This window comes from Bacillus sp. LL01 (assembly GCF_001037965.1).
Genome location: NZ_LFEL01000011.1, coordinates 1 through 56,559 on the forward strand (window position 1 = coordinate 1; position 56,559 = coordinate 56,559).

The following is a 56,559-nucleotide window of genomic DNA, read 5'->3' on the forward strand; positions in this document are numbered from 1 at the left end:
CTGCAAGTGATAGCCGAAACCATCTTTCAATAAAGAACCAGGAGGTTCCTTATATTATCCGGTATTAGCTCCGGTTTCCCGAAGTTATCCCAGTCTCACAGGCAGGTTGCCCACGTGTTACTCACCCGTCCGCCGCTGACTTCTTAAAAGCAAGCTTTTAAGAAGTCCGCTCGACTTGCATGTATTAGGCACGCCGCCAGCGTTCGTCCTGAGCCAGGATCAAACTCTCCAATAAAGAGTTTGAGCTTTTGCTCAAAATTTGCTAGCTTGTCTTGCTTTTCGTTCATTTGTTAATCCCGTAGGATTAACGTTTGACGCTGTTGTTTTGTTTAGTTTTCAAAGATCATTTTCTGTCGCTCTGTGGCGACTTAATTACTATATCATGCTGCGTGTTTTTCGTCAACATGTTTTTTAAAGTTTTTGTTGCAATCATTACTCCGAAACAACATTTCGTGTTATGCGGCAACGAATAATAATATACCACGTCACCAACATTAAGGTCAACTACTTTTTTAATATAATTATAATCTGATATTGTAAGAGTGGTTTCTTTTATAATTTAGAATCTCTTTCTTCTATATAAAATATCCTTCACCTCAACCTCTTATTATATGGGTACCACCTCCACAATCTCCCAAACATTTTTCCAAAGAAAAATCCCCGCTCAATCCTGCGGGGATTTCCTTCTATTCTATTAATCTATTCAATCAAGAAAACAAAGTACAGGATGAAGATTACAAACAAAGCGTACATGATAGGGTGGATCTCTTTCGCCCTACCCTTCATAATCATTGTAATCGGGTAGAAGATGAACCCTACTGCAATACCTGTTGCGATGCTGTAAGTCAATGGCATTGCAATAACCGTTAAGAAAGCAGGAACTGCAATCTCGAATTTGTTCCAATCAATTTTACCTAGTGCGGATACCATTAGTACACCTACAATAATTAAGGCTGGTGCTGTAACAGGTTCTGTTATGACAGAAAGTAATGGGAAGAACACTAGTGACAATATAAACAATCCTGCCGTTACTACAGATGTAAATCCTGTTCTCCCTCCAGCAGCTACACCGGAAGATGATTCAATGTAGGAAGTGGTAGTGGATGTTCCAAGTACTGCTCCCGCTACTGTTGCTGCAGAATCTGCGAATAGTGCTTTGTTTGCTCTTGGGAGTTTGTTGTCTTTCATGAATCCTGCTTGGTTTGCAACTGCAACCAGTGTTCCTGCTGTATCGAAGAAGTCAACGAACAAGAATGTAAGGATAACGACTAGCATTTGGATCGTGAAGATATCTCCAAGACTAGCAAATGCCGCTCCGAAAGTGGAGTCCATACTTGGAACTGCACCTACTACTTGCTCAGGGCGGTCAATTAGCCCGAACAGCATACCAACAACTGCTGTAATGACAATCCCGAAGAAGATGCCGCCTTTTAATCCTCTTACCATCAGGATGACCGTGATTACTAGACCGAAGATTGCAAGTAATGTATTTCCGTTAGTCAAATCTCCTAGTGCTACAAGAACCACTTCGTCACCAACGATGACGCCGGCATTTTGCAAGCCTATGAAAGTGATGAAGAGTCCGATACCAGCTCCTACTGCATATTTCAGTTCCGCAGGGATAGCGTTGATGATTTTTTCACGAATACCGAATAGAGTTAAGAATATAAAGATGATACCTGAAACCAACACGCCTGCTAATGCCGTTTGCCAAGGAATGCCCATGCCAAGTACAACGGAATAGGCGAAGAATGCGTTAAGGCCCATTCCTGGTGCTAGAGCGATTGGGTATTTTGCATAGAGGCCCATGATCAAACAGCCGATTGCTGCCGATAGTGCTGTCGCAGTGAAGATCGCACCTTGGTCCATGCGAAGTGCATCAGGATAATCCCCTACACTCGCCAAGGAAAGCATGAGTGGATTAACGATTAGTATATAGGCCATTGCCAGGAATGTTGTAAGCCCTGCAATGGATTCTGTTTTGTAGCTTGTACCGTGTTTGTCAAACTCAAAATAATTTTTCATGCTGAATCCTCCTCAAGATAATTCGTAAAAACTAGAAAACGCCCCTGGCATAAACCAGGAGCGTTAACGATTAACAGACGAGGATAGGAATAGTCAGCAGCACCAGCCAAAATAAATGGAGGGCGAACATATCTAAATCCTATTACCTCGTAGTCAAGCCGTTTACGGTAGCCTGGTAGAAACTTTTGGGCCATATTCCCAAATTTATACGAGATTTGAACTATATAATGTATGATAATTTCTTTTTTCATATTACCAAGCTCACAGAGATTCGTCAACACAAAAAGCGAACATTCGACAAATAATTTTTACTAACGTTCGTTTTTAACCAAAAAGAGCCGACTGGAAGCTCTCCAGCCGGCTCTTACTCTATTCTATTCCCACTCAATTGTTGCAGGCGGCTTACTTGTAATGTCATACACCACGCGGTTAATATGGTCCACTTCGTTTACGATACGTGTCGAGATAATCTCAAGCACATCCCACGGGATACGCGCCCAATCAGACGTCATTCCATCGATGGATGTTACCGCACGAATACCGATTGTGTAATCGTACGTACGTTGGTCTCCCATTACGCCGACACTGCGGATGTCTGGAAGCACCGTGAAGTATTGCCAGATGTCACGGTCAAGTCCCGCTTTCTTGATCTCTTCACGAAGGATGTGATCAGATTCACGGACAATCTCTAGTTTCTCATCAGAGATTTCACCAAGTACTCGGATTCCTAGTCCAGGTCCTGGGAACGGCTGGCGCCAAACAATTTCATCCGGAATTCCTAGTTCCGAACCTAATGCACGAACTTCATCTTTGAACAATGTGTTCAACGGCTCGATCAGTTGGAACTGCATGTCTTCTGGAAGTCCGCCCACATTGTGATGGGATTTGATTGTTTGTGCTGTTGCTGTTCCACTCTCAATGATATCTGTGTAGAGGGTACCTTGAGCTAGGTAGTCGATACCTTCAAGCTTGGAAGCCTCGTCATCAAACACATAGATGAATTCGTTCCCGATGATCTTCCGTTTTTGCTCAGGGTCGGAAACACCTTTCAGTTTGTTAAGGAAGCGGTCTTTAGCGTCCACTTTGATGACATTCATATTAAAGCCTTCAGAGAATGTTTTCATAACGGCATCCGCTTCATTTTTGCGGAGCAAGCCGTGATCTACGAATATACAAGTCAATTGGTCTCCGATTGCTTTATGAATCAGTACAGCAACAACGGAAGAGTCCACACCACCGCTTAGTGCACAAAGCACTTTCTTGTCGCCAACAATGTCATGGATCTTTTGCGTTTCAATTTCAAGGAAGTTCTCGATCGTCCAGCTGTCTGTGCAGCCGCAAATATTATAGACGAAATTTCTAAGCAGGTCGTTTCCATATACAGAGTGACGTACCTCTGGATGGAATTGAACACCATACATTTTTTTGTCTTCATTACTGATACCAGCGATTGGACATGCCGGGCTTGTCAGGTCAATAGCAAACTCTTCTGGTGCTCCGACAACAAGATCTCCATGGCTCATCCATACGACCTGTTGCTCTGGAATTTCCTGATATAATGTGGATTGGTTGGATACAGTAGCAAGAGCTTTTCCGTATTCGCGGTGGCTTGCTTTTTCCACGATTCCACCAAAGTGCATCGTCATCAGTTGCATACCGTAGCAAATACCTAAAACAGGAATGCCAAGCTCGAAGATTTCCTCGTCGCAACGGAAGGAATTTTCTCCATATACACTGTTAGGTCCGCCGGAGAGGATGATTCCTTTTGGGTTCATTTTTTTGATTTCTTCTGCTGTAATTGTATGTGGATGAAGCTCACTGTACACACCGAATTCACGGATACGTCGCGTAATTAATTGATTATATTGACTGCCGAAGTCGAGGACGACGACCATTTCTTGAATACCTTCCACCCGAATTCACCTCATAGATAATTAATTTTCGGAGCATATTGTTCCGTTTATTTTGACCCATAAAAGGAAATATATGCCTTTAAATAGCCTGCGTTTTAAAAAGTAAGTTAATCTGTTTAACTCCTGTAGATTTCCGTTCCAGGTGTTCGCTTTCCGCGGGGCGGTGCTTGAGCCTCCTCACTTCGTTGCGGGGTCTCAAGTCTACCGCTACCTCCCGCCGGAGTCTCACACCTTGCACTGCAATCTACAGGGAAATCAGAAAAACACCCTTTAAACACAAAAAAACTAGAATTTTCCCCTCATATATACATAAGAAGGCAGAATTCTAGTTTACTAGAGGGTGTTTGAAGGAATTGTGTCATTCAAATTCAAACTACCACACTAGGTAAAAAGAACTGCCTTCATAGTCGGGTAGTTAACGGCAACCCGGTAGAGACTCTCGAACCATATTATCGAGGATATATGAAGCCAATAATTATATTTCTTGATTTAATTGTCCTTATTCTATCAACCAAGTTAAGAGAGGTCAAGATGATGTCTTTTTAATTAAATTTTCCCATAATTCCACCGATTTCTCCCATTCGTGTTCTGAGGAATCCCCTCGGTAGAGAACGCGCTCGTAATTGGCCGTCAGCGATTGCATGTCATTTGTATCGTAATGGTCGTCAATATACTTTGCGTACTCGCGCAGTGTTTGACCATCTTTTCGGATGAGACCGACTGCATGCAGCTGTCTAAGCAAGGCAGGATATGCTCTATTGAAGGTATCCTCCTCCTTTTTGCCTTTATAGCGGATGATATACAGATAAGGGATCCACTTGTTACGGCCGAAAAATACTACAAGACCTGCCGCCAAAAACGTTGCTACAAAAAGTAATACAGGCTTCCAGGAAATCGCTAAGCCTGATCCGCCACCGCCAGCCGAATCGGAAGCTCCAGCTGCCCCTTCATCTTCGCCCGGATCAAGTTCGGGAATGTCACTTTCATCCCTTTCCGGTCTTTCAGGTTGTTCCACATCCTCATTTTCGCCCGCTTCACCCGTGTTCTCCTCTGCGGACTGGTACACAAAACGGTACGGATTGGAGAAGCCGCTTGTCGGTTCATACGTTACCCAACCGACTTCCGGATAGTACACTTCCACCCATGAGTGAGCATTATTATTGGTCACTTCAAAAATCCGGGTGGAGTTATCGGTGACATCCACAAACTCCCCTTGTGTGTAGCCCTTCACCCATCTTGCCGGAATATCCACTGCACGCAGCAGGGCAACCATGGAAGTGGAGAAGTTATCACAATATCCTTGCATCGTCTCAAACAGGAACTGGTCTACATAGTCCTGATTACCGGTCGGGACGGCAACATCTGTCGTTTCATAGACAAAATCGTTGTTTCGGAAGTATCTTTCCACCGCATTGACCTTGTCAAAGCGGCTCGGGAAGGAACCCGTGATTTCCTCGGCCAGATCAACCACTCGATCTGGCAAGGAATCTGGCAATTGTGTGTAACGCTCGATAAATTCCTCGTTACCCTCCTCGCCTGTTCCCGGTTCCGCTCCCTTCAACGCTTCTATATAATACCTTGGAAACTCGTAGTTCACCCGGTATTCTTCGAGTTCAACCGATTCGTCGTTCCCGTCCACTGTTGTGATTTTCTCTGTACTATCATTAAGCCTGTAGAAGGTATCTTCAGCTTGTATTTCCGTCAGACCTAATGGGTAATTGATATGCGGGTACGTTTTTTCCATTTTCAGTGTCGCGGTAAGGGCGTCAGTTTCCACTGAATCGCTCATCCAGGAAACCTGGTCATTTACCCCTTCACCAAGCTCCACCCGCTCTCCATCTGTGGAATCCCAGCCTTTCCCTGTATAGATGTCCTTCGTTTCGACGCGCCAATAATGGGTACGGGTCAGCTCCGTCTGAAATACAACACTGTCATCCGGGACGAACGGACCGCCAAGGCGTGAATCATTTTCCCCGTACCCGATTTTGCGGACGCCATTCCCTCTACCAGGTCCGTCCCCGTTACCGAGTCCTGTCAGAAATGGAACAGGATCAGGCCAGATCGGTTCTGCTTTTGGTGACAGGTAACCTACTGTTGCCGATAACAGAATGAATATCGTCAGCGGAATACCCCACCCAAACAGGAGCTTGCTATTTTTATAGACACCTTCCCGCTCTTTCAACCGCTCTAGATGGACAAATCCGACAATGGAAAGTCCCACAATCATCAATCGTACAATCGCTCCATCCCCTTGGTAAGGAGAGAAAGTATCAAGGATGGCAACGTATGTGATGGTAAAAATGACAAACAGAAGCATCTGTTTGCGGTAAAGGATCCAGTAGATGACCAGATAGCTTACAAGCCATAACAAGATAAACAATAGGATACTCCGGAACATACCTGTCATCCCTACCCAATCCGCCGCCCAAATGACATTGGCGTTATACTTCATGTCATTCCATAGGTAAGAAAACCAGTCTTTACTTAAAAACCTTCCATCCATATAGTAGATGATATGAATAAAGTAAAACATGAACCCCAGATGAACGAAAAAACTCAACAATGGGATGATCTGCAAAAAAGAGAGGGCGAATGATAGGAGCAGGAACACCACAAATACATACAGATTAGCTGTATCGGTGACATCCTTCAAAGGAAGTATCCACTCCAGAAGTAGAACAAAACCGAATACATGCATAAGGAAAGCATAACCATTGCGCTGATATGGATTGGACTTGGCCATAGCTAACTCACCTCACTTATGACATCAGTCGCAGGTTTACTTGGGTAAACAGTCTTCACAAAAATGTTACGGCGTTTCAACTGGTCCATATAGGCCAGCTCTTCTTTCGTCAGACGAACTCCTTCATCCTTTGTAATATGTACTTCAAGATGAAGATGACGGGGAGAAAGTTTTTCGAGGCTTTCCACCATCCCTTTCACAAGCTTACCTGTTATAAAAAGGAACGTTACTGTCTGCTGAAACTTCCCTATCTCCATCTCTATCACTTTAGAAAAATCCCTTCTGCTATTCGGTTGGATTTTTGCTAGATGATAATAGATTTCCGCAAATTGCTCCTCGCCGCTCCGCAAGGAAAAGATAGACCTGTCTTCCCCAACGGATACAAGGCCGACCTGTGAACCATATTTCAGGATTGCCTTCGTTAATGCAGCACTGTAGCTGACCGCACTTTCAAAAGAAGATGATTGGGAACGGTCGAGAAACAGCATGACATCATGCGATTGCTGCTGTTCAAATTCTTTCGTCATAATATCATTCCGACGGGCAGTCGCTTTCCAATCAATCCAGGAGAAGCGATCTCCCGGCTGATACTCCCTGACACCAACTGTCATGGACGTATCGCGCACCATTTTCATTTTGGAGGAGGTGGAACCCTGGTCGAATTTATTCTCGTTTTGCCTATAGGTCATCTCCACATAGTTCGGGTACACCAGAAAATGATGATCCAGCTCTATCACTCTCTCTTTTTCAATCAATCCGAGAAAATCACCCGTCACCATACGAATACCGGTCAACGAATGCTCCCCGCGAGGAAGGCGGTCCAGCGCATATTGAATCGTCACGGTGCTTTTAAACCACGGAAAAAGGATGCGTTTAGCCTGCTTGGTCTGCTGGCAGAATAATAGATTGTTAGGAAGTATTTCCTCCACCAAAAGAAATGCAAGCGGGACCGGTGCTGTCCGTCTCAGTGTAATCGTGCCAACGAGACGGTCCCCTGCTCGGTACTTCTCCTGGTTGATTGTCCTTGACACATCAAAATCCTTCAGAGGATATAACAAGATTAAAAAGGCATACATGGCGAAGGGAAGAAAGCTGATAAACAAGAACCAGCTGACAAAGCCCCCTTGAAACATGGCATACACAAAGGTGACCACCACAAGCAGCAGAAAGGAAACCAATTTCCAGATTCTTTTTGTTTTCTGAAAAAATAACTTCATTATCTGCTCATCGACCTTTGCACAGGGATTGGCGTACGGTCAATAACCTTCTTCACCACTTGCTCTGCCGTCATTCCCTCAAACTTCGCTTCCGATTTCAAGATAATTCGGTGCGGCAATACGTAAGGAGCCAAGTATTGGATATCATCCGGTACCACATAATCCCTGCCATGGATATACGCATAGGCCTGGGCAGCCTTCATCAGCGCTACAGAACCACGAGGGCTTGCTCCAAGATAGACGGACTGATGGGTACGGGTACGGTTGACCATATCCACGATGTACTCCTTAACCGTCACATCCACATGGACACCTTTCACTTGCTTCTGCATCTCCTGTAACTCCTCCAAAGTGATAACGGCCTGGAGTTCATTGATCGGCTGCTTCTTTTCAGTACTATGTAAAATATTCACTTCATCCTGAGGCGATGGGTAACCCATGTTCATTTTGAAAAGAAAACGGTCCAGCTGCGCTTCCGGTAACGGATAGGTCCCTTCATATTCAATAGGATTCTGAGTGGCCATGACGAAGAACGGACTTCCCAAAGAGAGGGTGTTTCCATCTACTGTCACGCTTCCCTCTTCCATCCCTTCCAGTAAGGCAGCTTGTGTTTTCGGTGATGTACGGTTAATTTCATCCGCCAACACAATGTCCCCCATGATAGGACCTGGCCTGAATTCAAACTTCAATTCCTTCGGGTTATAGATAGAGCTACCTGTTACATCAGATGGCAATAGGTCAGGCGTAAACTGGATACGCTTGAAATTCGCACCTATCGACTTTGCCAAGGAACGAACCATCAACGTCTTCCCGACTCCCGGAACATCCTCAAGCAATACGTGCCCCCCTGCTAGCAACGCGACGATGCTAAGTTCCGCCACCTGCTCCTTCCCAATCATGACATTTCCGATATTATCTAATATACGCTTAACCTGTAACTGTGAAGTTTCCATCAACTGTACCCCCTAGATACTCTATGTTTGTATATGAAACGACAAAATAAACAAATAAATTTGATACCTAACCTACACTATATTCGCTTTTTGTCATAAAAACCCTTTTATATACGAAGAATATTTTAAATATTCCTTATATATAAGAATAACAGGAAACTATGTTAGGATGGTATTATTCACTCTAAATGAAAAACGAAAAAATAGTTCGGAGGAAGGATTCTTCGTTCTTTTGTAGAATAAATACATTTAAAGGGTGTAATGAACAAAAGTAAGTGGCCGTTACATGTAATGGTAAACTTTATATTCCTATTTACATAAAACATGCCCTTATACTAAATTCACGGAACAATGATCAGATGACTTGTTCTTAAAGGGATGAAGAAATGGGAGTAAAAGTTCAGCAATCGGAATTATCAAGTGGTATAGGAAGAATTCTTAGAAAGCATTTTGGCAAAGGGCCTGAGTCCGTTTTTGTGAGTATTTCTGCTCCTTATGTAGCGATTTATTTACGTAACTTCCTCACTCCTATGGAACAACTGCTTCTCGAAGAACATCACGTGGTGACAGTTGAAGAGACACGTGATAAAATGATGCAAAAGCTCGCTCCGGAAATGATGGGATTTATCCATGCTGTTACAGGTATAGATGTGAAAGAATTCTACTATGACTGGTCTTTCAAAAAAGGTTCAGGTCTGCTTGTCGGAATGGGTGCAGAACTCTCCAATCTTCATGAATACAACTACCAGAATAGCAGTCTAGTGGAAAGAGAAATCTCACTAGTAAGCGAAGAGGCAGAAAAGTACCCTGAGGTCACCTATTCTCACATGTTAAGTAACCGTACTCTAGTTGTAATGAGAAAAGGTATTCTAGTGAAAATCGAACAAGAACTTATAGATTTGGGATATGAAGAAGCATTGACAATAGCCAAGCGAAAACTTGAAAAAAGGCTTCTATATCAAAGAAAAGAATTATTTGAAGATTATTTAGATGCAAAGATAGACGATATATTTGTTAACTGGGATTTTACAATGGATAAAAGCATCATCGTTTTTATTCTATCCCCACACACGTAACCGCAGGCAGTAATGATCTAGGCATGGAACTAGACATAAGCCAAAAAGAGGGTGTTCCTACCCTGCTTTTTGGCTTTTTTTGTTGGAAATATTTCACATATCCTATGAAGAATACGCACTTTACCCTTGGAGGGTTGAAGATATGAACATTAAGCACCAAATGACGATTAAAGATGAAAAAGATATTATCCTTGTAAGAAAGCTTGGACGTGAAGTAGCCACCAATCTTGGATTTAACCACATAGATCAAGTCCGCATTACCACAGCTATCTCTGAGCTAGCCAGAAACGTGGTCAAGTACGCGGGGGACGGCACCATTTCCATTGAAGTTATACATAAGTATGTACCTGGTTTGCTAGTCGTTGTGGCCGATAATGGCCCTGGAATAGTTAGTGTAAAAAAAGCGATGGAAGACGGCTTTACCACCTCAAACAGTTTAGGTGCAGGGTTGCCAGGGGTGAAGCGGTTGATGGATGAATTTTTGATAGATTCAGCGCTTCAACAAGGTACAAGGATTAAGGTAGTGAAGTGGTTGAAAAATTAGTTTGAGGATAGCAGGGACAGGTTCCTCGCCCCACTTCTTCATCGCCTTTATTGGATAAAAGGGCTTCAAGTTATAGTTTTGACCAAACTCTTTCAAGCCTGTAGAACCACTCCGAACTTAAAGCCATTCTAAAAACTCCAACCTGTTTCCAAAAGGATCATTAACATAAATTCTATTTGCCCCAGGCAGATTTTCATCCACTGTGAAATCCACCGTCTGTGAGCTTAAATAACTTTTAAATTCTTCTATTAGGTAAACCTCAAAGGCCGGATGTGCTTTTTTAGCAGCAACAAATGGCTCTTCCACCCCTAAATGAAGGTGAACCGCCCCTCTCGTAAACCACACCCCACCCCTTTTTCTAAGCGTCTCCGGCTTTTCCATTTCTTCAAAGCCCAAAATGTCACCATAAAATATACATGCTTTTTCCTCAAGCCCCTTTGGCATAGCAAGCTGGACGTGGTCAATTTTATTAATAGTAAATGACATGGCAATCCCTCCTGTGTTATTAGAATATACTTCCATCATACTCAAGGGGAGGCATAATAGAAATGACTGTTATTTTATGTTTGGTTATAAGCATTGCTTATAGAGAGCTGATTTTGTAGAATGACTCCCACCCTACAGAATGTGTGCAGGCCTGGCACATCCACCAAAAGAAGAAAAGATGAGCAGGTTAAACCGGCTCATCTTTTCTTCTTAAATATTCTCTTGTTTCAATCCGTCGATGATGTTTTCTTTCTTGATTTTGGAGATGGAATACAGCATGGCCGAGCCGACGATGATGAAAATGGCGACTACTACAAAAAGGATATCAAGCCAAGGCAGACTAAAACCGTATTCAAATGTTTCGTTTACGGAACGATGGATCAGATACATGATAGCGATACTGATCGGTAAGCCAAATAGCAGCGCATTCACTCCGTAGAAGATGCTTTCATAATTGATCATTTTGTTAAAGCCTTTCGGGGTCATTCCGACAGACTTCAGCATCGCAAATTCTCTCTTTCGCAAGGAGATGCTAGTAGAAATGGTATTAAAGATATTGGCAATGGAAATCAAAGAAATCAATGCAATGAATCCATAGGTGAAGACCGATAAGAACAAGATCATTTGTTGGTCACGCTCTCTGCTTTGAAAGACGTTATAAATATACATGGATGAGGGAACGACTTCTTCTAGTGCTTCCTGCGTCTCCATGGGATCGCTGCTATTTAGGTAAAGGTATGATTGTACCTCGCTACCTGCCTTCTCATTGAGAATGGCATCCAAAGTTTCCATCGGTACGACTATATCCAAACCGCCGATTCCGGCTGTATTGTTTCCCATAGGGACCTCGTCTGTCAGTGCACCTACTTCAAGTTCCGCAAGCGTGGTGCTCTCATTTATTTCATAATCGGTAAATTGGAGCTCGATTGCATCACCAGGTTTAGTGTTGATCGATTTTGTTTCCACAAACTTGGATGCTTCGTAATCCTGATAAGATATTTTTTCAATAATGATGGCTTTCGGATCTTCTAAATCCTGATAGGTTTCCGCGTCCGTACCGACCTTATCGGCATACTCTTGAAAACTACTTTCACTCAAGCCATATACATTGACGTAATATTGATATCTGCCATCTTGAAGTTCTATATTTTCTTTTTCGATAACAGCGATCAACTCTTTAGTAAATTTATCTTTTCCTATTAATGACGTTAACTGAACAGTCTTTTGGAGGCTATAACCCGTTACACCTTCTATACGAACCAAGGATTCAAGGTCGGAAACATCTCCGTTGCTTCCTGAAACTAAAATATCAAAATCGGTTCCGTTCTGAGACATTTCCACGGATCTGCTTAAATTATTCGTGAAGAAAGATACAGATAAGAAAAGGATGATGCTGATGACGAGTGAAAAGAGTGTGGCATAATACCTTTTTTTATTCCTTTTTACATTTTTCATTCCGATTTCCGCTTCCAAGCCGAAAATTTTTCTGACTAACTTGGAGGTTTTGACCCCTTTACCTGTTAATTTTATATCCTGCGTCTGACGAATCGCATCAATGGCTGAGACTTTAGATGCTTTACGTGCCGGCATGTAGGTGGAAATGAAAATGGTTGCACTTGAGATCAGACATGCAATTAGAATGGACGCTGGTGTCGCAATGACCTCAAGTCTTTCGGATGTCCCTAATGCACCCGCAATAAAATTATTAATGAACATAAATGTGACTGCTATACCACCGAGACCGGCTAATACGCCAATCGGGATACTGATCAACCCGATTACTGCCCCTTCGAAAAAGACGGAATTACGTTTTTGTCTTTTGGTCGCCCCCACACTCGAAAGCATACCTAAATGCCTTGCCCGTTCTGAAACACTGATTGCGAACGCGTTATAAATCAGTGATACCGATCCGATGATGATGACAGCAATGATGATGCCTGCCAAGGAATACATGGTCGTATGGAGGTTATCATTGTCTGTGATACCATAAAAGCGGAGCAATTCATCATTGAAACCCACCCCAACTATATCGTTTTGCTCAGCAAGTTGTGATGCCTGTTTAAATAGTGATCCATTGAGTTTATTTACAACCACAATAGCATCGACACTCGCCGTTACATTTTCCTTATCAATATAATTGATCACTGTGTATCCTGGTGCCCAAGGCTGCTCCCAAGAAGGTCTTTCGATTGTGCCTACAACGGTGAAGGTTGCTGTTGTGTGGATTTCCAAGTTTTCAAGATATCCCTCTTCCCCCCTCTGAACCGAATAGTTCTGCAACAAGGGTACTAGTTCACCTTCCATCGTGCGATTCCCAATTTCAACGGTCATTTCATCGCCAATTTCATATTGAATCCCTGTGTCTTTCGCAATATGCTCCGATACGACCACTTCGTTCGCCACTTTAGGAAGGCGTCCACTGCTTAACTCAATTGGAAATTGTTTTAAGCCCTCCTCATTGTATCCTTTAAAAAAGAGATAGGGCTTATCTGTCACCTCATCTCCTTCCAATTTCGAATAGCCCACATCGCTGGAGAGGATCAAACTTTTTGTATTTTCATCTTCACCAATAGCTTTTATCTGATCCCTGGTTACATTTTTATATTGAACATGCCACTCTCCATTGTCTGCAATGGACTGTCTTTTCAAAAGATCGAGAAAGGAGACTCCAAGCGTCGCGACGGCCGTCACCATCGCAACTGATATGATCACCCCAATGATGGTCACAAGTGTCCTTCTCTTATTTTTCTTCAAATGCCTTAATGTCAACTTATTGACGATGTTCATGGACGGATCACCTCGTCCTTGGCAACTTTTCCATCATTGATTTCAATCACACGGTCAGCCTGCAGGGCAATCCTTTCATCGTGGGTAATGACGATAAGGGTCTGATTAAAGGTTTTGTTAAACATTTTCAGAAGCTCCATGATCTCGCCGCTATTTTTGCTGTCGAGATTACCTGTTGGCTCATCAGCTAGTATAATCGCCGGATTGCTGATTAGCGCCCTGCCGATGGATACTCGCTGCTGCTGTCCCCCGGAAAGCTGATTGGGCAAGTGATTCAGACGATTCGTCAATCCCAAAATGGACGAGATGTCATTGAACTGCTTTTGGTCGACTTTGTGTTCATCCAAGAGCAACGGCAGCGTCATATTCTCTTCCACCGTCAAAATTGGGATCAGATTATAAAACTGATAGATTAATCCGATTTGCCTGCGTCTGAAAATTGCCAGCTGTGTTTCATTCAATTGATAGATATCGGTGTTATCAACTAGTACCTTCCCACTTGACGGTCTGTCCACTCCACCGAGTAAATGGAGCAGAGTTGATTTACCGGATCCAGATGGACCGATGATCGCGACAAATTCTCCTTTTTTAACTGAAAACGATACATCATCCAATGCCTTTACCGCTGTATCTCCCTTACCATATACCTTAGACAGATTTTCTATTTGTAAAATGCTCATTGCATTCCCTCCATAATTTAGGCTCTTTTCTCAAAGATTGTTGCTATTCATAGTAAAAAGTCGGCAATTGGACTTTTTATAGCCTATCGACTCTAAATTAGGCATGCAGTATATCCCGTATAGCCAGGAAAAGAGCACGATAGCTAGGAATATAACGGTTGATTTATAAATACGAAGAAGCAACAAAGTTTACGAAAACAGCCTATTTTCAAATGTAACCTTAGTATATCTGCCTAAGATGACTATAAAGTGACTTCTATCGTGACAGTTTAGTCACTTAAGGGGACAGATTCATGTCCCACCTGACGAACCTATCCCCTTATGTTAGGTGCTGGCCTTGTTATAAAACTTAATATGAAACTCTGTCCCGTTTTCTTGTTCGCTTCTGACCTCGATATCCCCCTGCTGGCTGGTGATGATGCTGTATGCCATCGCAAGCCCGATGCCAACGCTGTCCTCTCCTGCATTTTTCCCTTTATAAAAACGCCTGAAAATATAGGGCAGATCTTCCTTAGGAATTCCCTGCCCATTATCCTTTATCTTGATTTCTGTATAAAGGGGGTTTTCCGAGAATGAAATGGAAACTCGGCCGCCGACTGAAGTATGTTCCACACAGTTTTTCAAAATATTAATCAGCGCTTCTGCTGTCCAATGATTATCTCCTGTAAAAGTGACAGAGTCGTCCCCTTCCACCAATAAAGTCTGCTCCTTAATATCCATTGGAATCAACACCGGCTGCACAGCCCTTTCAATAAGATCATGGACTAAAACTTGGTCTTTTTTAAAGATAACAGTACCTGCATCAATTTTTGATAATTTTAATAGAGAAGAGACAAGCCACTCGATTCTTTCCAATTGAACACGGATATTCTGGGTGAATTCAGCCCGCTTCGATTCATCTAGCTTATTACCACTGAGCAAATCAGCCATGACCATCATGGAGGTAAGTGGGGTTTTCAGTTGATGCGAGATATCTGAAATTGCATTCGTTAATTTGATTTTATCCTGTTCCAAGTAGGAACTCTGCTCTGAAAGCATCAGGGTGACTTTATAGATATCGCTTTTTAAAATACTCAGTTCACCTTCATGATTGTCACGGACATCCAATTCATAATCGCCATTGCTGATACGGCGTAAATACCCCGAAAGGTTTTCGATTTCCCGGTACCTCCACCTGGTGAAAATCAAACTACAAGCAATAAGTAGCACGGATGTTATAAGAACCAGTATTGCTGCAGATACGTTCAAGAAAAAGGCTGCTCCCCCACTGACTACAGCACCGATCATGATCATGATGATAAGGTATAGTTGGATTTCTCTGTTTCGCAACATATCATTGACCTGCCTTGTAGCCCATTCCGCGAACGGTTCTGATGATCACGGGGCTTTGAGGATTGTCCTCCAACTTTTCCCGCAAGCGCTTGATATACACTGTCAGCGTATTGTCATTGACGAAATCGCCTGCCACATCCCATATGCGGTCAAGAAGTTGAGCTCTAGTCAGTACCTGTCCGATATGATTGGCGAAAATCATCAACAGCCGGTATTCCAATGCGGTCAGCATTACCTCTTCCCCATTTTTGAATACTTTTCCTTCCAATGCATTAATACGGATGTCTTCAATATCTATGTAGGTTTTTGCCTGTTCAGGCTGCTTATGGTAGCGACGTAAGACCGATTTAATTCGGGAAAGTAGCTCACGGATCCTGAATGGCTTCGTAATATAATCGTCCGCTCCCATATCAAGCCCCATCACCACATTTACCTCATCATCAAAGGCCGTTAGAAAAATAACCGGTTTGTCTCCACGCTTCTTCACCTGTCCGCAAAGGTCATAGCCGCTTCCATCAGGTAAGGACAAATCAAATAAACATAGATCTATCTCATCAAGCCTTTCACTAATCACCAACTCAGCTGATTGGACATCATGACAAAGAATTGTCTCATATCCCTCCTGCCGAAGAGAATACTCCAAACCAACAGCAATCGTCCTATCATCCTCCACCAACAACACTCTCATCCATCAAACCCCTAACCATTATCATTTTCCTTTATCATATTTTATCTGTCCCTTCCCGTCAAAAGCCGCTTTAACACAAACTTTAAATAGATTAAGTATTAATTATCCTAGAGGCATAGCAACCGGATTGAAAAGTTTGCAAAGGTCATTAACTGATATATTGAGTCAGCCTTTTCTAAAGCACCTTCTCCATTTAAAATAAATGAGTAATCTTTTCCGTCTCCTATATTAGTCCAAGAATCGTCTACGTTTCTAGCATCTAATAGAGTAAGTAACAAAATTGGAGGAAATATAAATGCAAACAATATATCAGAACGTATTTAGAAGATCGAGTAGAGAAGGAGGTTCATAGAGATGTGTAATACGGGAGGTTGTGGGTGTTGCCCAGATCCAAGCGGTTCCAGCTTTTGTGATTGTTGCGTAGATCCCATGCAATATGTATTAGAGCAGTTGATTGGTCGGGTTGTGCGAATAGGGACTACAGATTCGAGTTCAGGCACTTATCCGAGCGCTACCATATTATCTGTTAATGATTATATCGTCATCATCCGACAAGGTGCTAACACTATTGCTCTTCCTATTTGTTTGGTTGTTGGTGTACAGAACACTCAAGTGCAGAACATCGCCTTATTACCTCCTCCTCTTCCAGGTGATGGAGAGTGTAGCTGCTGCGAAAGACCTGTACGAGAGTTTTTTAATGAAATAATGACAGCGGATGTAGATGCCCTTGGTCCAGCATTTAATAATTTATCCAACATGGAAATTTTAGAAACAGGTTTAGGCATCGTAAAATTACGTGATAACAATGTTTTTATAGCTCTCTCTATATGCAAGGTGGCCAGCATTCTAAACTTTTCTTAAGGTGAATACGAAAAGTGGTGTACCAAAGTTTTAATTTCAAGAAGATCCTTTCCTCAGAAAGATGATTCGGTGAACAATTACCGCGCTGGAATCTCCAAGGTTGTAATTCCGGTCACCTCTACACTTTGGCAAATTTCTATGAAGATTTCTATACGCCAGCATTTATCCAGTTCTGTAATAGAGCTAATTCGGCAAGAGAAATCCGTGACTTCACAATGAATGTTAGTCCCTTCAGGAGCACACAATAAAACCTGCTCCACTTTAATAAAAGGGATTACACAAGATTGTCGTCTCCCATCGTAAGTTAAACCTATCCAACCTTGCTTACTTAAGCTTACTTTTTGTAATACAGTCCGGTCTCCATTAGGGAGCATGATTTCTTTATTTTTTCGCTCTCCCATTTCTTTGCATATAATTTCACCAAAGGGAATTGGGTTTCCACACTCATTAGACAAATAACAATCCCCTTCCCCGCAATTCCATAAATTCTCATTATGTTCACTTAAGAAGGCATAATGAATTGTAAGACAATATTTTCCCCTTACAGTGATTAGAGGATTATTATTTAAAATCCCCACACTACTCAATGATGAAAAAGTTAGGTTATACTGTTTCCCATCCCCTGTTTCAATTGTCTTCCCGTTTATAATGAGATCCAAGTCACTTAAGCTACCATTTCTCAACGATAAGGAAACGGATCCAGTCAAGGGGGTCGGAAGGGCGGATTCCCAAAGTATGCTGCTCTGTTCGGTCGCAGCTATCTCAAAATTCCCACAAACTTTATCGGTAACTTCTCGTATAGTTATAGGTATATCTATACACCTAGTAAATTGCAAAGGGACAATAACCCAATCATACACTTTCTCTACACTCACACACTTTATACTGCAGTTCTTTTTATCCAACACATTCCTGCTCCCCTTTTAAAATCGAAGTGTTCTCCTGCAGGTCAATCAATTCGCCTTACTTCAACAGCTAACTACCTTCTCTCTACCGTCTTTTTTTGGGCTTCTATAAAATATGCATTATTATTGAAAAGGTGTACCTATGATTATGCATTATCTACCATCGATTGCATTTTCACAAAAGGAGCAATGAAAATTAAAAATTGTGCTTTTGCCTAATACCAATTATTTATTTTCTACATTTAATACTGTATAGGGGGGTGAAAAGATGGGATGTAATGCATGCTGTCCTGATGATAACCAACAGACTGGTACTTTAGCTACAGATGAATTTTGCGGAAACTTTGACATTGCTTGCGGGACAGGACCGGAAGTCCTATGGTTTCTGGATCAAACTTTTTTTGATGCTCTAGCACAAACGGCTGGTACTGTTAGTGTTTATTTTGAAAGTGGATGCGGCGATTTTGTGACAGTCACCGTTTCACGGAAAGATTTACCTGATACCTCATTTGATGTTACTCCTAGAAATACTCGATCCATTTCGGTTCTAAATCTTACGGGAGTTAGTATTAGTTGTCCACCTGGAGAAGGAAGATGCAGGGGGAAATATTGTCTTAATGTTCATTATGATGTTTTAGTTACCCCTGGTGTATAATCTAAATAAATTATCATGAGCCCACATTAAATTAATTTTGCGGCTGTCTAATAAATCCCTATGAACCAAGTGGAGAGCAAAAAACCTTTTTCTCCACTTGTTTTTAGAAGAGTCGCAGGTTCCTCTACCCACGTCAATAAAAGTGGATTTCTTACTGAAAGGAAAAGTTTATAGATGATCAGTGAAGAGGACGGCAGGTTGTCTTCTTAAAACGAAGATATTACGGTAGAAATGGAAGTCGATGCGGACACCGAACTCTTCCTCCGAGCTTTCATAATAGGTTTCGGTATCCTCTAGTGTATCGTGCAAAATCCCCTCAGGAACAACTTCTTCAGAACAACCTTCAACGTGTAACACCTTCCCGACCGCAAAAGGATGTCGCATCATCTTCAGGAGAAACGAGCTCCGGCTTTAATTAAAGTCACAAAAAAATGGTTTCCTAGTCTGGAAACCATTTTTGTTGTTGACCTTATGGTGTTACTATCGATTTGTCTCTTTTACGTAATAATAGGCTCTTTTCTCAAAGATTGTTGCTATTCGCTTGTAAAAAGTCGGGAATTGGACTTTTTACCGAGTATCTAATTTCAAAATATCATGCAATCTCTCCGAATAACCAAGAAAAGAGCACGACAGCAACAATTATTACGGTCGTTGTAAAAATACGAAATAGCAACAAAGTTTACGAAAACAGCCTAATAATAAAAATGGATTAAGTTGTAGAAATAACAAAAGAGGTTAATGCTCCAAAAGTGAGTTTAAGAAGTAGGGTGTCTTTGAACTTTTAAAAATTATTCACATTCCTAAAAGTTAACCTTAACAAAAGCTTTTTATTTGATTTTCAGTGATTCCTTTAATTAATCTCAGTTCACTAATCAAAAATTCATTTGCGTTATTCAACATTCTTTTTTCGCTTGAATTAAGTGCTTTCTCTTTCTTCATACGCATTAAATCACGTACAACTTCAGCACCTTCTTGTATTTTGCCCGTTTTAATTTTGTCCGTGTTCACTTTAAACCTTTGTTTCCACGGCAGTAATCTATCAGATTCTCCATGCTGAAAAATGTCTATGATGTGTTTCAATGCAATTATGTCAGTAACTGGGCGTACACTTGAACTCAATATTTTACCAGTAGGAATCATGACTTGCATATTACTGATTAACATTCTTATAACATAATACTGTTGTTTTTCCCCTGAAATTTCCTTTTCTTCTATGTCCTTAATTATACCTACTCCGTGCATTGGATAAACAATGTTATCGCCAATATTAAACAAATAATCCACCTCCATATTTTGTATCCTTCTTAAGCATAACACATATACTATTTTTTATCAAAATTTTAATATTATCATAAATTTATTTTCTTCGTCAACTACTTTTCTCAAAAAATCAAAAAAAGTAATAGGAATCATGTCGGATTACCAATAAAGGGAAAATAACAGAATGGGATCCTTAAATTTTTCTATTTAGTTAAACACCGTAATTTGCAATTTTTCTTGTTTCCTGATATGATAAAGAAGAATTATTTTTGTTCGGTGTAAAGGATAGTATGAAACAACTTTTCAGCTTGATCCTACTTTGGCCAAGGATAGTAATACAATGTGTGGTAACGCACTAGGAGGCAACAAAAATGGAACAAGGTACAGTAAAATGGTTTAATGCAGAAAAAGGTTTTGGCTTTATCGAACGCGAAAATGGAGACGATGTATTCGTACATTTCTCCGCAATCCAAAGTGATGGCTTCAAATCTTTAGACGAAGGTCAAAAAGTAACGTTTGACGTTGAGCAAGGTGCTCGTGGAGCTCAAGCTTCCAACGTTCAAAAAGCTTCTTAATCTTAAATCGTTTATGCAAGCAGGCTCTTTTATAGAGCCTGTTTTTTTGTGTTTTCTGTATAATACTCAATAAAAAGTTTGCACCTGTTTAGTGCAGACCTTTGCAAAGGAAAAATTGACGAACGAAGCATTGTTCATTGAAGTAGTGGATGAGTATAGGGTAAAGGTGCAAAGAGAATAGTTTAACGATTATTTAGAAACATAAAATATTCTCATTATCAAACTTCAACCTGCTATCCTATAGAAAAAAGACCCATGAACGATTCCATGAGTCTCACTGAACTACCTATAATACTCTTCTCCTTCTATTTCTCATATATACCAAACACCCTGCTCCAATCACCAGCAGTATAAATCCGATTACATAGAAGCTATATAGTTTGGTTGCGGTGTTGGAAGCTTTTCTCCACTCCGTTTCTTCTCTTGTTTTTGTTACTTTTCCTTCTCCGCGTCCTCACCTGGCACTCCTGGCTCGTCTTCCTCAATCGGCTCTTCCGGTTTTACAGGCCGCTCTGGGTTTGGAATTACTGGGCCAGGCTTACTTGGATCGACAGGATCTGGTTCACGGTTCACTTGGATCACTTGGCTCCATCCGCCACCACACCCACGTAAAAGTCCAGATAGCCGAAGTTGATTGTCCCGTGTGCTCATCTTCTACCACTACATACCACCAGTAGACTTGATTTTCCGCGAGTATTGTAGACCCTGTTTTAATCACATAGCTAAAGACAATATTTTGTCTCCTTTTCATAAAGCGCAAAGGGAAGTTCACAAGCAATTTTATAATTATAATTTGGAAAAGTTGAAAATCCATGTAGATAATAAAGTTCTTCAGAGCGCTAATTTAATTTTTTTATGACAATAGAAGCGTTTACGTTCGCTTGAGTGCCCCCTACAACAGAAGCAAGGATAACTGCTGAAGACGAGGAATAATTATGAAGGCTCAAGACATCACCTGCAGCTAAAGTGAGAATCACCTGACCATTATTTTGTTGTGTGCCAGCACCTGAACCGTAGACTGTTTCCGGAAGCGGTGCTGCATTTAAAAATAGTGCGAATTGGTTGGGCTCTGTGCCTGACACCGAGAAAGTAACCTCGTAGTCTCCTTGTTCAACAACCTCAATTGTAGAGGTGCTTGCAATATGAAGAATTCCCGATGTAATAACGCCATTTGAATCAAAAAGTACTGGATCCCCAATTTCTACCGTTTGAGGAGTAAAGTTGTATATATACCCATATTGAGCCAACCCACCTGGTTCTCCCTGTGGTCCGGCTGGTCCAGCTGGCCCTGTTTCTCCTGTTTCTCCCTGTGGTCCGGCTGGTCCAGCTGGTCCTGTTTCTCCTATTTCTCCCTGTGGTCCGGCTGGTCCAGCTGGCCCTGTTTCTCCTGTTTCTCCCTGTGGTCCGGCTGGTCCAGCTGGCCCTGTTTCTCCTGTTTCTCCCTGTGGTCCGGCTGGTCCAGCTGGCCCTGTTTCTCCTGTTTCTCCCTGTGGTCCGGCTGGTCCAGCTGGCCCTGTTTCTCCTATTTCTCCCTGTGGTCCGGCTGGTCCAGCTGGCCCTGTTTCTCCTATTTCTCCCTGTGGTCCTGCTGGTCCAGCTGGCCCTGTTTCTCCTATTTCTCCCTGTGGTCCGGCTGGCCCTGTTTCTCCTATTTCTCCCTGTGGTCCGGCTGGTCCAGCTGGCCCTGTTTCTCCTATTTCTCCCTGTGGTCCGGCTGGCCCCGCTGGCCCTGTTTCTCCTATTTCTCCCTGTGGTCCGGCTGGCCCCGCTTCTCCCTCAGGTCCAGATGGACCCACTGGTCCCGCAGGTCCTACAGGTCCCTGAGGTCCCATTGGTCCTGCTGGTCCTGGTGGACACAGTGTTGGGCAACAAGCGGAACATCCACATTTATTTTTTTTACTGTATTTACAATAAGAAAAATCGCACTCAATATATAATACACCCATAAATCATTACCTCCATATAAAAAGTTATATATATATTTAATGCTGAAGTTATTTTTTTGTGTATTGTATATACACCTCTAATAAAATCATTTTCTAAAGAAGTGCAGATTAAAAACTATAAAAGCATTAATAAAATGCGCTTTAGTAAATAGTTGCGACCTCCCTGAGAGTGGCCGTTTTTATATATCATTCAAATCAATAAACTAAACTTTTCATAAGACAACTTACCTTTATAAAAGCACGAAAAAAGACTACCCCCATTGACTAGGAAGTAGTCTTATAAATGAGTAGCAGGGACAGGTTCCTCGACCCAAGTCAAAAAAGGGGGATTTCTAAGTGATAGTAACAGAGGAAGAGTTTAGTGAAAAAGGACGGCAAGTAGTCTTAAAACAACAATGTTATCACAGTAAAAGTTGAAGTCTAAAACCCTTATTAACAACCTAAAAAATCTTCTTTATCTCAGCACCTCTTACATTTTTCAGGGTATGAAAAGCCCTTTTTCTAAAAAAACTCCTGCTCTCCCCGTGAAAATTCAAATCGATCTCCATATATCCAGCATTTTAGAAGTAAATCATGCGGCTCCAAACCCTCAATTGCTTCTTCAATTGATTCTGATCTTTCCTTTATAGCTGAATGATCAATTGGTTCTTTTCTGTTCAATATCGTTTGCCGGATCTCTTCCCTTACCTTTTTATAATCTACCTTCTCCCATAACTCCAGATAAGGGATAAACGCTTGATCTCCAGACTCTTTTATTTTCTGAAGCAACAATAGAATCATCCCTCTATTCCGATCCTTTAAATAGCTCATATCAATCTTGCTTACCCTGCTTTGTCCACTCCCGCCATTTCCGAACTTTTCCTCATATAAATCACGGATCCAAACCTTAACAGGAGCTTTCCATTTCTGATTAGGCCCTGGAATATTTTTTATCAAACTCTTTGGTGCCATCCCCAACTCCTTAGCCATTTGTATATCACTCGCATTTAACCGGCATCTCTTTTTAGCATCTGCCCAAGCTTGCGAATTCTTTTTTGTAGCCATATTTATAACAACCTTTCCTAATTTGTTTTATGCAATTCATCACGAATTACTAACCCCTGAAACCCAAAGAGCTATTTCAATATATTATGAAAAAATAGTCGATGTATGCCGAACTATTTTTTAACGCTCCAATACAATACTAAAAATCAAATTGATCAAACGTTTGTTTAAAAATTACTACATAAATATAATTCATTTCAGATCCAACCCCTATAGAAAAAGCACAAGGAAAATTCCATGTGCCTTAATTTTAAAACTACAACACGCTTCCTGGTTGGATTTGTTGCATTAATGAAAGCTCAATATTCTATAAAAGTATCGCACCTTTCATTTAAAAAGACCTCATTATTGAACATTTAGTTTTACTGCGTAATGAACAGAACCTTGGTCCCAGGTAGCAATAATCTCGTATAATATATAACCCTTTTCATCTGTGTTAAAAGTAGATCCTTCAACATCAACTTCTCTTTCCATTTGACTATTGTTCCATATATGTACTTTTATTTCTTGTGGGGGTTCAGCAAAATCCAATTGAATTTCAGTGTCCAGCTCAGTAGTAAATGGAGTCGTTTGATTCCTCACTATTCTCGGGGGTATATCTGAGTCAACACTAACAGTAGTAGCTGTTCCGTCTCCATTATCAAAAGACCAACTATATTCTCCTAGAACTGCAGCGACTTCACTATTGTTAGAACGGACCAGTAATACTGGGGGTTCTTTCCCAATAGATTCATTATCCACTGCTCCGTTAACTCTTTCTTTTTGTAGACCACAAGCACCTAAGATAATTGCTAACAATAATATAAATACTGTTTTTTTCAATTATTCCCCTCCTCTTTGTTGTTGATTTCTTCTATTTCCACCTTTACCCTGTACTCATCCGCTACTCCCGTGAACAAGGCTTCGTGCTCATCAAAAATGGCTCCACACTCTTACTTTTCCATCTAAAGTTCTATAGAACCGAAAACCCCCTTAACTTCCTCCTCCAATTCACTGATTAGCTTAAAACTTTCTTTTCTAGGAACTAATGCTTTCACAATGCTTGCATAGTACCAATGTTGTTTCTGTTTCCCACGATTAAATCTTTGCCAAATCATATCCCCATTTACATTAAGGTCCGTTCGAATGGAGCGTAAATTATGCAACTTATCCGCAACAATGACTTGCAATTCTTCTGCGGATGCATCTTTTAACATATCAATGGTATGTTGTTTCCTTTCTTCCCATGACAGGTTCTCATCATGCTCGGAAGCAGCCACAACTAAATCTGCTACACGGACACCAAACTCATCCACCAGCAGTTCAAAAGTGGCTTCTGTATCTTCCAGGGTGTCATGTAAAATACCCGCAGCAATCACCTCTTCAGAGCAACCTGCACCTTGCAACATCATCCCAACCGAAAAAGGATGCGTAATATACGGTGTTTCTGTTCCTTTTCTTGTTTGTTGCTTATGAGCCTCTGCTGCAAAAACGATGGCTTTCTCTACTAAATTCATATCTAATCCTCCCCTTAATGAGTAACTACACTATATTTGTATTTCAATATACCTTTCGAAAATAGTCGATATTTCCCGAACCACTTTCAAGCCCGTTAATCCAATAACAAAATTCAATTTAATCAAACGTTTGATTAAAAATTACTATTCTCACTAAAATATAAGATTCGAGTGTTTCGTAATCAGACTCCTCTTTCTTTAAGTCTAAACTGCTTCACGGAAAAAAGACACATGGAAAATCCAAAGATCACAATAGTGTGTTCTATATGCTTTATTAGTGGAAAAATCACCACCTCGAGTGAAAACATTTAAATTCCTATCTAATTTTCAATAAAATACGAACAATAATCATTTACATGACGAAAAAGTTCGTTTATAATCAAACTTGTGTTGAAATAACTTATTTAGTTTCATTCGTATATTCTTAGAGATATGGTCTAAGAGTTTCTACTAGGAGCCGTGAAATCCTAACTACGAATGGGTGGATTCACTCTGCCCATTTTTAGTCTGGATTTTTTGTTGCGTAGATATTTAACCGAACATTACTATGAAAATTATTCTTTAGGAGTGTGTCTCATGGAAAATGTATTTGATTATGAAGATATTCAGTTAGTGCCAAATAAATGTGTCGTTAACAGCCGTTCTGAGTGTGATACCACTGTAACACTTGGTGGCCGTCAATTTAAACTTCCTGTAGTGCCAGCTAATATGCAAACGATCATTGATGAAAAGATTGCCCTTTATCTTGCTGAAAATAACTACTTTTACATCATGCACCGCTTTGAGCCACAAAAGCGTCAGGCATTCATCGAGAGCATGCATGCAAAAGGTCTTTACGCTTCCATCAGTGTTGGAGTGAAAGAAGAAGAATATCAATTCGTTGAAGAGCTTGCATCTGCAGGAATTACTCCTGAATTCATCACGATCGACATTGCCCATGGGCATTCCAATGCTGTTATCAATATGATTCAACATATTAAAAAACACTTGCCAGAAAGCTTTGTCATTGCTGGAAACGTTGGTACGCCAGAAGCGGTGCGCGAACTTGAACATGCTGGTGCTGATGCAACTAAAGTCGGGATTGGTCCTGGTAAAGTATGTATCACGAAAATTAAAACAGGCTTTGGTACTGGAGGCTGGCAGTTGGCGGCACTTCGTTTATGTGCAAAAGCAGCAAGCAAACCAATCATCGCCGATGGTGGAATTCGTACACACGGTGATATCGCGAAATCCGTACGTTTCGGTGCAACAATGGTCATGATCGGCTCCCTTTTTGCCGGCCATGAAGAATCACCAGGAGAAACGAGCGAAGTAAACGGAAAGCTAGTCAAAGAATATTTCGGATCCGCTTCCGAATTCCAAAAAGGCGAAAAGAAAAACGTAGAAGGCAAAAAAATGTTCGTCGAGCATAAAGGTGCCTTACAAGATACATTAACGGAAATGGAACAAGACCTTCAATCTTCTATTTCCTACGCTGGTGGGACCACTTTGGACTCCATCCGTCACGTAGATTATGTGATTGTGAAGAACTCTATTTTTAATGGGGATAAGGTTTACTAAGTTTTTGAGGAACAAACATGGCAGCATACTTATTCCGGAGGGGTTAGGTATGCTGTTTTTTTTTGTGTAATTTTCAAAATAAAAAACGAGTATAGGTTTCATACTCGCTTCACGCTAAATGTAGGCGAATCCTTCAGAGTTATCTTACTTAAAGGCTGTTTTCGCATACTCTGTTGCTTTTTCGTATTTAGAAACAAACCGTTATATCCCTTGCAGTCGTGCTCTTTTCCTGGCTGTACAAGAAAGCTTGCATGCCTATTTTAGAGTATCTAAACTGTAAAAAGTCCAATTGCCGGCTTTTTACTAGTGAATAGCAACATTCTTGAGAAAAGAGCCTACTTAAACCATCCCTTCCACTTAAACCAAATAAACAAGCTTACCCCCATGACGGCCATGAAGCCAAGCGCGACAAAGTATCCGTAATGAAAAGTCAGCTCGGGCATATTTTGAAAGTTCATGCCGTAGATACCCGCTATAAAAGTCAATGGTGCGAAGATGGAGGTGATAATGGTAAGGACCTTCATGACATTGTTGGATTGATGGGAGTTCAAGGAAAGGTAATTATCCCGAATGTCCGCCGTCAATTCCCGGTTGGAGGTAATCATGTCAGAGAGCTTCAGCAGATGGTCATAAATATCCGCGAAATACTCTTTCCTCTTCATCACCCCATCCAGGCGATGCGTATTGAGCATGCGGTATAGCAGATCCCGCATTGGGTTGATCGTATGTCGTAGGTCCAATAAAGAATACCTCGTATCGAACAGCTCTTCCATCAGCTGATTCATTGATTTGTCTTGGTTGTTTTCCTCGATTTTGTCCAGCTGGTCCTCCAGCTTATATAGTAACGGAAAATAATCATCTACAATGTTGTCGAGAATTTCATAGAACACGTAGTATTCATCCCACTTTTCCACGTCTTTTGGTGGCTTGTTCAGGCTCTCCCACACCTCGTCCACCTCTTTGGAAGGTGCCTGGTGATAGCTCACGACATAATTCTCCCCTAAAAAGAAATTCACTTCCTCTTTATGAAGCTCGTCTTCCTTTTGCTGAATACTGTGCGTCACGAAAAACGTATGATCCTCATAATGATCAAGCTTCGGCCGCTGCAGTCTATGTATACAATCCTCTATCGCCAATGGGTGGAAGTGAAACGTACTTTCTAAATGTTTTAATTCCTCTTCAGACGGTTGGTTGAAGTCAACCCAGATCCATTTATAAGCGTTTCTATCGAGGTTATCGATGTTAATGTTTTTGTCAATTTGATGACCCTTTGTCATTCCGGCGATTCTTATCATTTGGCTTTTCCCTCACATTCGTATAGGGTTTTTATACCCAGTTTTGTGGGGTTTTAAAAGTGGGGGGTGAATCATTCTAAATGGTCTAATTCCTCTAACCTTTTGTTTGTTAAAAAACTAATTTGATAGATATTATCCTTACTTTCTACCCAATAATCATAAGTAACATCTGGTTCATTTTCAAAAACAACACCAATATAATATGGGTTTCGGTGTTTAAAGCCTTCTTTATGGTGAGGAACAGTGAAAATAGTCCATTCTTCATCAGGATAATGTTCTTCTAAGTAAGGTATTAGTAATTGCACCTTCTTATCAATTTGCCCATCGATCCAAAAAGGACGAGCGACAAAAAATATACAATAAGCTACCAATATAACCAACGCTAATAACCAACCAGTCTTTCGCCATCTACCTTTCAAAAAGGTTGCAATAATTACGATTAACATAATTACAACCCCAACAATCATTAACTCTATTATTTCTGTTGGATGCATTAAACCTATCCCCCTTTACTTACCCCTCCTAGGAAGGAGAGGGACGATTCTGCTTCATTGTAGTCGAAGGAAGTCCAGAACCTTCCCTCAGCAATCTATGAGGAAATAACAAAAATAATCCCATTTCATTCTTTGAAAAGGGATTATTCATATTTCAATACATTAAGAAAGGTCTACTAAGTGATAATACTCTATCTTTCACAAGCATGCTTTTAAACCCTTTACCTATATACCAAACGTATTTCCACCATTCACCGTTACCACTTGCCCAGTAATAAACTTTGATTGATCAGAAGCTAAAAATAGTACTGTTGAAGCAATATCACTAGGTAATCCCGCTCTTCGTAAAGGCACGCTCTTGGCATATTCACTTGCATCGATTCCTTCATGCCTTTCTACTGGTACAAATCCTGGATTTAACAAGTTTACTGTAATGCCGAAAGGGCCTAATTCATTTGCCCATGACCGTGTCATCCCGAGTTGAGCAGATTTAGCCGTAACATAGGATGAAAAATTAGGATTCCCTAACGTTATTACCTCACTTCCTATATTAATAATACGGCCTTCTCCTTTTTCCTTCATTCCGGGTAACACTGCTTTCACTAGAAACAAAGGGGCTTTCACAAAGAAGTTTAACTGATTCAAATAATCTTCCCATGAACTCTCTTCTATAGATAACTCCGGTTGTGGCCCTGTTGCGTTATTCACTAGGATGTCGATTGTTCCTCCTAGCTTTTCCTCTACCTCTTGAACAAGTTTATGCACAGCCTCTTCGTTCGTAATATCGCTTTGAATGACAAGCGCCTTTCCTCCAGCCGCGGTAATAGTATGAACTGTTTCCTCTGCTAACTTCGTATTATGTGCATAGTTTACAATGACCGTTGCACCAGCTTCTGCTAAAGTGGCAGAAATGACCTTTCCTAACCCTCTTGACCCACCAGTGACTAGAGCATTTTTCCCTTGTAAGTTTTGCAAAATGAGTTAACTCCTTATTAATCGTAATAAAAAAAATTCACTTATAATCAAATCAACAGTGTTAGATAAGCGCTAATCGCGAGTTCTTGTGACGAAGCTAACTCGCCAACTACTTCGCTCTCTACCTTCTGAAACAACTCCATGAACCCACTTTCGAAAGCAACAAAATAAATAAAAGGACCATAGACCAATATTTTTATATTGGTCTACAAGAATCTCTTTCCATAAGAGAAACCGGTATCTTCACAGACATAAATTGCTTTTTTTTGTTATTAATTTGATCTAACAACATATTCGCAGCCGTCTTCCCTATCAACGTCGTATCTTGCCGAATTGTCGTTAGCCCCGGAGAAATATAACGAGCCATCTGAATATCATCAAAGCCTACAACTGAAATATCTTCTGGAACGTTTAAGCCATTCCCTTTAATGGCATCAATCGCAGCAATTGCCATTAAGTCCCCAGCAACATAAACAGCTGTCGGGCGATCCTTACGTTTTAATAATTTTTCCATCGCCTTTTTTCCACCATCATACGTAAAGTATCCACCATCTGCTACGTATCCTTTAGGAACGGTAAGGCCATGTTTTTCCATCGCTTGAGTATATCCCTTCAGACGTTGAACACCGACGTACAATTCCTCACTACCAGCAATATGGGCAATTTTTCGATGACCAAGTGAAAACAGATAATCGACTGCCAGCTCACTTCCATGAAGGTTATCACTAAAAACTACACTAACTCCTCTAGTATCTAAATCAATAACGACCGAGGGGATATCTGATTCCATTAGCTTTTCTATATCTGGTGTATTTAAAGTTGAACAAACGACCACTACTCCGTCTACTCCTCGGTACATAAAATGATCTAAATAAGAACGGGCTTCTTTCCCTATTTTATTAGAGGCGAAAAGAAGGTCATATCCTTCTTTCTCCGCACTTTTCTTAAAGCTTTCAATCACCGCATTGAAAAATGGGTGCTCCATGCCAATTCCAGAGTCCTCGACGAATACGACTCCAATCGTCCACGACTTTTTCGTTGATAACGTTCTCGCGCTAGAGCTTGGAAAATACCCCAATTCTTCTACCGCTTGATTTATTATTTTTTTTGTTTTTTCTCCTACATCGGAACGATTGTTTAATGCTTTAGAAACAGTGCTGATTGAATAGCCTGTCTTTTTAGCAATATCATATATAGTGGCCATTTTATTCCCCCGCTCCTCCACATCACGTTGTTGATAGGCTATACTGCTTTATATTTTTTAAACACGGAATAGTTGATACTCATTAGTACGTATGCAAAAACACTAATTCCAATTAGTATAAATAGTTTCGGTAAATTAATTGCAACTAAGAAGTAAGCAGCTAACCACACTAGTTGCATGATTGTATTAATCGGACTAGCAAACACTAATCCAACTGCTACTTTCATGTACTTTAATGTTTTAAATTCAAAATGAGCCATCACTGAAAATAAATTTACAAAAGTCATTAATACAATTGCTGAAATCCCGAAAATGACTAAGTATATAAAGAAATGTATAGATTCATCGTAAAAGTAAGAAACAAACGTAAAGTTTACATAAATAATATAAAGTAATAGTAAGAAAATTACACCATTGATATTAGAACGGATAAACTCTTGTTTATAAAACTTAAAATAATTTCTAAATAAATAGAAGTCTTTCTCGCCTTTGATCCATTCTCTCACCACTCGAAATAACGCTACGGTTGAAGGCATAAAGCCAAAAACGCCTAATCCTAATAGAAAGAAAAACACCCACAAAATATTTAGCGCGGTAAATTTATAAATAAACTCGGCAATTTGAACAATTAACTTCCCCAACTGTATCACCTCGAAATGATAGCGTCGGCTAAAAAACTATTTTCATCGCTTCATAGCCAACCCTATTTATTGGTAAGATAGATTCTAGATTCATTTATTATATATTCACTTTTCTACTATTGTACCTTTTTCCAAAAACACCGTATTACTTAACCGCACCTTCAGATAAACTTTGGATAAATAAACGGTTGAACAACAGGAATACAATTAGCAGCGGTACTGTCGCCCAGAATGTTCCGGACATAATCATACCATAATCTAATAGACGAGCATCATTTAAAGAGCGTAACGCAACTTGTAGTGTATGCATAGATGGATCTCTTAACACTACTAGCGGCCATAAGAAGTCGTTCCATACTGCCATGAAGACGATAATTCCTAACGTCGCGAATGCTGGTAAAATCATTGGTACAACAATATTCCAATAAATACGGAAGTTTGAACAACCATCGATTTTTGCCGCTTCCATGATTTCATAAGGTACACCATCTTTTATATATTGTCTCATCCAAAAGATACCGAATGCATTAATTAAACCAGGGATAATAATCGCTCTAAAATCATTTAACCAACCTAACTTCGTAATGATATAATATTGCGGAATTAAGCCTAATTGTGGTGGGACCATCATCGTGACTAAAATCATCCCGAACAAAATACTTTTTCCTTTAAAGTCAAGCTTCGCGAATGCGTAACCTGCTAGAGAGCATAAAAATAGAGTCCCTAACGTTACGGTCGTTGCTACGAAAAAGGAGTTCCACATCGCTCCAAAAAAATCAATACTGCTTAACACTTTCTGAAAGTTTTCTACCAAGTGTTTTCCTGGAGTAAACGGAGGCGGTACTTGGTTAATCTCTCTATTTAATCGAGTAGCCATTACGAACATATAGTAAAACGGAAAAAGGGAAACTAAAGAACCAATGATTAAGCTTACATATACTAATAATTTTTTAGGTGAGAATTTCCCTTGTCCTACTTCTCTTTTCCCTGCCATTTAGGTCCCCCCTAGCTAACTTTTTTCGAACGTCCAATTTGATTTGTAATTAGTAAGTTAATTGCAGTTAACGTGATAATGATTAAGAATAGTACAATTGCTGCTGCAGATGCTGTTCCGAAGGAGTTATACACAAACGCGTCTCTCCAAAGGTATGCAACCACTGTAATACCTTCTTCACGTAAGCCTCTGCCTAAGAAAATCAACGGCTCCGTGAATAACTGCAAACTTCCGATTGTTGCTGTGAACACGACGAACATTGTAATCGGCTTTAACATTGGTAAGGTGATAAGTCGAATTTGCTGACCAACTGTTGCCCCGTCTATTTTTGCTGCTTCATATAACTCTTTAGGAATACTTTGCATACCAGCTAAGAAGATAATCGTGTTATATCCTACCCATCTCCAAAATACCATGGTCGCAATGGCGATTTTAACTGGCCAATATTCAGCATTCCAACGAATAGGGCCAATATCAAAGAAACTTAATATATAGTTCGCAAACCCGAAAGGTTGATTATTAAAAATAAGTCCAAATATAATTGCTACTGATACAATTGATGTAATATACGGTAAAAATACCAACGTACGAAATGTGTTACGAAAACGTAATAATGCCGAGTTTAATGCAAAGGCAATTAGTAATGCTGCCACGATTTGAGGAACCGTTCCCATAATCCCAATAAGGAATGTGTTCTTAATGGAAGAGAAAAACACAGGGTCGTTAAAAATAAATGAAAAGTTTTTCCAACCATTAAACTCCATCGGATTTAAACCATCCCAGCGAAAAAAAGATAAATAGAAACTAAATATCATAGGGAACAACCCAAAAATGGCAAATAAGATGAAGAATGGAGAGATAAATAAATATGCTGATAAAGCAGTACGCTTTTTCTCGGATAAACGTTTAGGCTTTTTAGTTGTATCCACCTTTAAACCCCCTTACGGAAATAAGATATATGTTGGCAACCTCTTGTTGGTTTTCGAGAATGTCCTATATCGACCACCACACCCAGAGGTATGGAAGTGATAGAAGCCACTCTCGAAACAAGTCATTTTAATCCGAACCAACAAGATTACTTTTTTATAGGGTATGACAAGCAGTTGCCATACCCTATAAAATATAATCTATCTGTCTAGAATAAGTTGAATTCTATCAAGTGCTTCTTTCCACTCTTGATCACGATCGCTATCAGCAGAAACGTTATCAAGTGCTTGTTTCATTTCGTCATCTACTGGGTAATATAATCTACCTTTGTAAACCGGCTCTACTTGTTGTGCAGCTTCAGAGAATACTTGTGCCGTTGCAATTCCACCGAAGTATGCATCTTCATATTCCATAAACTCAGGCATCTCATATACAGCTGGTGAAGATGGGAATAAACCGTAACCTAAGAATGCTTTTAATTGTTGCTCAGGTGCTGTTAACCAAGCGATAAATTTATAAGCTTCTTCAGCATTTTCAGATTCAGCTGGAACCGCTAGATAAGATCCACCCCAGTTACCAGCGCCTTCTGGCATTGTTGTAATAGACCAAACACCTTCTTCAGGAGAGTTGTCTTTAATTACACCTTGCATCCAAGCTGGTGCCAACATTGTTGCATAAGTCCCTTCACCCATACCTCCAAACCATTCTGGAGTCCATAAAGGAATATCTCCTACTAGATCTTGCTCAAATAAATCCGCTACATAGTTAAATGCGTCTTTAATTTGGTTGTGCTTATCAATAATTAACTCATTGTCCGTATTGAAATATTGTTGAGTTGATTGGTCACGTCTTGCATTGTAAACAAGCTCACCAGAGTCAGTCATTAACTTACCAGTTTTTTCTTTTATTTCGTTCGCTACATTTTCGAAGTCTTCCCAAGTAGTAATTAATTCTGAAACAGCTTCTGGTGATGAGTCAAAGCCTGCTTCTTCAAATACGTCTGTACGATAGAACATTACAGTTGGACCGATATCCGTTGGTAATCCGAATAAGAAGTCTCCAGCTGCATTTTCTCCATTCTGCCATACCCAATCAAGGTAGTTGTCTGCTATATCAGCTGCACCAAAGTCGAAAAGGTTTGCAAACGCGTGCTCCGCGTTACGATATCTCTCAATTTGCGCTTCTTCAATCATTGTAATATCTGGTGCACCGGAACCTGCAGAAATAGATGTAAATAGATTGTCATGTAAGTCATTCATATCACTATTTTGAAGATTAATAGAAACATGTGGATTATCCTCTACATATTCTTCAATTAATTTATCGTATCCCGTATTCCCAAACTCCCAGAATACTAATTCCACCTCACCGCTACCGATTTTTTCAGTAGATGTATCAGTACCAGCATTATTACTACTAGTATTATTATTACAAGCTGCTAATAAAGACACAGCTAGAACTGATGTTGCTGCAAGTTTCCAAAACTTTTTCATTTTGTTTTCCCCCCTGGAAAATTAAATTTTATTGAAAAACTTTTATGACAAGTAAGTCTAATTACCGCTCTACTTCCTCACCCCCTCAAAAGACCAGGATACCAACAGGCAAGATTTAAATGTGATGGTGATCTCTCGATATAATCCACCTAACTCGTAAGCGCTTACTTCAAACTATAAAAAATAATCTTTTTAATACTAAAGCGCTATTGTAGTATATATTATAAAACCGAAGCGCCAATTTTCCCCCTATAATGTGAGTTGACACTCCGAGCTAACATACTAGATTAGATCTTATACTTCAAAGAAATTATTTGTAATTGTCTGTTTGTACCAATAGAAGCTGTCTTTTTTCGTACGTTCGAGCGTGCGGTAGTTTACATGAACTATTCCGAAACGCATAGAGTATCCTTCTGCCCACTCAAAGTTATCTAATAATGACCAAGTCAAGTAACCTTTAATGTTTACTCCATTCTCCATTGCACGGTTTAATGAAACTAAATGCTGTTTCAAATAATCTGTACGTCTATTGTCTTTAACCTGTCCATTTTCAGGCTCATCGTTGTAGCAAGAACCATTTTCAGTAATGTAAATTGGCACATCCCCATACGTTTTACTAATATAAGTTAACACTTTATAGAATCCTTCAGGGTAAATGTTCCAACTAATATCCGTCTTTTGGTAGCCTGTATCAACTCTTTCATGGTCAAACAAACCTTCATTTGCTTTGTATCTTCCAACACTACCTGTATAGTAATTAATACCAAGTAAATCGATTGGTTGATTAATAATTTCCATATCACCATCTTGAATATTTAAAGTAGCACCTCTTGTTGCAAACCAATCAACCATATATTGTGGATAAGATCCTTTGAATACTGGATCAAGGAACCAATCAATGAAGAAAGCATTTGCACGGTTACATGCGTCAATATCTTCTTGTCTTTCGCTGAACGGTTCATTCCACTCTACATTGGGAGCGTAGCCAATTTTTCCTTCTAACCCAAATTCCCTAAAACGAATGACCGTTTTACCATGTGCTACATGTAAATGGTGAGCTACATTCACCGCTAACTGAAGATCTCTATGACCAGGAGCATGTGCTCCGATATAATTTGATAAGAATGAAACACACCAAGGTTCATTAAATGTGATCCAATATTTAATTTTCCCTTCAAACTCTTTGAACATTACCTCTGCATACTCTACAAAGGCATCAATCGTTTCGCGGTTATCCCAACCACCTTTATCTTGTAAAGCCTGTGGCAAGTCCCAGTGATAAAGTGTACACATCGGCTCAATACCTTTTTCTAGTAACCGATCTACTAAGTTGTGATAGTAATTTAACCCTTCTCGATTTACTTCTCCAGTTCCACTTGGAAAAATTCTTGGCCATGCAACAGAGAAACGGTAATAGTCGACGCCAAGGTCATTCATTATTTCTATGTCCTCATCATATCTATGGTAGCTGTCACAAGCTACATCCCCATTATCACCATTTACGACCTTACCTGGTTTTTTAGAAAATGTATCCCAAATAGAAAGCCCTCTTCCACCTTCCTTCACAGCACCTTCAATTTGGTAGGAAGCAGTCGCAACTCCCCACTTCATTTCTTTTGGAAATTGTATAATCGCCATGATGTTAACCCCTCTCATAATCTAACAAAAAATATAATTTACACTAAACCGCTTTCGTAATTCATAAAAAAATACAAGATTACTAAACCGCTTTCGTAATCAGCAAAAAAATATAATAATTGTTCTTACTTATTTGTTGCCATTTTACTATTTAAAGCTTTTTTGTAGCTTTATTGCTGTTGGTAGTTTGTTGTTTCAGTTTCTCATTTACTGAAACCGCTTTCGTAAATTTATTATAAGCCCATAATTATGAAAACGCAATCATTATTTTGTCAAAATTCAGAACACTACATCACTACTTGCCGAGGCAGGTGTCAGTCTCGAACAAATCATGGATCCTTTGGGTCATACTGACGATCAAATTACGAAGAATGTATATCTCCAAGTAACGCAAGAAATGAAAAAAGAAGCCTCTCAAAAGTTCGCTGAACTCATGAGAAGCCTCCGTTAATTTACCTCTATGTTAGCAAAATGTTAGCATTTCACTCTCACCTTACTATCAAATCCTTTTAAATCAAGGGTTGAGGGGCAGATTACATCATTCCGCCCATTCCACCCATGTCAGGCATGCCGCCGCCAGCGTTTTCTTCTGGGGTGTCTGCTACTACTGCTTCGGTAGTTAGGAACATCGCAGATACGGATGCTGCGTTTTGTAGTGCATAGCGGGTTACTTTTGTTGGGTCAACGATACCAGCTTCAAGCATGTTTACCCATGCGCCTGTTGCAGCGTTGAATCCGATGCCGATTTCTTCTTTTTTCAGGCGTTCTACGATGACAGATCCTTCTAGACCAGCGTTGTGCGCGATTTGGCGTACAGGCTCTTCAATCGCACGTAGAACGATTTTAATACCGGTTGCTTCGTCGCCTTCCGCTTGGATTGCTGCTACTTTGTTGTAGATGTTTACAAGAGCAGTACCACCACCGGCTACGATTCCTTCTTCTACAGCAGCACGTGTGGAGTTAAGAGCATCTTCAATGCGAAGTTTACGCTCTTTTAGTTCTGTTTCTGTTGCCGCTCCGACTTTGATTACAGCTACGCCACCAGCGATTTTAGCTAGGCGCTCTTGTAATTTTTCACGGTCAAATTCAGAAGTTGTATCTTCTAATTGTGCACGGATTTGGCCAACGCGTGCTTTGATCTCGTCCGTGTTACCGTGTCCGTTAACAACTGTTGTGTTTTCTTTTGTTACAACGATCTTGTCAGCGCGTCCTAATTGGCTGATGTTCGCAGTTTTTAGGTCAAGACCTAGTTCTTCTGTGATCACTTCTCCGCCAGTCAGTACTGCGATGTCTTGAAGCATTGCTTTACGACGGTCACCGAATCCAGGAGCTTTAACTGCTACTGCATTGAATGTTCCACGTAATTTGTTCACTACTAATGTAGCCAACGCTTCGCCTTCTACGTCTTCTGCAATCAGTAACAATGGCTTGCCTTGTTGTACTACTTGCTCAAGGACTGGAAGGATTTCTTGGATGTTCGTGATTTTCTTGTCTGTGATTAACACATATGGGTTTTCAAGAACAGCTTCCATTTTGTCGGAGTCTGTTACCATGTATGGAGATGCATATCCACGGTCGAATTGCATACCTTCTACTACTTCAAGCTCTGTTGTGAAGCCTTTGGACTCTTCTAGAGTGATAACGCCGTCGTTACCAACGCGCTCCATCGCTTCTGCAATCAGTTGGCCAACTTCTTCGTCCGCTGCAGAGATTGCTGCAACTTGTGCGATGGAAGCTTTGCCTTCAATTGGTTTAGAGATTGTTTTTAATTCTTCGATTGCAACCGCAACCGCTTTTTCGATTCCTTTACGAATACCCATTGGGTTTGCACCAGCTGTAACGTTCTTTAATCCTTCGCGGATCATTGCTTGCGCTAGAACTGTTGCAGTTGTTGTACCGTCACCGGCAACGTCGTTTGTTTTGCTTGCAACTTCTGCTACAAGTTTTGCACCCATGTTTTCGAATGCATCTTCAAGTTCGATTTCTTTCGCGATCGTTACACCGTCGTTAGTGATTAGTGGAGAACCGAATTTTTTCTCAAGTACCACGTTGCGTCCTTTTGGTCCTAATGTTACTTTGACTGCGTCAGCTAGTTTGTCTACACCGCGAAGCATGGAGCGGCGAGCTTCTTCACTAAACTTAATCTCTTTTGCCATAATAGATAGACCTCCTCAGTAAATTTTGGGTTGCTGCTTGGTTGATTTTCGCTGCAGGTGTTCGCTGCAATCAACTATTTTGGGGATTTTTTATAAAGAATGCGGAGGCTTTCTGTAAGCCTTGCCGCTTTTGAGATTTAAATCAGTTGCTTACTACTGCAAGTACGTCTGTTTCTTTTAGAATAAGAAGTTCTTTCCCTTCGAATTTCACTTCAGTTCCTGCGTATTTGGAGAAGATTACGCTGTCGCCAGCTGCTACTTCAAGTGCTACGCGTTCTCCGCTTTCTAGTACGCGACCTGATCCTACTGCTACTACTTTACCTTCTTGAGGTTTTTCTTTCGCAGAGTCTGGTAATACGATACCACTTGCCGTTTTTTCTTCTGATTGAACAAGCTCAATTACAATGCGATCACCTAATGGCTTTAACATGAAAACAACCTCCTTGGTTTCATATGTAATGTTTTATTTTTATTAGCACTCTTATCACTCGAGTGCTAACACAATTATTATAATAATGAATTTGTTACTTTATTGCAAGTATCTTGACTTAATTTTTTTCGACTTGGAACCCTTTTCATTATCATCATCTGGTTGGCGCTTTAAACTGTTTTTTATAAAAGTTTTTTGGGGTGGATTTTTGTTGTGACGGGATTAACAGGTTTTGTGACGGGATTTTTTATAGTTATGATTGGATTCCGCCGACTTATGAAGGGATTTTCCTCTGTTGTGACGGGATTATGAATATGGCTTACTTTCCCCGGGGTGTTATCTCAGGAATACTGACTTTAGTGACGGGATTTCTCCTGATTATGACGGGATTCACTCTTCCTGTGACGGGATTATTTTTTTGTAGTGCTAATTTTAATAAAATCGCGCGCTTTTGACTTGTACTTAAGTGGTTACCATTAACAAAGTTCTATACTCCATCATTACAGAAACTTGTCCCCCACTCGGGAGATTTATTACAAAGCTTCCTCTCCACTCATCTAAATTCGTAAAATCGCCATATTAAGGGAAACCTTATCGTTATAAGGACATATAAATTATATGGTACAATACGAAAAGTGAATAATGCTAAGGCTTTTCTCAAAGATAGTTGCTATACTTTAGTAAAAAGTCGGCAATTGGACTTTTCACCAAGAAAAATCGGCCTTTGGATTTTTCACTGCTTATCTACTCTATTTTAGCGTGCAATTATTTCTGATTTGCCAAAAAAAGAGCACGACAGTAAGGAGTATAACGAGCACTTTATCCATACGATAAAGCAACAACGCTTACGAAAATAGCCTTGAATAAGAGGAGCTTATTATGACGAAAAATTATTGGTATATCATTATTACATATGTCCTGATGCAGCTGTCCGGATTACTCGGGTATCCCCTTCTTATTTGGCTTGGTGTCGGGGAGGGAATGGAACCTAGCAGCAGGGAAGCCTTTTTAATTGGGGTTTGGGCATTTATCAGCTTCACGATTGGTCTTATTATCGTCAGTTGGATACTCAGAAACGAGTGGACCAAAGGGGACTTTCGCGGCGAGACGGCCTCCATCCCTAAAACGGTGCTCTGGTCGATTGTCGGCTTTCCCCTTGCATTGATTGGTCAGGCGCTTGCTGCCCAAATTCAGCTTCAGCTGTTCGGCATTCAGCCAGGTTCTGAAAACACTCAGGAAATCATGGGCTTTGTTACCGCTTTTCCGGTCATGATTTTTGCCGTGGCTGTGGCTGGACCGATTCTGGAGGAGATCATTTTCCGGAAGATCATTTTCGGTGCCTTCTACAAGCGGTTTAACTTTGCGATTGCACTGACCGTGAGTTCCCTACTTTTTGCTGTGGTCCATCAAGATTTCAAGCATTTGCTCATATACTTTGTCATGGGAGGCATTTTCGCTTTTCTATATGTGAAGACCAACCGCATTATTGTTCCGATCATTGCCCATGTGGCCATGAACTCGTTTGTGGTGACGGTGCAGTATGTATTTAGAGATGATATTGAAGAGATGATGCGTCAGATGGAAGAGATGCAGAAATACTTACCGAATTTCATTTCGTTCTTTTCTTAGTCTAACTTACTCAATTCTCATTTCTTTAAAGTTTGTCCGTTTCTTTCCGCTGCAGGCACTTGCTTTCCGCGGGGAGGGCCGGAAGCCTCCTCAGCTTCGCCTGCGGGGTCTCCCGTTTCCCTCTATCTCCCGTCGGAGTCAAGTGCCTTCCGCTCCAATCCACTGATTCGGTTTTTCAATTCAGTAACATTCGTCAACAGCATACCTAAGAGTTGACTTTACCTGGAGGATTTGCACATGAAAATAACACCGTTAAGAATGGTTTTCTTCTACTCAATCATGGGCAGTTTGTTTTTGTACCTGGCTATTGTTTCTGTGAAGGATACCATCTGGCACTGGCACACGATCCTGTTGATGCTCATTGCCACGTTTGATTTTGGAGTCGCCATCCGGTCGTATTTTCTTCATCAAAAGATAAAAGAGATACAACAGAAGAAGAAGTGATATAAGACTCGTACCGCTTGGAGGTGCGGGTCTTATATTTGATTTTATTAGAAGTGGTTTTGGGTAATTAAGGGGTTCTTTCTGAAAGTGGTTTTAGGTAATTAGGGTGGCGATTTAAGGTGACAGCGCCGATATTTGTAATTGCGACTTATTTTGTACAAAAAACAGGAAAAACAATCATTTTGATGCGCCTCAAAATGCGTTCGGTCATTTCGTTCCATAGTTCGGACATTTTCCTCGTTCATGAACAGAGGGTTCGGACATTTGAAGTCGCTGTTCGGTCAACTATCAACCTCCTTCGGTCACCCCAAAATTTCGTTCGGTCAAGAATGCAAAAACTTCGGTCAACTTTCCAAAATCTTCGGTCAAAATCGGGAAAACTTCGGTCATAAATCGAAAATCTTCGGACATTTAGCGCATAGCCCCCGTGCCACCTATCCCTTTAACCCACATATCCAACAAAACAAAACAAGCTCGTCCCCCTTTATAAAGAGGTACGAGCCTGTCGCCTAATTATTCATCTTCTGTTCCTGTTCCATCAACGCTTCCGCTTTCTTTGCTTTTCGATAGGCAATGCGGGAAATCACAATGCTGATCTCATACAGAATGAAGAGCGGGACCGTTACCATTAGATGTGACAAAAGTTCCGGCGGTGTGATCAGTGCACCGACAACAAGAAGCCCAAAGTAGGCAAACTTACGGATCTTCACCAAAAAGTCCGGTGTAATGATTCCAAGCCTTGTTAAGAACATGACAACTACCGGCATCTGAAACAGGATGCCGAATGGAATGGTCAGTTGAAAGAGGAACTGAAAGTATTCGTTTACTCCGATAACCTGATTTATCTCTAGACGTTCTGCCAGCCTATTCATGAAATCCACGACGAATGGAAACAGAATATAGTAGGAAAAAGCAAGACCGCTGATAAATAAAATGATGGAGATCGGGATATAGCTTAATGTGACACGGCGCTCTCTATCATACAAGCCGGGGCTGATGAAGGCCCAAAGCTGAAAGAGTGTGACCGGGAACGTAATGATAAATGCAATCAGAAAGGCGAATTGCATAAAAATCTTGATGGGATCTGTCATGCGAAAGGCGTTCATGGTGAGGTCTTTCGCTTGATCTGTTTGCTGTAAATAGACAATGATCGGTTCGGCCAGAAAGAAGCCACCGATTGCCGAAACGAAAAAGAAGGATGCAATGATGATGATTCTTTTTCGGAGCTCGCCTATATGGTCATACACCGACATTTCTCTATCTAGCATATATGTTCATCCTTACATTACTTCGTTTCTTCTTTTTTCTCTTTATTATCATCTTCGTCAGCTAATCCTTTAGTTGCGTTCTTGAATTCACGCAATGTGTTTCCTGCTGCTTTACCCAATTGAGGTAACTTGCTTGGTCCGAAGATTAATAGTGCGACAAATACTATAAGTAAGAGGCTTCCCATTCCTAATCCACCTGGCATATTGTTTGCCACCTCCTTGAAATATACTCATTCTACTACTTTTTTACTCTGTTGGATAGTGCTTGAGAAAATATACCAATGACTGCAGTTCCACCGCCAAATCGATATGATGGATGCGTATTGCCTCCGGAACATTGATACGTGCGGGTGTAAAGTTCAGTATGCCCTTTACTCCTTTTTCTACTAGTCTATCCGCTATTGGCTGTGCTACCGGAGCCGGAACCGTCAAGATGGCTACCGTTACATTCTCAGGCAAATGTTTTTCAATATCGTCTAAATGATGAACAGGGACTCCTCCGATTTCCGAGCCGATCTTGGACTCGTCCACATCAAAGGCCATCACTATTTTCGTATTATTGTTTTTCATGAAATTATAATGTAGGAAGGCGGTTCCTAAATTACCTACACCTATTAGAGTAACATATGTCAATTCATCTTGGTCGAGCGTTTTCCTGAAAAAAGTTAACAAATATTGAACATTATATCCATATCCCTTTTTCCCCAGTGCACCGAAGTAGCTGAAGTCCCGGCGAATGGTGGCGGAATCAACCTTTACCGCTTCACTCAGTTCGGCAGATGATACCCGCTGTTTCCCCGATGAATGCAGATTCTGGATAAACCGATAGTAGAGCGGCAGCCGCTTAGCTGTTGCCTGTGGAATTTTCAGTTGTTCGTTATTCATTTTACTCCCCCATTTATCGAAACCGTTTGCTTTTCTATTCTATCATGTAACGAAAACGATTACATTTCTATGTCTATAATAATCCCGCGGAAAGCGAACACCCGGAACGTAAATCAACAGAAAGTTGACCAAACCACCCAAAATCTTGATGTAACGTCTGAAGAACGATACACTTAACCTAGAATTACTCGAGGTGAAAATAATGATTATATTACAAGTCAATCAGCTGACGAAATATTTCGGCGCTGACCTTATTTTATCGAATATAAAACTAGAAGTACAATCCAAAGATAGAATTGCCCTTGTGGGGCGCAATGGGGCTGGGAAATCCACCTTATTAAAAATCATATCCAATCAGATGTCCTTTGATTCAGGGGACCTCATCAAACCTAAAGGTGTGTCGATGGGCTATCTTGCTCAGGATACCGGTCTACAGACTGAGCGCTCGATCTGGGACGAGATGCTGACGGTATTCTCCGGCCTACGCGAATTGGAAGCGCAGATGCGCCAGCTTGAAGCGAAAATGGGTGATCCATCTTGTTTTGAAGACGAGGATCTTTATGCCCGTGTCCTAAAAGAATATGACGAGGTACAGGAATCCTTCAAACAGCAAGGCGGCTTTCAGTATGAAGCGGATATCCGCTCCGTTCTGCATGGTCTTCGATTTTCAGAATACGATTACCAGACACCGATTGAAACGTTGAGTGGCGGGCAGCGGACCCGCTTGGCCTTAGCAAAATTGCTATTGACCAAGCCTGACCTCCTCATTCTGGATGAGCCTACCAACCACTTGGACATTGATACGCTCTCCTGGTTGGAAAACTACCTTCAAGGCTACCCTGGTGCCTTGCTAATCGTTTCCCATGACCGCTATTTCTTGGACAAGGTTGTAAACATTGTTTATGAAATTTCCCGTAAGCAGTCTGCCAAATTCATCGGAAACTACAGCAAGTATCTGGAGCAGAAGGCCGAGCAGTATGAGCGCGAGATGAAAATGTTCGAAAAGCAGCAAGGTGAGATTACCAAGCTACAGGATTTTGTGGCGAAAAACTTGGCACGTGCCTCTACAACAAAACGTGCGCAGAGCCGTCGCAAACAGCTGGAGAAGATGGACGTAATGGACCGACCGAAAGGCGATGAGAAGTCCGCTTCGATTATGTTTGATATTGACCGCCAGAGTGGGAACGATGTCCTGAAGGCGAAAGATCTGGCCGTTTCGTATGATACGACCCCTGTGTTCCGTCATGTGGATTTTTCCATGAGCCGTGGAGACAGCGTGGCACTTGTTGGTCCAAATGGGATCGGGAAGTCGACATTACTGAAGACGCTTGTCGGAAAATTGAAGCCGCTTGAGGGCACCTTCTCCTTTGGAGCCAATGTGTCCATCAGCTACTACGATCAGCAGCAGGCAGACCTTACCTCCAACAAGACGGTTTTAGCTGAACTCTGGGACGAGTACCCACAAAAAATGGAGAAGGAAATCCGGACCGTTCTTGGAAACTTCCTATTTTCCGGGGATGACGTGCTTAAGCCGGTATCCACGTTGAGTGGTGGCGAAAAAGCTCGACTTGCCCTTTCCAAGTTGATGATGCAACGCTCCAATGTGCTGATTCTGGACGAGCCTACCAACCACTTAGACCTAGACAGCAAAGAGATCCTGGAAAATGCCTTGATTGATTATCCAGGAACGATCCTTTTTGTTTCCCATGACAGGTATTTTATTAACCGTTTGGCGACGAAAGTGTATGAGCTGAGTACGGAGAGCGCAACAGAATACCTTGGTGACTACGACTATTATGTGGAGAAAAAAGAAGAGGTTTTGGAGCTTGAGCGTTTGGAGGCGGAGACGTCCCAATCAAAGGGTGCAAGGACTACTTCCACTGTCACCACTGATGCACCTGAGAAACTGAGCTACGAACAGGAAAAAGAGGCGAAACGTCTGGAGCGTCAGCGGAAACGCCGCGTGGAAGAGATAGAAAAAGAGATGGAAGAGCTTGAGCAGAAAATCGAGCATAACGAAAGTGAACTGTGCCTGCCCCAAGTCTATCAGGATCATGAAAAGGTGCTGGAGCTGAACACGGCTAATGAAGCCTATCAGGAAAGGCTTCTTGCCTTGATGGAGGAATGGGAAGAGCTCGTGTAAAAAAAGACAGAACACAAGATTTCCAGAGACGGATGTCTTGTGTTTTTTAGGGGGCTAGCATGAATAGATTCTTTTCGATTATTATATTGATAGTCATTATTATTAATACCATCAGATACATCAGTTACATTTTTACCGGACCGGTCGAAGCCTATTATTTTGTCATGCTGGCTATTAACCTTGCTGGACTGGGACTTGGAGTGTATTATTTGTTTTTCCAGAAAAAGCAGAAAAGAAGAAGGGGTTAGATCCTAACGGGTTCCGATATCTATCGCAAAAGCAAGATTTACAGATGAAAATGTATATCTAAATGCACCGCTAATTGTGGTGCTTTTTGCATTAAAAAGATCCCAGTCATAAAACTGAGCTAATTATTTGTGCTTAAGGTTATCGTTATCGATAAATGAATCCAATATAATATCCGATCCGTTCCAGACGGCTTTATAATAGTCAGTAAGCACCCACACACACATCTCATAAGCCGTCTCAAAATCCAGCTCAGATAATTCATCTTCATTTTCAGCATTTAGGAGGATTTTGTAATACATTCCGTACAGTGTTTGGTTTAATCTCTGTAACTTACATTTGTGGGGCACAAAAGAAAATGCGTCCCTTTTTTATTGCAGGAACGCACCACGTTTGTTGATAAATATTTGTTTTTCAATAGGTGTATTTTTAATTATTGTTCTTTTGAGGACAGTTTATTTCTGTTTATCGCAATTGGCGGTTGTTCCATCCAACCCTGTTCAATCATAATATTTGCACCGTCCTCTACATATAAAGAAACATCCATTAAACATCGAGCATACATCGCTCCAATATCTCTTCTTCCATTTAACGATGCTCCGTTTGCATATTCTCTTATTTTCATTGAAAACATATCTATTTTATGAATAACCATTAGCTTGTCAGAAAATGGGGGAATGGTAGATGATGTAACTAAGTGGTCCAGTAGTGAAGGCGACGGTAAATTATCCTCATTTAGTTTTTTCGATAACATTTCTATATGCTTTTTATTGATATTTCTACCACGTTCAAGAAACTTTCTTACCCTTTTATCTTGTGCTCCTTGGCTAAATCCAATAATGAGTGCTTTACTTGTGATGTCATTGTTAATATTGCCAAATAAATGTCCAATTTCAAGTCCATGAAGTGGTCTTACATCACCTAAATAACCATTTAAAAAACTTTGCTTATTAACAAATTCAACTTCTTTCGGGTTAGGAACTGCTGGAGCGTTCATTAACATTCCTTTTAATTTTAAAAGATCAGAGGTTTTGGTCATCAATTTGACAGTATCACTAAGAGATTTTACAAAAAAATCCCTGATGTCATTTCTGGTTACTATGGGGATTGCAGCAGAATAAATGCTCATTCCAGCTTTTCCTACATATTGTAAATAATAAAGGTAGAATTCATCACTAAACAGTCTTGGTGCATCTAAATTCACATCTTCATCTGCCAAGCCTACTGGTATTGGGAAATTCTCTTGTTTAAAAATCGCACCTATTTCTTGTACATAACTTTCAGTCAAATGTAAAGCATATTCCAAAACTTTTTTAATCTCTTCATCTTCAACATTATTTAGGTAATAACTAAGTACACATTTTGCCATAGTATTCCCAATATAAGTTGCCCAAAGCTTTCCCATCTCTGCTGATGTTAAATCTGATATATCAGTATTCATGACAAAATACCTCTCATTCATCACGTTCTTTTTAAATATTATGAGCAAGTATGAGAATTATATGTATTACTCAGCAATATAAAGTCCTGATATTCCTACTTTGATTATAGTTAGATCCCTTTCCTCTTTTTCTTCTTATTGAAAATGGATATACCCAGTTGATCGCAGTGGAAGGCGCGCAGACTCCTCGAAAATGCTAACGCATTTTCTTCGTGCGAATTGCTGCCGTAGCCTTCCTTGTCCTGCGGAAGGAAGAAACAAGGGAGACCCCGCAACGAAGGAGGGCATTGAAAAACTAAAAACGAATTGTTTTTAATGGTTTCTAGCTGTGGATTGGAGCAAATAGCGTAGACTCCTTGAAAATGCGAGCATTTTCTGCGTGCGATGTATCGCTGCCGTAGCCTTCCTTGTCCTGCAGGGGAGTAGCGACAATCTTGAGACCCCGCAGGGCGCAGCCCGAGGAGGCTCAAGGTCGCCCCGCGGAAAGCGAAGCTATTTGGGGAAATCAACAGCGGTGTTTACCCAAGAACTAAAATTCAGTACTTTTTCAGTGGCCTTCAACGAAGTAAGGAGGCTCCCGGACCGCCCACGGAAAGCGAAGCGCCTGGAACGGAGCTCAACGTTAAATGCAAGTTTCGCCTCTTCTATCTTGTCGCACTAGGTACAGTAGAAGCCCTGCGCAACATTCCCCAGTTCGGCAAGTAGGCTAACAAGGCCACCCCCACCAGCATCAGAAAGTTAAAACCAAGCTTCCAGCCCTCCACATTTACTATTGCATCAAATATAAAGTTCCTTGTGTATGGCAGGATTACGATAATAGCCAGTACTGCCAATGTTCCAAGGCCGCCAATCAGGCCAAGTCGAAAGAAAATCGTGCCAAGCAGAAAGCCGAGCGATAACAATAGGAAGCAGATGATCATGTCGACAAGCAATGCATTGTACCAAGTATTCGCCAAGGTCGTCGCTTCCACAGTATGATAGGTCAGGAAGCGTTCGCTTGCTGCCGCTTGCACAAGACTATTAAAAATGGTTTGAATGATCACATGAATTATGGAGAAAACCGCCGCTACCGCAAAGCAATAAACAAGTACACTTACTACATATCGCGTTCTTGTCGCACCAAGCTTGATGCAGTAAGGAAACGTCTCTTTTGTAGTCAAAAACCCTGTAATGCCGCAGAAAATATAAATGGCCATGCTGGTTGTTACAATCATTCTTGTATCAAATGAAAGGACAATAATGAACATAGCTGTCAGACTGAGAATCAGGATGGACCAAAACACCATGAAGGAAAAACGGATGTCCACCGTTAAATAGTAAAGTACAGCTTTCATATCGTTAAGCATATTTTTTTCCTCCCTTTAACTCTTCTTCCGTCATATATACCATCAATTGCTGGATGGAGCTGCGGTCGGCATCAAGATTGTGTATGGTCGCCTGTTCCACCGTTAAGCCTTCACCGAACAGAGTTGCTGTCTTTCTTCCAGCTAAGATTGATTCATGAAGAACCCGCTTGCCCTGTGCAAACTCATCCACCGCTTCTTTTTTACCGGAAACAGTGATGCTTGATTCCAATAGTTTTTCGGTCGATTCATGAAAAAGAAGTTCCCCGCTTCTCAACAGGATGACCTCTTCGAACAGATTGCTTACCTCATCAATCAGGTGTGTGGAAAGAATGATGGTTCTTGGATATTCTTCGTACTCTTCAAGAAGCACCTCGTAAAATCTATACCTTGCCGCCGCATCCAGGCCAATATACGGCTCATCGAGAATCGTGATTTTCGCTCTGCTGGCAAGCCCGATGATGATGCCTAAGGAAGATTCCATCCCTTTTGACAGCCCCTTTGTTTTCAGGGAAGGTTCGAGGTTGAAAGTTGTGAGCAATGCATTTGCCGTCTCCCAGGACCAGTTAGGATAAAACAGCGACGCAACCTTGAGGATATCCTTTATTTTCAGACGCTTGATGAAGTTGTTGCTCTCGTTTACCAAACAAACATCTTTAGTGATCTGTCTGTTGTTGAATGGATTTTGGCCATTGATGAGGATTTCCCCTGATGAAGGAAGTGCGTGGCCGGCGAGCAGCTGCATTAGGGTGGTTTTACCAGCACCGTTCCGACCGAGTAGGCCGTAAATTTTGTTTTCTTCAAGTGTTAGCGTCAAGTTATGAACTGCTTTTTTTGCTCCGTACGTTTTAGATACATTCATCAATTCTACTTTCATTTCTCTTCCCCCTTGCGAATAAAGGTTGCCAATTCTTCTTCACTAATACCAAGCTTGCTTGCTTCCTGCTTTAAAGGAATGATGAAATCTTTGAAAAAAGCCGATTTTCTTTTCGTGAGAATGATTTCCTTTGCTCCCTCTGCAACGAACATTCCGACCCCTCTTTTCTTGAATAGGATTTCCTGATCTACCAACTGATTGATTCCTTTGGCTGCTGTTGCCGGATTAATCTGATAATATTTCGCAAATTCGTTTGTGGATGGTACCCGTTCTCCCTCCTGCATGCTGCCTTCTAAAATACCACTCTCGATTAGTTCGGCCACCTGCTGGAAGATGGGTATGTCACTTTTAAGGTTGATTTCCACGTTTTCACCTACTTTGGTTTTCTGGTGTTGTTTTTAATGTAATGTACATTGTGTGTTATGTTATTTGGTTCATTACTTATGTAACTAACTATATAAGTTAAACAATTGTAAGTCAATAGACTTTTTAACATATTTTACAAATTTATTAAGAGATAGTAAGTATCCATCTCCAACATCGCGCTTTTTGTCGAGAAAAAAAGGAATCTTGGTGAAGCTTGTCGACTACCCCTAGTTACCCACAGACTTATACACATATCCACCCTTGTTTTATAAGTTATCAAGATAATTATTCACACTATCCACAGAAACCAACAAAGTTATCCACAATTATTATTCACATTTCAGAGGTTTATTTTAGTGGATATTCGGGTAACTGTCCACAAGTATTCCACAGACCTGTGGATAAAGTGCTCAACCATGCAAAACAACAAGAAAAAAGCCTTTCAACTGCACCAAGTCAGTTAAAAGGCTTTTCGATATCTAATCCTGGATTCGCATTCAATTCCATCCCAGATCGCTTTCCTAATCGGTACATCACACTTCCTGCTGTCGCAATCATGGCAGCATTGTCCGTACAAAGTGATAACGGTGGAATCACAAGGTTCTTCCCTTCTTTATCCACAGCTACCTGCAATGCTGCACGCAATCCTTTATTAGCTGCGACGCCACCTGCAAGCAACACCTGATTCACGCCATATTCCTTCATGGCACGAAGGGTTTTTCCTACAAGTACTTCAATCACGCTCTCCTGGAAGCTTGCCGCAAGGTCCTCGGGGACGATTTCCTCCCCTTTTTGCTTCGCATTGTGGAGGGTGTTGATAACTGCTGACTTCAAACCTGAAAAACTGAAGTCATAGGAATCCTCTTCAAGCCACGCTCTTGGCAACTTGATAGAAGGCGTCCCTACCGCCGCCATTCTGTCAATATGAGGTCCACCCGGATATGGTAGGTGGAGTGTGCGCGCCACCTTGTCATAGGCTTCTCCTACAGCGTCGTCACGCGTTTCTCCGATCACTTCAAAAGAACCGTGCTCTTTCATATACACAAGCTCTGTATGCCCACCAGACACAACGAGAGCAAGCAATGGGAAGTCCAGGTCTGCCACAAGTTGATTGGCATAGATATGACCTGCAATGTGATGGACACCGACCAATGGCTTTTGGTGGGAAAATGCAACCGCCTTAGCCGCGTTCACGCCTATCAACAGTGCACCAACAAGTCCTGGTCCTTCGGTTACCGCAATTGCATCCATGTCTTCCATGGTCAACCCGCTCTTTTCAAGTGCTTCTTCTAGTACAACAGTCATCTGCTCCACATGATGTCGTGAAGCAATTTCTGGTACAACGCCGCCAAAACGCTGATGGCTCTCGATCTGGGAGGAGACGATATTTGCGACGATCTCCTTGCCATTTTTAATAATAGCTACAGCCGTCTCGTCACAGCTTGTTTCAATCCCCAATATTAATTCATCTTTTTCTTCGATTGTTTTCATATATTCACCCACATAACTAATGCATCTTCATTGTTATCCACATAGTATTTTTTTCGAATGCCGCCGTTCTGGAAGCCGTGTTTGCGATAGAGGGACTGTGCCACCACATTCGAAATCCTCACTTCCAATGAAACAGTCGTCGCTCCAACCATTTTGCAATATTCCATTGCTTTTCCGAGTAAAAGATCCCCAAGTTTCCGGCCTCTGCAAGAAGGATCTATGGCAATGTTTGTAATCTGCGCTTCCCCCATCACAATCCAGATCCCGCAATAGCCAATCACCCGTTCATCCTCTTTCATAACGAGATAATGGGCATAGGGATTATTGGTCAGTTCGTAGTAGAAGGCATCCTTCGTCCAAGCGGTAGCAAAGGACTGAAGCTCTACTCGATGCACCCCTTCAATATCGTAAACCGTCATTTTTGTGATTCCAATTAATGAATTCATCCCGCTCACCTATTTTTCTTTACTTTCCAGCCATTTCGCCTCTGCTTCTGCAAGTCTTGTATAGTTCGGTACAAAGGAATGGACATCCTCCGCCTCTTTTTTCAAGCCAAGGAAAGCAAGCTCACTTGGTCTGGGATTGTTCTCGCTGACCTGTGCAAATTGTGCCAGGTCCCCAAGGTACTCTATGATGGTTTCCTTATGGAGGTGCACATCATTTCCTATGAATAATACCGGTTCCTGTCTCTCTTTTAAAGCCTGCAGCCAATCCGCCATCAGGATGTTGACGTCCTCTATCTCTGTAACCAATTCGCCACCGCCAAAGCGATACAACCCCGTGTACACCTGCCCGCGTCTGGCATCCTGCAAGGAACAAATACTTCCTTGAAAATAACGCCCGTTTGCTGCAACAAGCTCGAGGCTAGAAACACCAACAAGTGGGATCTTCAACGACCAAGCAAGCGTCTTGGCAAGCGTGACACCGATCCTGACTCCCGTATAGGATCCCGGGCCTTTACCTACTACAATCCGTTCCAAGTCTGCAGGTTTCACATCACAATCCTGCATCAGCTTCTCCACTGCAGGCATTGCTCGCAATGAATGATTCTTTTTCACATTTGTCACTAGTTCCCCGATAACCTTATCTTCCTCGACAATTGCTACGCCAAGCACGTATGTAGACGTATCAATCGCTAATACTTTCGTCATTCCATTAGCTCCTTACATATAGCTTCATATCTGTCCCCTTTTGGTGTGAGTACGAGCTTCCGTTCATCGTCCCCATGGTGATAGATATAGACCTCTAAACGCTCTTTCGGTAAAAACTCCTCTATCAGGTGTGCCCATTCCACTACCGTCACACCTTCTCCTTCAAAGTAATCATCAAATCCCAAGTCCTCTTCACTATCAGCCAAGCGGTACACATCCATATGATAGAGGGGAAGGCATCCTTGGTATTCCTTGATGATGGTAAAGGTGGGACTATTCACATTCCTTTTGACTTCAAGGCCTTTTGCCAACCCTTTAGTAAAAGTCGTCTTCCCCGCACCAAGGTCTCCCTCCAACAGCAGAACCTCTCCGCCTCTCATCAATTTGCCAAGTCGCTCGGACTTTGCCATAGTCTCCTCGGCAGAATGTGTCATTACCTCCACTTGTAACATATCACCAAACTCCTAACTTCTATTAAAATGATTATATCCTTCTTTTTTCAGTGTCTGTATGCTTTCATTTGTCTTCAAGAATACTTGTCCTGTACCTGTGTGGACAGTGCCGATCCGAGTGATGGAAATTCCAGATAACAGACATTCCTCTTGCAACGAAGACCAATCCACTTCAGGGATCGAACCAACCAACTCGAAGTCTTCCCCACCTGTCATGGCCCAGTTGAAGGCATTTTCACTATTATAGTCTTTTACATCGGTACTTATAGGTATTGTTTCCTTATTCACCGTAATATCTACCCGGCTTGCCTCTGCTATCTCCAAAAGCTCACTTGCCAAGCCGTCACTGACATCATTGAGGGAAACACGATCAAACCTGCTCAAAATCCTTCCCAACGTCACCTGTGGCCTCGGCTGTTGGTGTTGTTGTATTAAAGCTGGATGGTTCATGGACCCACTCTGATTATGTAAAAGAATATCTAGACCACCTGCCGCATCGCCCAATGTACCGGAGACAAACACCACATCCCCATCATTCGCATTGGAACGGAGCAGCCTTTTGCCGTTCTCCACTTTTCCAATCACAAACACACTTAATACCATCATTTTGCCGGAAGTCGTGTCTCCACCTATTAGATCCATTTCATATTGATCCCCAATCTGCTTCATACCATCATAGATTGCCTTTAACTCTTCTGGCTTCCAGCTCTTCGGAATGGTGATGGATACAAGATAATACATCGGATATCCACCCATTGCTGCCACATCACTAATGTTGGCGGCGAGTGCCTTGAACCCGATATCAAAGGGAGTCATTGTTTGTCTCGTAAAATGGACGTCCTCCACCATCGTATCCACACACACGATTTTCTCATAGCCTTCCTCTAAAGAAATGATAGCAGCGTCATCGCCGATCCCTACCACCTTCTGCTCATGAAACAATCGATCCGGCTGAATATCTTTAATAAAAGCAAACTCATCTGAAATGGACAAGCTCTTCACTCCTCTGCTTCCGACTGCTATCCACTATTATAGCGAATGGGACCTCATAAAGAAAATAATTATCCTAATATTATCATCATGTAAAAACAACAGCGATAAGCGCACACCTAAAACAGATAATATGTATGACGAAATTACACATAAGGAGGTTTAACTCTCCTAGAAAAAGGATATGGACAAGAGAACGCTTAAATTTAGAGGAGGAATATGAAAAATGGCATATACAGACCGTGAAGCTACGGAAGACAGAGTAGAACGTAAAGTTGAAAACATGGACCCAAGCAAGAAAGAGCAGATCCTGGCCGACTTCGATACCTTCAAAAGCTATTTAAGTGACAAAGTCTCCAAAGGAAAAAAAGTAGGCTTAGGGGAAGAGCAGCTTGCTATCGCAGCCGAAAAAGTAGCGGATTACCTCGCCAAGCATGAAGACCCTAGAAACAGTGAAGAAAAACTTCTTCAGGAGCTATGGAAAGTTGGGACAAAGGACGAGCGTCATAAACTCGCCCATATGCTAGTCAAACTGGTAGATTAATAGTACCGGTATAAATTTACCATATTCTTATATATAGGCACTTTTCTCGAAGATTGTTGCTATTCACTGATAAAAAGTCGGCAATTGGACTTTTTACAGCTTACCTACTTTAAAATAGGCATGTAGGTTATTCTGTAGAGCCGAGAAAAGAGCACGACAGCAAGGTGTATAACGGATGGTTGAAAAATACGAAATAGCAACATAGTTTACGAAAACAGCCTATATAAAATACATGCTAGACACCATTTGTTAGCCTGCCACCTCTATAGGTGGTTTTTTTATGGGTAAAATTTCCTCAATAAAAATATAATAAAAAAGAAGGAATTTGTCATAATTTATAGAATATTTAAACTTGGTTGCCGATATATAATTTATAGGGGGCAAATACTACTTAGGAGGGAATTCAATGCGCTTTACTAGTTTTTTATTTTTTCTCATCATGGCTGTAGCATTAACAGGTTGTAACAACGGGGGAGTAGAAGCAGACGCCGAAGAGGAAGTAGGTTTAGACTATTCCTTCGAAAACAATGGACAAGAATTTGAAATAATCCATGTGTACCAGTTGTTTGAAGCATTCTATGCAGAAGGACTTAAAGGGGAAGAAGCAACTGCGCTGTACACTTCCAGCATCCTTGATGAGGTTGCAGATAGATGCTATAAGGGCGGAGAATTTGAACAGATGACCGACTATGTTCTAGCTCCACCAAAGAACCGAATTGCTGTTCAAGATAACCTAAAAAGAATGGACACAGGCAAGATCAACGCTGCCATTAAAGAAGCTCTAACAAAATCGTCCAACGAATTACCTGTTGAAGGAAGCAAAACCACAGTATGTGTATTCCCAACAGACAATAATGCATCCCAAAGTATCGTCACTGCCGGTGTAGGCCAGATTGTCGTATTATATAACCGTAATACTACAGACAACCTTCTCAAAGCAGGTGTAGCAAACAAATACCACCACAGCTACTGGGTGGATAATCACTATAACGGCGAAACTTTCACCGTATTGGATAGCCTTGTAATCGAAGGAAAAGGCGCCATGTTCCAAAAACTTGTATATCCTAAAATCAACGCAGCTCCTTTAGACGAATCCTATAATAAAGATCTTTGGGCAAGAATCGAAGGTGAACTGGAAAAAGAAGACGATAAAAAATTACAAGAAATACTCAAAGGTGGAAGAAATGGTTTACCTGGCCAATATGGATACAGCGAAAGCTACAAGATGGTCAAATCCTATGTAGACGCAAATGAAGGTTCTTCCATTGAAGACTGGACTGCCGCTACATCAGAAGAAATTCTGGAGGCACATAAAGCGAATTATAATTAATAGCCTGTAGGTAACGTTTGAATATCGGATTTTCGGAGAAGCTGGAGCCTGAGTAAGGCTTCATCTTTTTTTGAGAATAGCTTTTTTCGTAAACTTTGTTGCTTTTTCGTATTTATAAACCACCCGTTATATTCCTTGCTATCGTGCTCTTTTCTTAGCTATACAGGATAGACTTCATGTCTAGTTTAGAGTCAATAAGCGATAAAAAGTCCAATTGCCGACTTTTTACTGGTGAATAGCAACAATCTTTGAGAAAAGAGCCTTGAGAATAGAGCCTTGTTAAATTAATCCCAAACCTAAAAAAAGACAAAAAAAATAACGAAACCTAGTTTCGCATTTAAAAAAATGGCGGTCCCGACCGGGATCGAACCGGCGATCTCCTGCGTGACAGGCAGGCATGTTAACCGCTACACCACGGGACCTTTTGGTTGCGGGGACAGGATTTGAACCTGTGACCTTCGGGTTATGAGCCCGACGAGCTACCGAACTGCTCCACCCCGCGACAATAATAATTAATCTAAGTTACTTATGCTTTTTTATAAAAGCATTTGCCTGGCAACGTCCTACTCTCACAGGGGGAGATCCCCCAACTACCATTGGCGCTGAAGAGCTTAACTTCCGTGTTCGGTATGGGAACGGGTGTGGCCTCTTCGCCATCATTACCAGACATATACTATTATAATATAACTATGTGAAAAAAGCAAGAAGTTTTTCAACTATCTTGTTCCTTCAAAACTAGATAATGTGTTCATATCAAGGTATTCCTATCGTTCAAATGTTTTGGGTTAAGTCCTCGATCGATTAGTATTCGTCAGCTGCACGTGTCGCCACGCTTCCACCTCGAACCTATCTACCTGATCATCTTTCAGGGATCTTACTTGCCGAAGCAAAAGGAAATCTCATCTTGAGGGGGGCTTCATGCTTAGATGCTTTCAGCACTTATCCCGTCCGCACGTAGCTACCCAG

The 56,559-nt window shown here is 41.2% G+C and carries 54 protein-coding genes, 2 tRNA genes, 3 rRNA genes and 3 riboswitches; of the genes, 12 read left to right on the top strand and 47 right to left on the bottom strand.

Annotated elements, in window-relative coordinates:
* The 6 genes from AB685_RS20455 to AB685_RS20485 all read right to left on the bottom strand — a co-directional run.
* A 16S ribosomal RNA gene (locus AB685_RS20455) occupies window positions 1-235 on the bottom strand; the annotation flags it as partial.
* 464 nt (window positions 236-699) lie between these two features.
* Window positions 700-2,025 carry an NCS2 family permease gene (locus AB685_RS20460; RefSeq protein WP_047972442.1) on the bottom strand — a complete coding sequence of 442 codons (1,326 nt, stop codon included), beginning with the start codon at window positions 2,023-2,025 and terminating at the stop codon, window positions 700-702.
* A 130-nt stretch (window positions 2,026-2,155) separates the two neighbouring features.
* Window positions 2,156-2,257, bottom strand: a riboswitch (purine riboswitch).
* Window positions 2,258-2,399: 142 nt separating this feature from the next.
* Window positions 2,400-3,920, bottom strand: a complete 1,521-nt coding sequence (guaA, locus tag AB685_RS20470) for a glutamine-hydrolyzing GMP synthase (RefSeq protein ID WP_047972493.1) — start codon at window positions 3,918-3,920, stop codon at window positions 2,400-2,402.
* Window positions 3,921-4,322: 402 nt separating this feature from the next.
* Window positions 4,323-4,424, bottom strand: a riboswitch (purine riboswitch).
* Between the two features lie 40 nt (window positions 4,425-4,464).
* Window positions 4,465-6,681: a transglutaminase domain-containing protein gene (locus AB685_RS20475; protein ID WP_047972444.1), complete on the bottom strand. Its 2,217-nt coding sequence runs from the start codon at window positions 6,679-6,681 to the stop codon at window positions 4,465-4,467.
* 2 nt (window positions 6,682-6,683) lie between these two features.
* On the bottom strand, window positions 6,684-7,898 hold the full coding sequence (locus AB685_RS20480) for a DUF58 domain-containing protein (RefSeq protein ID WP_047972445.1): 1,215 nt from the start codon (window positions 7,896-7,898) through the stop codon (window positions 6,684-6,686).
* The gene (locus tag AB685_RS20485) at window positions 7,898-8,851 is read right to left on the bottom strand and encodes a MoxR family ATPase (protein WP_047972446.1); all 954 of its coding nucleotides are present in this window, start codon (window positions 8,849-8,851) and stop codon (window positions 7,898-7,900) included. Before AB685_RS20485 ends, AB685_RS20480 begins: the two co-directional genes overlap by 1 nt.
* A gap of 386 nt (window positions 8,852-9,237) precedes the next feature.
* Between AB685_RS20485 and AB685_RS20490 the strand changes: the two genes are divergently transcribed.
* Together AB685_RS20490 and AB685_RS20495 are read left to right on the top strand one after the other, a co-directional pair.
* The gene (locus tag AB685_RS20490; protein WP_047972447.1) at window positions 9,238-9,927 is read left to right on the top strand and encodes a Na-translocating system protein MpsC family protein; all 690 of its coding nucleotides are present in this window, start codon (window positions 9,238-9,240) and stop codon (window positions 9,925-9,927) included.
* 142 nt (window positions 9,928-10,069) lie between these two features.
* On the top strand, window positions 10,070-10,471 hold the full coding sequence (locus AB685_RS20495) for an anti-sigma regulatory factor (RefSeq protein WP_047972448.1): 402 nt from the start codon (window positions 10,070-10,072) through the stop codon (window positions 10,469-10,471).
* Window positions 10,472-10,588: 117 nt separating this feature from the next.
* On the opposite strand, the gene AB685_RS20500 is transcribed toward AB685_RS20495, so the two are convergent.
* The 5 genes from AB685_RS20500 to AB685_RS20520 form a co-directional block, all read right to left on the bottom strand.
* Entirely contained in the window at window positions 10,589-10,957 is a 369-nt protein-coding gene (locus AB685_RS20500; protein ID WP_047972449.1) for a VOC family protein, read from the bottom strand.
* Between the two features lie 210 nt (window positions 10,958-11,167).
* Entirely contained in the window at window positions 11,168-13,744 is a 2,577-nt protein-coding gene (locus tag AB685_RS20505; protein ID WP_047972450.1) for an FtsX-like permease family protein, read from the bottom strand.
* Window positions 13,741-14,424 (bottom strand): ABC transporter ATP-binding protein, encoded by a 684-nt coding sequence (locus AB685_RS20510; protein ID WP_047972451.1) that lies wholly within the window; start codon window positions 14,422-14,424, stop codon window positions 13,741-13,743. The genes AB685_RS20505 and AB685_RS20510 overlap by 4 nt, the downstream gene beginning before the upstream one ends.
* 324 nt (window positions 14,425-14,748) lie before the next feature.
* Complete coding sequence (locus tag AB685_RS20515; protein WP_047972452.1) at window positions 14,749-15,756, bottom strand: HAMP domain-containing sensor histidine kinase; 1,008 nt, start codon at window positions 15,754-15,756, stop codon at window positions 14,749-14,751.
* 1 nt (window position 15,757) lies between these two features.
* Window positions 15,758-16,444: a response regulator transcription factor gene (locus AB685_RS20520; protein ID WP_047972453.1), complete on the bottom strand. Its 687-nt coding sequence runs from the start codon at window positions 16,442-16,444 to the stop codon at window positions 15,758-15,760.
* Window positions 16,445-16,873: 429 nt separating this feature from the next.
* Between AB685_RS20520 and AB685_RS20525 the strand changes: the two genes are divergently transcribed.
* A complete protein-coding gene (locus tag AB685_RS20525) occupies window positions 16,874-17,305 on the top strand; it encodes a hypothetical protein (protein ID WP_198530551.1) in 432 nt (143 codons plus the stop codon).
* A 77-nt stretch (window positions 17,306-17,382) separates the two neighbouring features.
* Here the strand turns inward: AB685_RS20525 and AB685_RS20530 are convergent, their stop codons facing one another.
* Window positions 17,383-18,180, bottom strand: coding sequence for an S-Ena type endospore appendage (locus tag AB685_RS20530; RefSeq protein WP_198530552.1), 798 nt, complete (start codon window positions 18,178-18,180; stop codon window positions 17,383-17,385).
* Between the two features lie 298 nt (window positions 18,181-18,478).
* Between AB685_RS20530 and AB685_RS20535 the strand changes: the two genes are divergently transcribed.
* The gene (locus AB685_RS20535) at window positions 18,479-18,865 is read left to right on the top strand and encodes an S-Ena type endospore appendage (protein ID WP_047972456.1); all 387 of its coding nucleotides are present in this window, start codon (window positions 18,479-18,481) and stop codon (window positions 18,863-18,865) included.
* A 168-nt stretch (window positions 18,866-19,033) separates the two neighbouring features.
* Here AB685_RS20535 and AB685_RS20540 read toward each other — a convergent pair whose 3' ends face one another.
* Both AB685_RS20540 and AB685_RS20545 read right to left on the bottom strand, forming a co-directional pair.
* On the bottom strand, window positions 19,034-19,252 hold the full coding sequence (locus tag AB685_RS20540; RefSeq protein WP_047972457.1) for a hypothetical protein: 219 nt from the start codon (window positions 19,250-19,252) through the stop codon (window positions 19,034-19,036).
* A gap of 426 nt (window positions 19,253-19,678) precedes the next feature.
* On the bottom strand, window positions 19,679-20,140 hold the full coding sequence (locus AB685_RS20545) for a CarD family transcriptional regulator (RefSeq protein WP_198530554.1): 462 nt from the start codon (window positions 20,138-20,140) through the stop codon (window positions 19,679-19,681).
* Window positions 20,141-20,496: 356 nt separating this feature from the next.
* Here AB685_RS20545 and cspC point away from each other — a divergent pair, with 356 nt between their 5' ends.
* Window positions 20,497-20,700 (top strand): cold shock protein CspC, encoded by a 204-nt coding sequence (gene cspC, locus AB685_RS20550; RefSeq protein WP_047972459.1) that lies wholly within the window; start codon window positions 20,497-20,499, stop codon window positions 20,698-20,700.
* Window positions 20,701-21,132: 432 nt separating this feature from the next.
* On the opposite strand, the gene AB685_RS20555 is transcribed toward cspC, so the two are convergent.
* The 5 genes from AB685_RS20555 to AB685_RS20580 all read right to left on the bottom strand — a co-directional run bounded on the left by AB685_RS20555 (window position 21,133) and on the right by AB685_RS20580 (window position 25,186).
* The gene (locus AB685_RS20555; protein ID WP_047972460.1) at window positions 21,133-21,351 is read right to left on the bottom strand and encodes a hypothetical protein; all 219 of its coding nucleotides are present in this window, start codon (window positions 21,349-21,351) and stop codon (window positions 21,133-21,135) included.
* Window positions 21,352-21,539: 188 nt separating this feature from the next.
* A complete protein-coding gene (locus AB685_RS20560) occupies window positions 21,540-22,646 on the bottom strand; it encodes a hypothetical protein (RefSeq protein WP_082153716.1) in 1,107 nt (368 codons plus the stop codon).
* A gap of 501 nt (window positions 22,647-23,147) precedes the next feature.
* Window positions 23,148-23,690 (bottom strand): hypothetical protein, encoded by a 543-nt coding sequence (locus AB685_RS32170; protein WP_241773351.1) that lies wholly within the window; start codon window positions 23,688-23,690, stop codon window positions 23,148-23,150.
* Between the two features lie 345 nt (window positions 23,691-24,035).
* Window positions 24,036-24,512, bottom strand: coding sequence for a hypothetical protein (locus tag AB685_RS20575; protein ID WP_047972461.1), 477 nt, complete (start codon window positions 24,510-24,512; stop codon window positions 24,036-24,038).
* Window positions 24,513-24,634: 122 nt separating this feature from the next.
* Window positions 24,635-25,186 carry an HD domain-containing protein gene (locus tag AB685_RS20580; protein WP_047972462.1) on the bottom strand — a complete coding sequence of 184 codons (552 nt, stop codon included), beginning with the start codon at window positions 25,184-25,186 and terminating at the stop codon, window positions 24,635-24,637.
* Between the two features lie 394 nt (window positions 25,187-25,580).
* Window positions 25,581-25,680, top strand: a riboswitch (purine riboswitch).
* An 82-nt stretch (window positions 25,681-25,762) separates the two neighbouring features.
* On the opposite strand from AB685_RS20580, the gene guaC reads away from it, so the two are divergent.
* On the top strand, window positions 25,763-26,746 hold the full coding sequence (gene guaC, locus AB685_RS20585) for a GMP reductase (protein WP_047972463.1): 984 nt from the start codon (window positions 25,763-25,765) through the stop codon (window positions 26,744-26,746).
* 335 nt (window positions 26,747-27,081) lie between these two features.
* On the opposite strand, the gene corA is transcribed toward guaC, so the two are convergent.
* The 11 genes from corA to groES all read right to left on the bottom strand — a co-directional run bounded on the left by corA (window position 27,082) and on the right by groES (window position 38,993).
* Window positions 27,082-28,041, bottom strand: coding sequence for a magnesium/cobalt transporter CorA (gene corA / locus AB685_RS20590; protein WP_047972464.1), 960 nt, complete (start codon window positions 28,039-28,041; stop codon window positions 27,082-27,084).
* A gap of 71 nt (window positions 28,042-28,112) precedes the next feature.
* Window positions 28,113-28,535, bottom strand: coding sequence for a hypothetical protein (locus AB685_RS20595; protein ID WP_047972465.1), 423 nt, complete (start codon window positions 28,533-28,535; stop codon window positions 28,113-28,115).
* A 225-nt stretch (window positions 28,536-28,760) separates the two neighbouring features.
* Window positions 28,761-29,510: an SDR family oxidoreductase gene (locus AB685_RS20600; RefSeq protein WP_241773352.1), complete on the bottom strand. Its 750-nt coding sequence runs from the start codon at window positions 29,508-29,510 to the stop codon at window positions 28,761-28,763.
* A gap of 196 nt (window positions 29,511-29,706) precedes the next feature.
* Window positions 29,707-30,714, bottom strand: a complete 1,008-nt coding sequence (locus AB685_RS20605) for a LacI family DNA-binding transcriptional regulator (protein ID WP_047972467.1) — start codon at window positions 30,712-30,714, stop codon at window positions 29,707-29,709.
* A gap of 38 nt (window positions 30,715-30,752) precedes the next feature.
* On the bottom strand, window positions 30,753-31,355 hold the full coding sequence (locus AB685_RS20610; RefSeq protein WP_047972468.1) for a DUF624 domain-containing protein: 603 nt from the start codon (window positions 31,353-31,355) through the stop codon (window positions 30,753-30,755).
* 145 nt (window positions 31,356-31,500) lie between these two features.
* Entirely contained in the window at window positions 31,501-32,349 is an 849-nt protein-coding gene (locus AB685_RS20615; protein WP_047972469.1) for a carbohydrate ABC transporter permease, read from the bottom strand.
* Between the two features lie 11 nt (window positions 32,350-32,360).
* On the bottom strand, window positions 32,361-33,278 hold the full coding sequence (locus AB685_RS20620) for a sugar ABC transporter permease (protein ID WP_047972470.1): 918 nt from the start codon (window positions 33,276-33,278) through the stop codon (window positions 32,361-32,363).
* A gap of 198 nt (window positions 33,279-33,476) precedes the next feature.
* Window positions 33,477-34,769, bottom strand: coding sequence for an ABC transporter substrate-binding protein (locus AB685_RS20625; protein WP_047972471.1), 1,293 nt, complete (start codon window positions 34,767-34,769; stop codon window positions 33,477-33,479).
* 294 nt (window positions 34,770-35,063) lie between these two features.
* A complete protein-coding gene (locus AB685_RS20630; protein ID WP_047972472.1) occupies window positions 35,064-36,407 on the bottom strand; it encodes a GH1 family beta-glucosidase in 1,344 nt (447 codons plus the stop codon).
* Between the two features lie 533 nt (window positions 36,408-36,940).
* Window positions 36,941-38,563, bottom strand: coding sequence for a chaperonin GroEL (groL, locus tag AB685_RS20635; RefSeq protein ID WP_047972473.1), 1,623 nt, complete (start codon window positions 38,561-38,563; stop codon window positions 36,941-36,943).
* A 142-nt stretch (window positions 38,564-38,705) separates the two neighbouring features.
* The gene (gene groES, locus AB685_RS20640; RefSeq protein WP_047972474.1) at window positions 38,706-38,993 is read right to left on the bottom strand and encodes a co-chaperone GroES; all 288 of its coding nucleotides are present in this window, start codon (window positions 38,991-38,993) and stop codon (window positions 38,706-38,708) included.
* 879 nt (window positions 38,994-39,872) lie between these two features.
* Between groES and AB685_RS20645 the strand changes: the two genes are divergently transcribed.
* Complete coding sequence (locus AB685_RS20645) at window positions 39,873-40,622, top strand: CPBP family intramembrane glutamic endopeptidase (protein WP_047972475.1); 750 nt, start codon at window positions 39,873-39,875, stop codon at window positions 40,620-40,622.
* A 237-nt stretch (window positions 40,623-40,859) separates the two neighbouring features.
* The gene (locus tag AB685_RS20650) at window positions 40,860-41,066 is read left to right on the top strand and encodes a YdiK family protein (protein WP_047972476.1); all 207 of its coding nucleotides are present in this window, start codon (window positions 40,860-40,862) and stop codon (window positions 41,064-41,066) included.
* Between the two features lie 509 nt (window positions 41,067-41,575).
* Here AB685_RS20650 and tatC read toward each other — a convergent pair.
* The 3 genes from tatC to AB685_RS20665 are packed head-to-tail and all read right to left on the bottom strand — an operon-like array spanning window position 41,576 to window position 43,219.
* Entirely contained in the window at window positions 41,576-42,334 is a 759-nt protein-coding gene (gene tatC, locus AB685_RS20655; protein WP_047972477.1) for a twin-arginine translocase subunit TatC, read from the bottom strand.
* A gap of 17 nt (window positions 42,335-42,351) precedes the next feature.
* A complete protein-coding gene (locus tag AB685_RS20660; protein ID WP_047972478.1) occupies window positions 42,352-42,537 on the bottom strand; it encodes a twin-arginine translocase TatA/TatE family subunit in 186 nt (61 codons plus the stop codon).
* A 43-nt stretch (window positions 42,538-42,580) separates the two neighbouring features.
* Window positions 42,581-43,219 (bottom strand): redox-sensing transcriptional repressor Rex, encoded by a 639-nt coding sequence (locus tag AB685_RS20665; protein ID WP_047972479.1) that lies wholly within the window; start codon window positions 43,217-43,219, stop codon window positions 42,581-42,583.
* 202 nt (window positions 43,220-43,421) lie between these two features.
* Between AB685_RS20665 and AB685_RS20670 the strand changes: the two genes are divergently transcribed.
* Both AB685_RS20670 and AB685_RS20675 read left to right on the top strand, forming a co-directional pair.
* Complete coding sequence (locus tag AB685_RS20670) at window positions 43,422-45,362, top strand: ABC-F family ATP-binding cassette domain-containing protein (RefSeq protein ID WP_047972480.1); 1,941 nt, start codon at window positions 43,422-43,424, stop codon at window positions 45,360-45,362.
* Between the two features lie 59 nt (window positions 45,363-45,421).
* The gene (locus tag AB685_RS20675) at window positions 45,422-45,610 is read left to right on the top strand and encodes a hypothetical protein (RefSeq protein ID WP_047972481.1); all 189 of its coding nucleotides are present in this window, start codon (window positions 45,422-45,424) and stop codon (window positions 45,608-45,610) included.
* A gap of 123 nt (window positions 45,611-45,733) precedes the next feature.
* Here the strand turns inward: AB685_RS20675 and AB685_RS31780 are convergent, their stop codons facing one another.
* The 10 genes from AB685_RS31780 to thiL form a co-directional block, all read right to left on the bottom strand.
* Window positions 45,734-45,910 carry a hypothetical protein gene (locus AB685_RS31780; RefSeq protein WP_198530553.1) on the bottom strand — a complete coding sequence of 59 codons (177 nt, stop codon included), beginning with the start codon at window positions 45,908-45,910 and terminating at the stop codon, window positions 45,734-45,736.
* A gap of 131 nt (window positions 45,911-46,041) precedes the next feature.
* The gene (locus AB685_RS20685) at window positions 46,042-47,049 is read right to left on the bottom strand and encodes a DUF3231 family protein (RefSeq protein ID WP_082153717.1); all 1,008 of its coding nucleotides are present in this window, start codon (window positions 47,047-47,049) and stop codon (window positions 46,042-46,044) included.
* A 644-nt stretch (window positions 47,050-47,693) separates the two neighbouring features.
* Window positions 47,694-48,395, bottom strand: coding sequence for a hypothetical protein (locus AB685_RS20690; protein ID WP_047972484.1), 702 nt, complete (start codon window positions 48,393-48,395; stop codon window positions 47,694-47,696).
* The gene (locus tag AB685_RS20695; protein ID WP_047972485.1) at window positions 48,388-49,269 is read right to left on the bottom strand and encodes an ABC transporter ATP-binding protein; all 882 of its coding nucleotides are present in this window, start codon (window positions 49,267-49,269) and stop codon (window positions 48,388-48,390) included. Before AB685_RS20695 ends, AB685_RS20690 begins: the two co-directional genes overlap by 8 nt.
* A complete protein-coding gene (locus AB685_RS20700) occupies window positions 49,266-49,634 on the bottom strand; it encodes a GntR family transcriptional regulator (protein ID WP_047972486.1) in 369 nt (122 codons plus the stop codon). Before AB685_RS20700 ends, AB685_RS20695 begins: the two co-directional genes overlap by 4 nt.
* Before the next feature lie 457 nt (window positions 49,635-50,091).
* Window positions 50,092-51,126, bottom strand: coding sequence for a tRNA (adenosine(37)-N6)-threonylcarbamoyltransferase complex transferase subunit TsaD (tsaD, locus tag AB685_RS20705; protein WP_047972487.1), 1,035 nt, complete (start codon window positions 51,124-51,126; stop codon window positions 50,092-50,094).
* Complete coding sequence (rimI, locus tag AB685_RS20710) at window positions 51,123-51,572, bottom strand: ribosomal protein S18-alanine N-acetyltransferase (RefSeq protein WP_047972488.1); 450 nt, start codon at window positions 51,570-51,572, stop codon at window positions 51,123-51,125. Before rimI ends, tsaD begins: the two co-directional genes overlap by 4 nt.
* Window positions 51,573-51,581: 9 nt before the next feature.
* Window positions 51,582-52,277: a tRNA (adenosine(37)-N6)-threonylcarbamoyltransferase complex dimerization subunit type 1 TsaB gene (gene tsaB / locus AB685_RS20715; protein WP_047972489.1), complete on the bottom strand. Its 696-nt coding sequence runs from the start codon at window positions 52,275-52,277 to the stop codon at window positions 51,582-51,584.
* The gene (tsaE, locus tag AB685_RS20720; protein ID WP_047972490.1) at window positions 52,274-52,729 is read right to left on the bottom strand and encodes a tRNA (adenosine(37)-N6)-threonylcarbamoyltransferase complex ATPase subunit type 1 TsaE; all 456 of its coding nucleotides are present in this window, start codon (window positions 52,727-52,729) and stop codon (window positions 52,274-52,276) included. Before tsaE ends, tsaB begins: the two co-directional genes overlap by 4 nt.
* A gap of 12 nt (window positions 52,730-52,741) precedes the next feature.
* Window positions 52,742-53,722 (bottom strand): thiamine-phosphate kinase, encoded by a 981-nt coding sequence (thiL, locus tag AB685_RS20725; protein WP_047972491.1) that lies wholly within the window; start codon window positions 53,720-53,722, stop codon window positions 52,742-52,744.
* A 223-nt stretch (window positions 53,723-53,945) separates the two neighbouring features.
* On the opposite strand from thiL, the gene AB685_RS20730 reads away from it, so the two are divergent.
* Together AB685_RS20730 and AB685_RS20735 are read left to right on the top strand one after the other, a co-directional pair.
* Window positions 53,946-54,263: a DUF3243 domain-containing protein gene (locus AB685_RS20730; protein ID WP_047972492.1), complete on the top strand. Its 318-nt coding sequence runs from the start codon at window positions 53,946-53,948 to the stop codon at window positions 54,261-54,263.
* A gap of 406 nt (window positions 54,264-54,669) precedes the next feature.
* The gene (locus AB685_RS20735) at window positions 54,670-55,593 is read left to right on the top strand and encodes a DUF2268 domain-containing putative Zn-dependent protease (RefSeq protein ID WP_053073899.1); all 924 of its coding nucleotides are present in this window, start codon (window positions 54,670-54,672) and stop codon (window positions 55,591-55,593) included.
* 346 nt (window positions 55,594-55,939) lie between these two features.
* Here AB685_RS20735 and AB685_RS20740 read toward each other — a convergent pair.
* The 4 genes from AB685_RS20740 to AB685_RS20755 form a co-directional block, all read right to left on the bottom strand.
* Window positions 55,940-56,015, bottom strand: a tRNA-Asp gene (locus AB685_RS20740).
* Window positions 56,016-56,018: 3 nt separating this feature from the next.
* Window positions 56,019-56,095: transfer RNA gene (locus AB685_RS20745), tRNA-Met, on the bottom strand.
* Between the two features lie 48 nt (window positions 56,096-56,143).
* Window positions 56,144-56,260 (bottom strand): 5S ribosomal RNA (rrf, locus tag AB685_RS20750).
* Between the two features lie 114 nt (window positions 56,261-56,374).
* Window positions 56,375-56,559: ribosomal RNA gene (locus AB685_RS20755) — 23S ribosomal RNA — on the bottom strand; the annotation flags it as partial.

What these genes read in the sequence shown, in the direction of transcription:
- groES (WP_047972474.1), bottom strand. Translation starts at nt 38,993, where the DNA reads ATGTTAAAGCCATTAGGTGATCGCATTGTAATTGAGCTTGTTCAATCA.
- AB685_RS20660 (WP_047972478.1), bottom strand. Translation starts at nt 42,537, where the DNA reads ATGCCAGGTGGATTAGGAATGGGAAGCCTCTTACTTATAGTATTTGTC.
- AB685_RS32170 (WP_241773351.1), bottom strand. Translation starts at nt 23,690, where the DNA reads ATGGCTACAAAAAAGAATTCGCAAGCTTGGGCAGATGCTAAAAAGAGA.
- AB685_RS20510 (WP_047972451.1), bottom strand. Translation starts at nt 14,424, where the DNA reads ATGAGCATTTTACAAATAGAAAATCTGTCTAAGGTATATGGTAAGGGA.
- AB685_RS20735 (WP_053073899.1), top strand. Translation starts at nt 54,670, where the DNA reads ATGCGCTTTACTAGTTTTTTATTTTTTCTCATCATGGCTGTAGCATTA.
- AB685_RS20605 (WP_047972467.1), bottom strand. Translation starts at nt 30,714, where the DNA reads ATGGCCACTATATATGATATTGCTAAAAAGACAGGCTATTCAATCAGC.
- AB685_RS20500 (WP_047972449.1), bottom strand. Translation starts at nt 10,957, where the DNA reads ATGTCATTTACTATTAATAAAATTGACCACGTCCAGCTTGCTATGCCA.
- AB685_RS20525 (WP_198530551.1), top strand. Translation starts at nt 16,874, where the DNA reads ATGCAATATGTATTAGAGCAGTTGATTGGTCGGGTTGTGCGAATAGGG.
- AB685_RS20615 (WP_047972469.1), bottom strand. Translation starts at nt 32,349, where the DNA reads ATGGCAGGGAAAAGAGAAGTAGGACAAGGGAAATTCTCACCTAAAAAA.
- AB685_RS20560 (WP_082153716.1), bottom strand. Translation starts at nt 22,646, where the DNA reads ATGGGTGTATTATATATTGAGTGCGATTTTTCTTATTGTAAATACAGT.
- rimI (WP_047972488.1), bottom strand. Translation starts at nt 51,572, where the DNA reads ATGAATTCATTAATTGGAATCACAAAAATGACGGTTTACGATATTGAA.
- AB685_RS20520 (WP_047972453.1), bottom strand. Translation starts at nt 16,444, where the DNA reads ATGAGAGTGTTGTTGGTGGAGGATGATAGGACGATTGCTGTTGGTTTG.
- AB685_RS20495 (WP_047972448.1), top strand. Translation starts at nt 10,070, where the DNA reads ATGAACATTAAGCACCAAATGACGATTAAAGATGAAAAAGATATTATC.
- corA (WP_047972464.1), bottom strand. Translation starts at nt 28,041, where the DNA reads ATGATAAGAATCGCCGGAATGACAAAGGGTCATCAAATTGACAAAAAC.
- tsaE (WP_047972490.1), bottom strand. Translation starts at nt 52,729, where the DNA reads ATGTTACAAGTGGAGGTAATGACACATTCTGCCGAGGAGACTATGGCA.
- guaC (WP_047972463.1), top strand. Translation starts at nt 25,763, where the DNA reads ATGGAAAATGTATTTGATTATGAAGATATTCAGTTAGTGCCAAATAAA.
- AB685_RS20580 (WP_047972462.1), bottom strand. Translation starts at nt 25,186, where the DNA reads ATGAATTTAGTAGAGAAAGCCATCGTTTTTGCAGCAGAGGCTCATAAG.
- cspC (WP_047972459.1), top strand. Translation starts at nt 20,497, where the DNA reads ATGGAACAAGGTACAGTAAAATGGTTTAATGCAGAAAAAGGTTTTGGC.
- AB685_RS20595 (WP_047972465.1), bottom strand. Translation starts at nt 28,535, where the DNA reads ATGCATCCAACAGAAATAATAGAGTTAATGATTGTTGGGGTTGTAATT.
- tsaD (WP_047972487.1), bottom strand. Translation starts at nt 51,126, where the DNA reads ATGAAAACAATCGAAGAAAAAGATGAATTAATATTGGGGATTGAAACA.
- AB685_RS20460 (WP_047972442.1), bottom strand. Translation starts at nt 2,025, where the DNA reads ATGAAAAATTATTTTGAGTTTGACAAACACGGTACAAGCTACAAAACA.
- AB685_RS31780 (WP_198530553.1), bottom strand. Translation starts at nt 45,910, where the DNA reads ATGTATTACAAAATCCTCCTAAATGCTGAAAATGAAGATGAATTATCT.
- AB685_RS20690 (WP_047972484.1), bottom strand. Translation starts at nt 48,395, where the DNA reads ATGCTTAACGATATGAAAGCTGTACTTTACTATTTAACGGTGGACATC.
- AB685_RS20685 (WP_082153717.1), bottom strand. Translation starts at nt 47,049, where the DNA reads ATGAATACTGATATATCAGATTTAACATCAGCAGAGATGGGAAAGCTT.
- tatC (WP_047972477.1), bottom strand. Translation starts at nt 42,334, where the DNA reads ATGCTAGATAGAGAAATGTCGGTGTATGACCATATAGGCGAGCTCCGA.
- AB685_RS20730 (WP_047972492.1), top strand. Translation starts at nt 53,946, where the DNA reads ATGGCATATACAGACCGTGAAGCTACGGAAGACAGAGTAGAACGTAAA.
- AB685_RS20490 (WP_047972447.1), top strand. Translation starts at nt 9,238, where the DNA reads ATGGGAGTAAAAGTTCAGCAATCGGAATTATCAAGTGGTATAGGAAGA.
- groL (WP_047972473.1), bottom strand. Translation starts at nt 38,563, where the DNA reads ATGGCAAAAGAGATTAAGTTTAGTGAAGAAGCTCGCCGCTCCATGCTT.
- AB685_RS20650 (WP_047972476.1), top strand. Translation starts at nt 40,860, where the DNA reads ATGAAAATAACACCGTTAAGAATGGTTTTCTTCTACTCAATCATGGGC.
- AB685_RS20515 (WP_047972452.1), bottom strand. Translation starts at nt 15,756, where the DNA reads ATGTTGCGAAACAGAGAAATCCAACTATACCTTATCATCATGATCATG.
- tsaB (WP_047972489.1), bottom strand. Translation starts at nt 52,277, where the DNA reads ATGACGAAAGTATTAGCGATTGATACGTCTACATACGTGCTTGGCGTA.
- AB685_RS20630 (WP_047972472.1), bottom strand. Translation starts at nt 36,407, where the DNA reads ATGGCGATTATACAATTTCCAAAAGAAATGAAGTGGGGAGTTGCGACT.
- AB685_RS20475 (WP_047972444.1), bottom strand. Translation starts at nt 6,681, where the DNA reads ATGGCCAAGTCCAATCCATATCAGCGCAATGGTTATGCTTTCCTTATG.
- AB685_RS20645 (WP_047972475.1), top strand. Translation starts at nt 39,873, where the DNA reads ATGACGAAAAATTATTGGTATATCATTATTACATATGTCCTGATGCAG.
- AB685_RS20540 (WP_047972457.1), bottom strand. Translation starts at nt 19,252, where the DNA reads ATGATGCGACATCCTTTTGCGGTCGGGAAGGTGTTACACGTTGAAGGT.
- AB685_RS20535 (WP_047972456.1), top strand. Translation starts at nt 18,479, where the DNA reads ATGGGATGTAATGCATGCTGTCCTGATGATAACCAACAGACTGGTACT.
- AB685_RS20665 (WP_047972479.1), bottom strand. Translation starts at nt 43,219, where the DNA reads ATGAATAACGAACAACTGAAAATTCCACAGGCAACAGCTAAGCGGCTG.
- AB685_RS20625 (WP_047972471.1), bottom strand. Translation starts at nt 34,769, where the DNA reads ATGAAAAAGTTTTGGAAACTTGCAGCAACATCAGTTCTAGCTGTGTCT.
- AB685_RS20480 (WP_047972445.1), bottom strand. Translation starts at nt 7,898, where the DNA reads ATGAAGTTATTTTTTCAGAAAACAAAAAGAATCTGGAAATTGGTTTCC.
- AB685_RS20675 (WP_047972481.1), top strand. Translation starts at nt 45,422, where the DNA reads ATGAATAGATTCTTTTCGATTATTATATTGATAGTCATTATTATTAAT.
- AB685_RS20485 (WP_047972446.1), bottom strand. Translation starts at nt 8,851, where the DNA reads ATGGAAACTTCACAGTTACAGGTTAAGCGTATATTAGATAATATCGGA.
- AB685_RS20670 (WP_047972480.1), top strand. Translation starts at nt 43,422, where the DNA reads ATGATTATATTACAAGTCAATCAGCTGACGAAATATTTCGGCGCTGAC.
- AB685_RS20555 (WP_047972460.1), bottom strand. Translation starts at nt 21,351, where the DNA reads ATGAGCACACGGGACAATCAACTTCGGCTATCTGGACTTTTACGTGGG.
- AB685_RS20695 (WP_047972485.1), bottom strand. Translation starts at nt 49,269, where the DNA reads ATGAAAGTAGAATTGATGAATGTATCTAAAACGTACGGAGCAAAAAAA.
- guaA (WP_047972493.1), bottom strand. Translation starts at nt 3,920, where the DNA reads ATGGTCGTCGTCCTCGACTTCGGCAGTCAATATAATCAATTAATTACG.
- AB685_RS20505 (WP_047972450.1), bottom strand. Translation starts at nt 13,744, where the DNA reads ATGAACATCGTCAATAAGTTGACATTAAGGCATTTGAAGAAAAATAAG.